We start from the raw sequence: 56,033 nt of genomic DNA, 5'->3' as shown, positions 1-56,033 counted from the left end.
CTGTGTAGATGCCACCGATCACGATGATGAAGATCGCTGCACCGGGCCATACCTCGAGCAGCGAACGCCAGCGCTCTCCGGCCGATGCCTTGGCCTTGCTCGGGGCGCTATCCGGAAAAAAGCGCACGAACAGTGAGATCGCCACCATATAGCTGAGCGCGGCAAGGATGCCGGGGATCAAGGCGGCGGCGAACATTTCGTTGATGTTCTGTTCGGCGAGGATGGCGTAGATGACCAATACCACGGAAGGTGGAATCAGAATGCCCAGCGTGCCGCCCGCGGCCAACGCGCCGGTGGCCAGACTGCCGCGATAGCCTTGACGCTCCATTTCCGGCAGCGCGACTTGCGTCATGGTGGCGGCAGTCGCCAGCGAGGATCCGCAAATGGCGCCGAATGCACCGCAGGCGCCCACTGTCGACATGGCTAGGCCTCCGCGACGGTGGCCCAGCCAGTCGTTGGCGGCCTGAAACATGGCGCGTGATAGTCCGGCTCGTGCTGCGAATTGTCCCATCAACAGAAAGAGGGGAATGATTGACAGTGTGTGGCTGGAAAAGTGTTCGTAGGGCAAAGTCTTCAGGGCATTGAGGATACCCATCGGCCCCATCACGAGCATCGAGCCCAACGCGCCGATAACCAGCATGGCGAGGCCGATGGGTATGCGGGCGCCCATCATGGCCAGCAACAAGACGAAGCCGCCTGCGCCCAGAGTAAGAGGCGTCATGAGGCATCTCCTTGTGCCGAGGGGTCGGTGTCGCCTGAGAACGACGACAAGAGCCGGTATAGACAGACTAGCGAGAGCAGAGTAAAGCCGATGATGCCGGCGACATAGCCCCACCACAGCGGGATACCCAGCAGCATGCTGGTTTCCATGTAGCGGTGCTTGTCAAGCAGGCCGTGATAAAGCCGCCATGTCATCAGGCATGAAACGACGAGGAACAAGGCCTCCGCGAGCACGGCGAGAAAGCGCTGCACACCCAGCGGTGCGCGCATGGCCAGCAGGTCCACTGTGACGTGGCCACCGCGCAGGTGGCAGTAAGGTAGAAATAGGAACACCGCGATGGCCGTGCCCATCTCGACCATTTCATAGTCCCCTGTGACGGGCCTGATCCAGCTCAGGGCCGCTATGTCACTGACCAATGGCAAGCTGGAGATCCAGCGTCCGAGGATGCTGGCCACCGTCATCAGGGAAAGCGCCGCGATGATCAAGCCGCCGATGATCGCGGCGAGCCGACAAGTCGTTACGAGGCCCCGGCGTAGGCAGGTGATACTGGCGCTGGATGTCGTCGCTAGGCTGCTCATGATTATATCTTTATAGGTTTGCGTGGATCGGCCAAGGCGCGAGAGAGTCGTTTTTTAGTTACTTTGTATAATTAATTGTCCCTGAGCGGGTGTGCAAGCCATGCCGCTTCAATTTGCCTGAAATTGCGGCTAAAGGATTAGTCGTCACTTTCCTCTGACGCATATACCTTCCGTAGCAAAGTCAATAATTGGCGTCTTTCTATTTCGCTAAGTGATTGAGTTGCTTCTAAATCACTTTGTTCCGCCAATCCTTTTAAACGCTCGACGAGTGCCTCGCCGGTCTTGGTGAGGAAGATACCGTGCGAGCGACGGTCGCGCTTGCAGCGCACCCGCAACGCCAGGCCGCGCTCCTCGAGACTATTAATCAAGCTAACGACTCGCGGCGGATCAATGCTCAATGTCTGGGCCAGATTGGATTGCGTCACGCCCGGATAGCCCTCGATGACCACCAGCGAAGAGAACTGTGCCGGGCGAATGTCATGCTCGCGCATGGCCTCGTCGAAGTGCTTGAAAACCTTGAGCTGGGCGCGCCGCAGGGCATAGCCGAGGCGCTCCTCGAGCACCAGCCCTTCGACGGTGGTCGGGTAAGCTTCCTCGAGGGGCGTCTGCTCCGGGGAGGACGTTTTCTTGGATGTCGTCATGAGGGCTCCTTTATTCGGAGATATAGTTAATATGAGAATTATATGGTCGGAGCATTGTTTCCGATATCGGCAAGCATAGGCAACACCGGCGTCATTTGCGGCTTATCGTGCATCTAAAGTCTCATGCGATGTGTCTAGTCAAAAAAATAGTTACCTATTATAACTATATCTACAACGTTGTTGGCGCAGAACGTATCGCTGAATAACAAGGTTCATCACAGACTAATGGAGCGCCTTTCATGTCGTCCCCTTCCGGCAACCGGTCTATGCCCCGTTCCGAGAGCGATACGTCCGCACAGGCGTATCGACTGTCCGGTGGCGAGGTACCGGATTATCCCCGTTGCATGACCGAGCGCCTTGCGTACTGGGCACGCGAGACGCCGTCGACAACGTTTCTGGCCGAACGCGAGGGGGCGCAACGTGCCTGGCGGACGCTGACCTTCGGTGAGGCGATGCCGCGCGTGGCCCGCCTCGCACAAGCGCTGTTGGATCATGGCTTGTCGGTAGAGCGGCCGTTGATGGTGCTGTCGGGCAACAGCATCGAGCATGCGTTACTGGCGTGCGCCGCCATGCACGTGGGTATTCCCTACGTGCCGGTATCGCCCTCGTATGCGCTGTTGTCGGAGGACTTCGTCAAGCTTCGCCATGTCGTCGACCTCGTGACCCCGGGGATGATCTTCGCTGACGACGAAGCACGCTTTGGCCCAGCTCTGGCGGCCGTTTGCGCTGAGCAGGTGATCTGTTTGGCGACGCTGCCGAGCCAGCGGGCGCTTGCGCTGGAGACGCTGGCGGCGACGCCGGCACGGGCCGAGGTCGACGCTGCCCATGCCCGTGTGACGCAGGATAGTGTCGCCAAACTGTTGTTCACCTCGGGCTCGACCGGCATGCCCAAAGCGGTGATCAACACGCAGCGCATGCTGTGCAGCAACCAGGCCATGCTCGAGAAACGTCTGGATTTCCTGAGTCGGCACAAGCCGGTGCTGGTGGACTGGTTGCCCTGGCACCACACCTTCGGCGGCAACACGATCCTGGGCATGACGATCCATAACGGGGGCTCGCTGTACATCGATGACGGCAACCCGACGGCGGACGGCGTGCGACGCACGGTGGACAACCTGCGCGAGATATCGCCGACGTTCTATTGCAACGTGCCCAAGGGCTTCGAGGCCCTGGTCGAGCATTTGCGTGACGATGAGGTTTTACGCACGACCTTATTCCGCGATCTCGAGATGATGCACTTCGGTGGCGCCGTGTTGCCGGTGCATGTGCGCGAGGCGCTGGATACCTTTGGCGAGCAGACACGTGGACGCCCCGTGCCCATGCTAACGGGGCTTGGATCCACCGAGGCGTGCTTGGCGTTCTGTACCGAGGAGGCCAGTGGTACGCCGGGCTTGATTGGTAGGCCGGTGCCGGGGATGTCGCTCAAGCTAGTGGCGACGGACGACAAATGGGAAGCACGCCTCAAGGGGCTCAATGTTACGCCGGGTTACTGGCGCGACGCTGAACGCACCGCCGAGGCGTTCGATGACGAGGGCTATTATTGTACGGGGGACGCGATGCGACTAGCTGATCCCGAGCAGCCTGAACGCGGGCTAATCTTTGACGGTCGCTTGAGCGAGAATTTCAAGCTGGTGACCGGTACCTGGGTCAATGTGGGCATCTTGCGATTGCAGCTCATCGAGCATTTCGCTCCGCTGGTGCAAGACGTGGTGATCGCCGGTGAAAGCCGTGACTATCTTACCGGGTTGGTGGTGCTGAACGTCCCGGCGTGCGCGCAGCATATAGGCGTCACGACATCATCAGTGCATGACTTGGCGCACGATGCCACCTTGCACCAATGGTTCGCGCAACGTCTGGCGGCCTGCCGTCGAGGGCAGGCGAGCTCTACGTGTTTGGAACGTCTGCTGATTCTAGATACGCCGCTTTCGGTCGATCGCGGCGAGTTGACCGACAAGGGGTCGGTCAATCAGCGACTGGTGCGCGAACGCTACGCCGATCTCGTCGGAACACTCTATGCCGAGATTCCTCACGATGCGCGCGTGGTGCTGCCGGCTTCCCATGCCTGATAAGTGAGCACTACACAGGCCGCTCAAGACACCAAGCGCCATCCGCACTCCGAGAATAGACCTGATAACACGCAGCCATGACGTGGTATTTACCGATACCTAGCTCGTGGCTGCGACGCTTATAAGAGGTAGACAAAGCATGGCGATCCTGCGGCAATGTGCGTCGACGCGATTGGCGTAATTAAAGCAGCCGAGGAGCCATGATGACTGCACCCGTACGTATCCTGATGGTCGGTGAGGGCGCCATCGCCGGGATTCATATGCAAGCCCTGTCATCCGTTCCCGAGGCTCGTGTCGTGGCCGTGGCCGGCGGTGATGCCCAAACAACACGACGCTTCGCCGAGCACTGGAATATTCCGCATGTGTGCGCCGACTATACCCAAGCGCTGGCGACGCTCAAGATCGATGCCGTGATCCTGGCGACGCCGAGCCCGTTACATGCCGACCAGACCGAGCAAGCGATCGATGCCGGTAAACATGTCCTCTGCGAAATTCCTATGAGCCTGAATCTGGCAGATGCCGAGCGCATGACAGCGCGAGCCCGAGAGGCAAGTATCGTCGCCATGGTGGCTCATACGCGACGCTTCAATGCGCCGCATCGCGAAATGAAGCGCCGTATTCGGGCGGGCGAATTTCACCTGCAGCATCTGGTGAACGAGACGTATTTCCTGCGTCGCGAAAACCTCAATATGCAAGGCGAGCCACGCGGCTGGACGGACCATTTGCTGTGGCATCATGCTTGCCATAGCGTGGACCTTTTTGCGTGGTTGCTGGACGATTTCGACTTGGATGTCTGGGGAAGAAGAGGGCCGGTTCATCCCGAACTAGGGATTGCCATGGATATGAACATCGGCTTGAAATCACGCAATGAGACTCTGGCGACCTTGGCGCTTTCCTTTAACAATCATGGGCCATTCGGTGGGTTTTATCGCTATGTAGGCGAAGAAACAACACTGATGGCCTATCGAGATGAGTTGAAGGATTATCAGGGAGAAGTGCTGCCTCTTGAGGGGACGGGGTTTCAGGAACAGGATGCCGAATTCATCGCCTCCATTCGCGAATGCCGTGTTCCGGAAGCGGCATTTTCGCATTGCCTGCCTACCATGCGTCTTCTCGATAAGCTTGAAAAGATCATGGGCTGACATGTGCTAAAGCGCCACGATCTATTTTTTATGTCATGAAAAAGGCTGGCGAAACGCCAGCCAAAAATCACGATCGATCAGTGTTTACGATGTTAGAACTGGAAGATGGCGCTAGCCTGGAGACGACTTGCGTCGTCGGAGTTTCCGTTAACCTGCTCGACATCGGCGTTCTGATACTCAAGACCCACTGCCAGGCGTTGGGTGACATCCCAGATCACGTTGGCGAAGGCATAGTCGATGGTCTCGAATTGACTGCCGTAACTGTCAGGCATGTCTTGATCGAGGCGCGAAAAGCCAACAGAGCTGAACCAGTCGTCGGTCCAGTTATGGTTGAGCGACACACCGAAGGCCCGCGTCTCGACGGCCTCGAGTTCGTTATTGTCATTGATGTAGACATCGGGCGCGTTGCGGTGCCCGGTATTGCCAGGGTTGCCCATATAGTTGCCGATACCTTCGCCATAGGTCGCACTACCATGCAGGCTCGTCATGGGCGTAAAGGGCAAGTTGAACTGCGCCTGCACCCCGTAACCGGTGGTTTCGTCATCCACGGTATTGGTGATGTTATTGGTTGAGAGTTTGCGCGCGACGCCGGAAAGAGCGAACAGACGCTTGTATTCGTAGCGTACCGTCAAGTCGGGGAGCTGGCTCTCACCATCAGCGACACCCTCACCTGGTCCATTACCAGCGTCATCACGCGCGATGACCGTATCCGGATCCTCCACGGAGAACGACAGGTTACCCGCGCCCACCGGCTGGGTGTAGCGCAACTGCGCCTGACGCTCGAAGGCATAGCCCTTGGGATCACCCAGTGCCAGTGTGCGCGTTCCCCCGACGAAACTCATGAAGTTCGTCCAGGTGCGACCGGCGAGGAAGCCGTTGAGTTCGCCATAGGCATGACGCAGATTGAATTTGCCGTCGGGAATGAAGTGCCCTTCGAAATAGGTCGTCAAACGACCGTAATCGGTCATGGTGTGCGTACGGAAGTTAAGACGTGACTCATAGGCGGTGAAGTCGGTACGGCCATCGGTGCGATTCGATGGATCCATAATCGCGTAAGGATCGGTCGCCTTGCCGAGGTTATAATCGAAATCATAGAGCATGTCGAGCTTGACATAACCGCCGAAGGCGATGTCGGTTTCGGTGCCCGGGATGTTGATAGTCGAGCGATGATTCCATGGCGGTCCCACACGGCTGGGTTCGCCGGTGACGACGGGTTGTCCCGCTTCGACGACGTCGAAAGCGTGGGCGGGAGCCGCTGCCATGCCTGCCACGCCTGAAACGAGTGACACGCATAGCGCGAGTTTTGTCATCTTGAATGTTGTTATATCGGATCGCATTGGTGAGCTGCCCTTTGTAGGAAGTTATGAGCTTGGTGCGCATGAACGAGTATGCGTTTCTGAGTCGACGGGAAAATTAATTTTTCACCGTCTCCCTATGCTTTTTTCTGATGAAGCGAGGTCATACCCCTTTCGTCTATCCCCATGTATTCAGGAGGAAGCCACGCTTGTGAAGCGAATGATTTGCCGCGCATTTTGTTCCCCGGCTAATTTTTATTGCCTTGTTAAGTTCGCAATGCGAACCTTGATTCGTCTTGCGTACATGAAAGCTGAAAAAAAACGCCCTTCCTGTCAATGAGGAAGGGCGCAATAATTTATGAAGTTGATCTAACGCTTTGTATTGAAGTGGTTTTTAACGACTTATACTTTGGTTGTGACGTATCTTTTTTCAGTTAAATCAATGTTTCTTTTATTTCTAATGCTTTGTCTTTAAGGCAAGGGAGAATCCGTTCCTTAAGACTTTCGAGGGGTATGCGAGCGGAATTCGTTGACACGTTCATAGCACCAATCAGGCGTCCTCCCCCGCTGAATATAGGCACGGCAAGTGAGCGAAGCCCCGAGTCGAGCTCCTGGTCGACGATGCAATAGCCTTGCTCTCGGGCTTTGATGATCTCGGCTTCTAGCGTTTGAAGATCAGTAATGCTATGCGCGGTATGCGCGACGAGTTCGCTTTCTTGCAGGATGCGATGGCGCTCTTCATCCGGCAATGTGCCTAGCAAAATGCGTCCCATGGAGGTGTATGCGGTAGGCAGTCGAGTGCCTACTGCAAGCGTGATGGCCATCAGGCGATGCTTGGCCGCCGAGCGCGCCACGTAGATCACATCCTTGCCATCGAGCACGCCTAAAGACGAGGATTCGCCGGTCTCCTGCGTAATATCTTCCAGGTACTTTTGGATGGCGTTGTGATAGTTATTCGCCGACAGGAACGCGTAGCCCAGTTGTAGCGTCTTGGGTGAAAGCTCGAAATAACGCTCCTGCTTACGCACGTATCCCAAGGCATGCAAGGTCAACAGGAAACGCCTGGCCTTGGCTCGGTTCATATGCGTTTTCGTGGCGACCTCGCTGAGTGTCATACGCGGGTTGGCCTGGTCGAATGCCATGATGACTTCCAGGCCGCTTGCCAGCGCGGTAACGAAATCCCTGTCGTCGGACGTGAGCGCTCCGTCTTGTGATGCCATGTGCCGTGATGCCTCGTTGTTAATTGTCAGGTATGTTGGGGCAAACCTATCATAAAGTTCGAAATGCGAACATTTGTTCGGCTTGATTTCGCCTGGAGACCCGCATGTACGACACCTTACTTCGCCACCCCTTCATGAGCTCCACGGGACGTTCGGCGACCCAAGCCCGCGATCTGATAGACGCCATGGTGAGCGTCGAAATCGCCCTCGCCAACGAACAGGAAACGTTGGGTATCCTGCCCGCCGGCACCGCTGATGGGATCGTACATGTTCTGCGCGCGCATGCGTTTGACCTGGAATCGATGGCTCAGGAAACCGTTCTGGGCGGCAATGCGGCCATTCCTTTCGTCAAGCAAGCCAAGGCGGCTCTCCCTGATGAGCTCAAGGGATATTTTCATCGCGGTGCGACCAGTCAGGATATTCTCGATACGGCCTTGATGTTACTCCTCAAGCCGCGCCTCGAGGCATGCTTGACGCACTTGAAATGTAGTCGTGAGGCGGGCTGCGTGCTCATGCGTGCGCATGCACGAACTCCCATGGTGGGTCGCACGCTGATGCAGCAAGCGCTACCTATCACCTTCGGGGTCAAGGTTGCGCAATGGGCGGAGAATCTGGCGCAAGCCGAACGGCGTCTCAAAGGTGTGGCCGAGACGGGGCTCTACTTGCAATTCGGTGGCGCGGTAGGCGTTCACTCGGGATTGGATGCGCAAGGCCTGGAAGTAATGGATCGTGTGGCAGCGCGACTGGGGCTCGTGTCACCGCTGCTTCCTTGGCACACCAACCGGCAACCAATCCTGGCTCTGGCCGGGGCCATTGATGCGGTGGCGGTGGGCGTCGAGAAAGTGGCGTTGGATGTCTCGTTGCTGACTCAGTCCGAGGTCGCGGAAGTCAGCGAGCCTGCCGTCCCGGGTGCCGGTGGCTCGTCGTCGATGCCCCATAAACGCAACCCGGTCATTTGTGCGCGCTTGAGGGCCGCGGCACGCCAGATCCATGGTCAAGTGGCGACGCTCAGTCATGCCGGGGCGCAACCGCTTGAGCGCGGGCTGGGGGAATGGCACGCCGAGTGGGCGCCGATGCTGGATGCTGTGCTGCTGATGGAAGGCGCTCTGGAATCTCTAGTCGCGCTCTGGGAGGGTTTGGAAGTACACCCCGAGACGATGCGGCATAACCTGGCGCTGACCGGCGGCGCGATCATGGCCGAGCCCGCGGCCCGCTTTCTCGCTGACGCTCTAGGGGCAGACGCCGCACAGCGTGTTGCCAAGGAGGCCGCCGAGACCTCGCGTCGCGAGCGTCGTGACTATGCCGATGTGCTCCTGGCTGACGAGGAGATAGCCAGGCAGGTGGATGCGCAGCGCCTGCGGGCATGTGTCGATCCAGGTTTATACATTGGTAGTAGCCCATGGCAGGTTCAGCGCGTGCTGGATATGTTAGAAGCCATGTAACTTACTATATTTAAAGCGTTAATTGTTTTTGTGTCCTTGGGGCAACGCGATTGCGTTGCCCTTTTGTGCGTTTGACCGGCCGTCGCAATCCCGATAATTTTGTTCGTATCACAAACCAGTGTTCACTAAGCGAACAATTGCGAGGCAATCCGCATGGCCGAATTTCTTAGCCTGCATGACGCCGTGGCGCGCTACGTCGAGGATGGCGCGACCGTAGCCATGGAAGGCTTCACCCACCTGATTCCCTTCGCCGCCGGACATGAGGTCATTCGCCAGCGCAAGCGTGACCTGACGCTAATTCGCATGACGCCGGATCTGGTCTACGACCAATTGATCGGTGCCGGTTGCGCCAAGAAGTTGATCTTCTCGTGGGGCGGGAATCCCGGTGTGGGATCGCTACATCGCCTGCGCGATGCAGTGGAGAAAGGCTGGCCGCACAAGGTGGAGATCTTCGAGCACAGTCATGCGGCCATGGCGTGTGCGTTCGAGGCCGGCGCGGCGGGACTGCCACTGGCGGTATTACGCGGTTACGTGGGCAGCGAGTTGCCCAGCGTCAACCATCAGATCAAGTACATCGAGTGCCCGTTCACCGGTGAACGCCTCGCGGCGGTACCGTCAGTGCGGCCGGACGTCTCCCTGGTGCATGCGCAGAAGGCGGATCGCAAGGGCAACGTGCTGGTAGAAGGCATTATCGGCGTGCAGAAGGAAGCGATCCTCGCGGCGGACAAGAGCATCGTCACCGTCGAGGAAGTGGTCGACGACCTTGGAGCCAGCCCCAACGCCTGCGTGATTCCGGGATGGGCGATCGACGCCATCGCCGTAGCCGAGAAGGGCGCTTATCCCTCCTACGCTCACGGCTACTATCCACGTGATAACCGCTTCTACAAGGAGTGGGACGCCATCGCCCGCGATCGCGACACCTTCCAGGTATGGATCGATGACAACGTTTACAACGCAGGAGGTCAGGCCCAATGAGTAACGAATACACCTCCTCGGAAATGATGACCGTGACGGCGGCGAAGGCGCTGGAAAACGGCATGACATGCTTCGTTGGCATCGGTTTGCCGTCCGAGGCCGCCAACCTGGCGCGCCTGACCCATGCGCCGGACGTGGTGCTGATCTACGAGTCCGGCACCTTGCAGACCAAGCCGGACGTGCTGCCGCTTTCCATCGGCGACGGTGAACTTTGCGAATCGGCTTTGACCACCGTTTCAGTTCCGGAAATGTTCCGCTACTGGCTGCAGGGCGGCAAGATCGATGTGGGCTTTCTGGGCACCGCGCAGATTGATCGCTACTGCAACCTCAACACCACGCTGATCGGTGACTATCAATCGCCTAAGGTGCGCTTGCCCGGTGGCGGCGGGGCACCGGAGATCGCGACCTGCGCCGGCGAGGTCTTCATCACGCTCAAGCACTCCAAGCGAACCTTCGTCAACGACGTGGATTTCATCACCACGCTGGGTTTCGGTCGCGATGGCAAGGCGCGTGACGGGGTGCCCAATATCGGCCGTGGGCCGACCCGGGTGATCACCGATCTGTGCGTGATGAAGCCTGATCCCGAGACTAAAGAGTTAGTAGTGGTGTCGCTGCACCCCGGGGTTACGCGTGACGACGTGATCGAGGCCACCGGCTGGGAGATTCGCTTCGCCGATCAGCTCGAGACGACACCGACGCCCGATGCGCGCGAGCTGGAAGTGCTGCGGGATCTCAAGGCGCGTACCGAACGTAAACACGCCGGTGAGGCGTGAGGAGAATTCGATGAGCGATGTTTGGCTGTGTCATCCCACGCGTTCCGCCGTGGGACGTTTCGGTGGCGTGCTGGCCAGTGTCCGTCCCGATGACCTGGCGGCGACGATCTTCCGCGCCGTGCTGGCTCAGTCGCCGGATCTCGACCCGGCGGCCATCGACGAAGTGATCATGGGCTGTGCCAACCAGGCCGGCGAGGACAACCGTAACGTGGCGCGCATGTCGGCGTTGCTGGCCGGGCTGCCCACCTCCGTGCCCGGTACCACGATGAACCGCCTATGCGGGTCGGGCATGGACGCCGTGGGCACGGCGTTTCGCGCCATCAAGGCGGGCGAGTTCGAGTTGGCCCTGGCCGGCGGCGTGGAATCCATGTCACGGGCACCGTTCGTGATGGGCAAGGCCGAGACGGCATTCTCGCGCAGCCAGGCGATCGAGGACACCACCATTGGATGGCGTTTCGTCAATCCGCTGATGAAGAACCACTACGGCGTCGAGTCAATGCCCGAGACCGCCGAGAACGTGGCCGAGCAGTTCCACGTGTCCCGCGAGGATCAGGATGCCTTCGCCGTGCGCTCGCAGCAGAAGACCGAGCGCGCCCAGCAGTCCGGGCGCCTGGCGCGAGAGATCACGCCGGTCGAGGTGCCGCGTCGCAAGCAGGAGCCCCTGATCGTCGAGCAGGACGAGCATCCGCGCGCCGGTACCACGCTTGAAAAGCTGGCCAAGTTGCCGACGCCGTTTCGCGAGGGCGGCAGTGTCACCGCCGGCAATGCGTCGGGTGTCAACGACGGGGCGGCGGCGATGCTGGTCGCCAGCGATGCCGCCGTCGCGCGCCATGGCCTCACTCCGATGGCGCGGATCCTGGGCATGGCCACCGCCGGCGTCGAGCCGCGCATCATGGGCATGGGGCCGGTGCCGGCGACGCGTAAGCTGCTCGAGCGTCTGGGTATCGGCATCGATGAGGTCGACATCATCGAACTCAACGAAGCCTTTGCCGCCCAGGGCTTGGCGTGCCTGCGTGAACTCGGCGTGGCCGACGACGACCCGCGCGTTAATCCTAATGGCGGCGCAATAGCGCTGGGGCACCCGCTGGGCATGTCCGGGGCGCGGTTGCTGCTGACCGCAGCGCATGAATTGCACGCGCAGAATAAGCGTTACGCCCTATGCACCATGTGTGTCGGTGTAGGCCAGGGCGTGGCCACTTTGATCGAACGCGTTTGAGGAGAACGGCATGGCTTTCTTGACGGTGGCGGAGCGCACGATCGCCTATCGCGATAGCGGTGAAGCCGCGCTGCCGGCGGTGCTATTGGCGCATCCGCTGGGCATGAGTCAGGACGTATGGGAAGGCGTGGTCGCTGCCCTGCGCGGTCGCTTTCGCTGCGTGACCTGGGATCTACCCGGTCATGGCGCCAGCAGTGGCCTGACCGAGGCGGTCACTCCCCGCGCGCTGGCCGAAGACGCCCTGGCCCTGGCTGATGCGCTGGGGGTGGTGCGCTTTCATTTCGTGGGCACCTCGATCGGCGGCGTGGTCGGCCAGCAGTTGTTGACTCAGTGCCCCGAGCGACTCGCCGATGTCGTGCTGACCAACACCGGCGCGGTCATCGGCACCCCGGATAACTGGCATACGCGGGCCTCGCGAGTGCGCCAGGAAGGCTTGGCCGCCATGGTCGACGAAATCGTCCCGCGCTGGTTTTCCGAGGCGTTCGCGCAAGGCGATGCGGCGACCTATACGGGCTGGAAAGTCCAGCTCATGCGCACCGATGGCGAGTCCTACGCACGGCTCTGCGAAATGCTGGCCGAGACCGACTTCAGCGGGCAATTGCGTGATGTCACGGGGCCCGTGCGTTTGCTCGGGGGGCGCGAGGACCTGTCCACGCCGCCCGAGACCCTGAAGACGCTGGCCTCCCAGTTCGGCGATGCGCGTCTTGAGGTTCTCGAAAACATCGCTCACGTGCCCAGCGTGGAAGTGCCCGAGGCTGTTGCCAAGCGACTGCGTACCTGGCTGGGCGATGAGCACGTCGATGAGAATGGCGTGAGCTATGCCGCCGGACTGGAAACGCGCAAGCAGGTGCTGGGCGACGAGCACGTGGCGCGTGCCAGTGAGAACGCCACCACGCTCGACGCGCCGTTCCAGAACATGATCACTCGCCTGGCCTGGGGCGAGCTGTGGGGCAACGATGACTTGAGCCGCACCGAACGCAGCATGATCACCCTGGCAGTACTGGCGGCGCTGGGTCGTGACGGGGAGCTGGAGCTCCACCTGAAAACCGCCCAACGCATCGGTCTCAGTGAAGCCCAATTGCGCCAGGCGCTGATGCATGTGGCGATCTATGCCGGTGTGCCGGCTGCCAACCATGCCTTTGCGATGGCCAAGAAGCTGGGCTGGGGTAACACCCTATAACGAAAGCCTCCGCCTGGAACTGGCCTTCTTCGGAAGGCGGTGAAACCAAGAGGCCTTATTGGGCCTCTTTCGAGATAATAAGAGGAATCAACGCCATGAAACGTACGCTCACTTGCATGCTTACCCTCTCCCTAGCGGCTGCTGCTGTCTCCACTGCCCAAGCGGAAACGCTACGCATGTCGCATTTCTGGCCGGGGGCTTCATCCATCAATAAAGATGTGTTCGAAGCCTGGGCCGAAGCAGTGGAAAAAGACTCCAATGGCTCCCTACAGGTCGAGAACTATCCCTCGCAGACCTTGAGCCAAGCCGATGAAACCTATGAAGCGGCCGTCAATGGTATCGCTGATATCGGGATCACGGCACAGGGTTATACCAACGGCCGTTTCCCGTTGAGTCAGATCGTGGAATTGCCGGGTGTGGCGTCGTCGGCGCCGGAAGGAGCCTGCGTGCTGCAAACGCTCTATGACGATGGCAAGATCGATAGCGAATATGATGATACCCATGTGTTGTTCATGTTCACCACCGGGCCTGGGTATATCCACACGCGCGAGACGGACGTGCAGAAACCTTCGGATCTCGAAGGCCTACGCATGCGTAGGCCCACGTCCGTGGCGGGCAACATCCTCGACAACATGGGCGCCGAGCCGGTGGGCATGCCGGCACCGGAAATCTATACCTCTATGCAGCGCGGTGTCCTGGATGGGTTGAGCTTTCCTTGGGAAGGGATGAAGACCTTTCGCCTCAACGAGCTGACCGAGTACCACACGCAGGTACCGTTCTACACGCTGATCTTCGTCGCCACGATGAGTCAGGATAAATATGACAGCCTGTCTCCCGAGCAACAAAAGGCCATCGACGAAAACTCTGGCATGAAGTGGGCGGAAAAAGCCGGGAAGGTCTTTGCCGCCGATGATAAGGCCGGCAAAAAAGAGGCCGAAGAAGCCGGACACACCATTCGTGTCATCGACAATCCGCTCGAGAATTCGGAATGGGCGAAGCCGCTCAAGGCAGGCATCGACCAGTACCTCGGTAATCTCGAGTCGCGTGGTCTCGATCAGGCGCGAGATGTCTATTACGCAGCGCTCGAAGCGCGCAAATCCTGCTCTGCCGAATAAGGCTAGGAGAGAACGGTATGCAGCAAGGGCTCACTCGGCTCAGTCATTGGCTGGGCTCCCTGTGCAGAATCATAGCTGGCATAGCGCTTCTGGCGCTGTTGTCGGTCACTATTCTCGACGTGGGGCTGCGTTACTTGAGTGATCTGACCGGTGGTGCGATATCCCTCAGCGTGTCGGGGAGCGTGGAGTTGGTCAGCTACCTGCTGCTGTTCTCTCTGCTCGCGGCCATGGCTGCGAGCGTCGAGAAAAGCCAGGTAGTCGTCGAGGCGCTGACGCACCGTATGAACGATGCCCTCAAGGCGCGCCTGCACGGTTTTTACCTACTGGGTTTCATGGTGCTTGGGATTATCTTGTGCGTGGGACTGATCAATTCGGCGCTCGGCGCGATATCTCATGGTGAAGTAACACAAGATTTGAGAATTTCCATGGGACCTATTTATTTATTTGCCGCCTTTCTGAGTGCACTACTCAGCCTGCGCAGCTTGATGCATGTCTTGCTGAGCGGCGTCTTCGGCCAACAGGAGGAAAGCGCCAATGGGTAGTGAAATGATCGGTGGCCTAGGCCTGGCGTCATTGCTGGTGTTGATGATGCTGCGCGTGCCGGTAGCGTTGTCGATGTTGATCGTCGGTGTCGTAGGGTTCTCGCAGATCATCAACATGGGTGCCGCCTTGTCGATGGTCAAATCCGTGCCCGTGGAAGTGCTGTCTAATTACAGCTTCAGTGCGGTTCCCATGTTCATTTTCATGGGGGTATTGGCGGCGCACTCCGGCATGGCAGGTAAACTGTTCAATTCCACTCGCGTCATCTGCGGTGGCTGGAAAGGCGGGCTGGCGATCTCGGCGATTGGCTCCTGCGGTATTTTCTCGGCGATTTCCGGATCGTCATTGGCGACGGCGAGCACCATGACTCGCGTCGCACTTCCCGAAATGGAGCGCTACGGTTACAACCGTGGCTTGGCCACCGGCGCGCTGGCTGCGGGTGGCACACTGGGGATCATGATTCCGCCGAGTATTGCTTTGTTGATCTACGCCATTCTTACCGAGCAGTCGGTAGGCGATATGTTCATGGCGGGTCTCATACCCGGACTGATGGGGCTCGTTTTCTATTCGCTGGCGATCACCATCGTGATGCGTCTCAAGCCTTCGCTTGCCGTCGCGGGAGAGTCCACTTCCTGGGGCGATAAGATTAAATCCCTGGCGGGATTGTCACCTTTCTTCGGTGTCTTTCTACTGCTCATATTGGGTATTTATTTTGGCGCTTTCACACCCACAGAAGGGGCAAGCGTGGGGGCATTCGCTACATTGCTGTATGCCTTGGCCAAAGGTATGCGGGCAAAGGGGCTGTGGCAGTCCGTGCAGGAAACGCTGGCACTTTCCTCGGTCGTGTTTTTCATGCTGGTGGGGGCCGAGACGCTAGGCTACTTCATTTCGGTTTCTCGGATTTCCTTCACCATCAGTGAGTTCCTGTTAAGCATGGATCTTACGCCGCTTGTCGTGCTGCTATGCATCTTGTTGCTGTATTTCATCCTCGGGATGTTCATGGATTCGATCGCCATGCTGGTGATCACCGTGCCGGTCGTGTTCCCGATCATTCAGACCGTGGGTATCGATCCGGTATGGTTCGGCATCGTGACAGTGTTGACCGTCGAGTTAGGGCTGATAACGCCCCCTGTGGGGATGAACGTCTTCGTTATCAAAGCCATGGCACCCCACGTGGGGTTGGGCGAAATCTTCAAGGGCGTGGCGCCCTTCATTGCTGCCGATTTCGTGCGCTTGGCGCTATTGATCGCATTCCCTGTGCTCAGTCTATTTCTCATTTAATTCCAGGAGTGGAACGCGCGTACTGCATGGAAGAAGGCAAACGCTAGCTATAAATACATCACGAGGTACCTACAATGAAAACAATCTATTACGCCGCCGGCTTGACCCTTGGATTAGCCGTTCTGCCTAGCCTGGCGCAGGCGGAAACCCTGCGCCTGGCCCACGTATGGCCAGGTGGCTCCAAGATCGACACGGAGATCTTCCAGGCGTGGGCCGATAGCGTGGAGGAGGCATCGGATGGTCGCCTGGAAGTGCAGGTGTTCCCGGGCCAGACGCTCGCCAAGTCTGACGCCACTTATGAGGCGGTGGTCGATGGTATCGCTGATATCGGAGCGACGGCCCAAGGCTATACATCGGGACGCTTTCCTTTGACGCAAGTCATCGAAGTCCCTGGTGTTTCCAACAGCAGTCGTCAAGGCTCCTGCGTGTTGCAGAAACTCTACGATCAAGGCGATCTTGACCAGGAGTACTCGGATTCGCACGTGCTTTTCATGTTCACGACGGGTCCGGGCTACCTGCATGCTAAGGAGAAGTTGCTCGAGAAGCCCAGTGACCTGGAGGGCATGCGCCTACGTCGTCCCACCTCGTTGGTGGGAGACATGATGGAAGACCTTGGGGCGCAACCCGTGGGTATGCCGGCGCCGGATATTTATACGTCGCTCCAGCGTGGCGTAATGGATGGCTTGAGCATCAACTGGGAAGGCGCCAAGACCTTCCGTGTCAACGAGCTCGTTAATTATCACACCGAAGTGCCGCTATACGATCTGGCACTGATCGCGACGATGAACAAGGGTGACTACGAGAACTTACCGGATGATCTCAAGAAAGTCGTCGACGAGCATAGCGGTATGGAGTGGTCGATGAAGGCCGCCAGCGTATACGACGAACTCATCAAGGAAGGGCGTCAGGAAGCGCTCGATGCGGGCGATGAAATCATCACCATCGATAACCCGTTGCAAGACGACGAGTGGGGACCGGTACTCAAGGATACGGTTAATCGTTACGTGAACGACTTGCAGGAAAAAGGCCTGCCAGGGGCCCAGACGTACGACAACGTCATGACCCTCAAGGAATCCTGCGAAGCTTAAGTGTGGCACTGCATGGTCCGTCAGCATGCATCTGGCGGGCCATTCTTTGCATATTCTGGGGCGATGGCCTCGATGAGCGTTTGACGGAACCACTCTTGCGCCGATGAGTCATCGGCATGGCGTGGCCAGTAGAGGGTCACCTCGACATTCGGCACATCGAAAGGCAGCTCACATATCTGTAGAGCAGCTTCTCGCGCAAAGATTTGCGCGATCTGCTGGGGGAGTATCGCCAGTAGCTCTGAATTCTCCAGGATGCGAGGCAACGCCGAGAAGTGGGGCACGACGGCGCTGACTTTGCGGCTGATGTCGTGTGTTTTCAATATATCTTCAGCGAGGCTGTGTCCCGATGAAGGCGAGATGACGACGTGATGCTCCTGAGTAAAGGTCTCCATGTCGAGTGTCTTCTGAATGCGTGGATGCTGTTTGCTTAACAAGCATACATAACGCTCCTCAATGATGGCTTTTCTTCCCATGCTGGGCGCCATTATATCCCGGCTACAAACGACGGCATCGACACTTTTGTTGTCGAACCATGAATTGATCTTTTCTATTTCCAACGGCACGACTTCAAGCTCCACGTGTGGTGCTAATGTCTGCATGCGCTGAAGAATGGCAGGCAGCAGAGTCGTTTCCCCTAGATCGGTCAAGGCCAGTCGAAAACGCCGCTGTGAGTGGCAAGGATCAAAATGCTGATTGTCGCTGATCGTGTGCTCTATTTGTGTCAAGGCATGACGAAAGGACGCGTAGACCTGTGTGGAAAGGAAGGTGGGTTCCATGCCATCGCGCGTTCTGGAGAAAAGCGGATCGTTGAAAATCTCGCGAAGCCTTGAAAGAGAGTAGCTGACGGAGGGCTGAGTGACATTTAGCCGGTGCGCGGCGAGGGTAACGCTACGCGATTCATACAGTGTCACGAATGTCCGTATGAGATTAAGGTCTATAGGGCGCATTCGGATAAGTCCTATTTATTTCGTATAGAAAGAATAATGATTTGAGTCGTCTTGGCAAGAAAACTATCGTTCAAGAACATGATGTTTCGAGGTGGTTATGCCAACCGTCCATTCTGCGACTTATGACCTATTGCGCCGCCAGGGGCTGACGACTGTCTTTGGTAATCCTGGCTCCAATGAGTTGCCTTTCTTAAAGAATTTTCCCGCTGATTTCCGTTATGTTCTGGGGCTCCATGAAGGCGTTGTCGTCGGCATGGCGGATGGTTTTGCCCTGGCCAGTGGGCATCCAGCCCTGGTGAATTTGCATGCGGCGGCCGGGTCCGGCAATGCCATGGGCGCGTTGACCAATGCCTGGTATTCACATTCGCCGCTGGTGTTGACTGCCGGCCAGCAGGCGCGCTCGATGATGGGTGTCGAATCGATGCTGGCCAACGTGGATGCGCCGCAATTGCCGCGACCGCTGGTCAAGTGGAGTTATGAGCCGTCGTGCCCCGAGGATGTGCCGCGCGCCTTGAGTCAGGCGATCCACACGGCCAATTTGCCGGCGCGTGGCCCTGTCTACGTGTCGATTCCCCACGATGACTGGGGGCACGCGGTCGATGACGATGCCGCGCTGCTTAGTGCCCGTCAGGTGACGAGCGCCGCGCAACCCGCCGAGGCCCAGGTCGAGGCGCTCGCCGAGCGCCTGAACGCGGCCCGCAACCCGGTGCTGGTGCTGGGGCCTGATGTCGATGCTTACGGCGCCAATGCCTTGGCGGTGGCCCTGGCCGAGCGCCTAAATGCGCCGGCCTGGGTGGCGCCGTCGGCCTCGCGCTGTCCTTTCCCCACGCGTCATGCGAGCTTCCGTGGCGTCTTGCCGGCGGCGATCCAGGGGATTTCGGATCGTCTCGCGGGGCATGATCTCATCGTCGTCATCGGCGCGCCGGTGTTCCGCTATCATCAGTACGCGCCGGGGCGTTACCTGCCCGATGGCGCCGAACTGGTTCACCTGACCTGCGACATGCAGGAGGCCGCGCGGGCCCCCATGGGCGATGCCCTTGTGGGCGATATTCACGCCACGCTCGAGGCCCTGGTGCCGCGTCTCCCGCAGAGCGACCGGGCGCGTCCCGAGCCGTTACCGAGGCCTGAACCGCAAGTGGACCCTGAAGGTCTGCTGACACCGGAGACGGTGTTCGATGTCATGAACGCGGTGGCCCCGGAAGATGCGATCTACGTGAAGGAATCCACCTCGACGGTCACGGCGTTCTGGGAGCGCGTGGAAATGCGCCACCCGGGCAGTTACTTCTTTCCCGCCGCCGGCGGGCTGGGCTTCGGCTTGCCGGCGGCCGTCGGCGTGCAGCTGGCCTGTCCCGAACGCCGGGTGATCGGGGTGATCGGCGACGGCTCGGCGAATTACGCCATCACCGCGCTGTGGAGCGCCGCGCAATATCGCATCCCGGTGGTCTTCGTGATCCTGAAGAATGGTACCTATGGCGCCTTGCGCTGGTTCTCCCGCCTATTGGATGCCGAAGACTCGCCCGGTCTCGACGTCCCCGGTCTCGATTTCTGTGCCCTGGCCAAGGGCTATGGCGTCGAGGCCGTGGCCGTGTCGGCCCGCCATGACTTCGAGACGGCACTGCAAACTGCCCTTGAAGATGATAAACCCCGCGTCATCGAAGTTTCCACGACCACCATCGAGCCTTGAGGATGCGTCTGACATATTAGACCTATCAGGCATAACAGGCACGGTGCCAGATTCTGAGCGCCACACGACCGAATACATCACACAACGATAACGAGGTCATACAATGAAACACGCCATCTCATGCTGCCTTCTAGGGCTCGGGCTTACCGCTGCAGCGAGCGCCGCCTACGCCGATACCACACTGCGCCTGGGCCACCTGTGGCCTGCGCAATCCGCCGTCAATCAAGATCTCATCGAGGCCTGGGCGAAGCAGGTCAAGGAGGATTCTGATGGAGCGCTCGAAGTAGAGATCTATCCCTCGCAGACGCTGAGCAAGGCAAACAGTGCCTACGAAGGCGTGGTCAACGGCGTCGCCGATATTACCGTCACGCTTCAGGGCTATACGGCGGGGCGCTTCCCGCTCTCCGAAATCGTGCAGCTGCCCGGCGTGTCGGCCAGCGCACCGCAAGGGGCCTGCATCCTGCAGTCGCTCTATGAGGATGACGAGCTGGGTGACGAGTACGCTGATTCGCATCCGCTGTTCTTGTTCACCACCGGACCGGCACCTTTGCATACGCGGGACACTGAGGTGCAAACGCCGGAAGATCTCGAAGGGCTGCGTATACGCACGCCCAGCGAAGTGTCCAGCGACATGCTGGAAAGCATGGGGGCCGATCCGGTGGGCATGCCGGCACCGGACATCTATACCTCGATGCAGCGTGGCGTGATCGATGGATTGAGCCTGCCCTGGGAAGCCATGAAAGTATTCCAAGTCAATGAGTTGGCCAGCTATCACTTGGATATTCCCTATTACACGGGCGCCCTGATGGCCGTCATGAACCGCGACGCTTACGAGGCATTATCGCCCGAAGCGCGTAAGGCGATCGACGCCAACAGTGGCATGCGCTGGGCCGAAAAAGCGGGCGAGGTATTCTACGGGCTCGATACTCAAGGCAAGGAGCAGGCGCGCGAGCAGGGCGATACGATCCATAGCGTCGAGGATCCCCTGAACGATCCGCAGTGGTCGGGCCCCTTGAAGCGTGGTACCGAGCGTTACCTCGAGCGCCTGGAAGAGCGTGGCATCGACGATGCGCAAGCGGTCTATGAAAAGGCTCTGTCCCTACGGGATGGTAAATGTGCATTGTGATGAAACCATGCTCGTGTGACATGGCGCCGCCTTGCGAGGCGGCGCCGTTGTGTTTCCCCCACGGGAGTTCATGACATGGCATGGGATGGCGCTACCTCATCGCCATGGTCGGTACCCAGCGCCTGCTGGTATCCTCCTCTCACTGATGTGACCTTGGCGAGGGCGAACGATCGTGGCTCGTACATGCGTCGCGCCCCTGCCCGTGATTCGTGAGGACACCGCGATGCTGAGCGCTCGCGTCAAGCTGCGCCATCTCATGGCGTTTCAGGAAGTCGCGCGGTTGCAAAGTCTGGCCAAGGCCGCGCAGGCACTTTCCATTACCCAGCCGGCGATGTCCAAGACGATTCGCGAGCTGGAAGAGATCCTCGAGACGACGCTTTTCGAGCGCAGTCCGCAAGGCGCTACCTTGACCACCGCTGGCTTGACGCTACTGCGTCACGCCGGCCCCGCGCTGCGCAGTCTAGGCGAGGGATTCCAGGCGGTGCAGGACGCCGCCCAGCAGGAGGCGGTGGTGCGTCTGGGCGCGCTTTCGACCGTCGAAGAGGGCCTGCTTCCCCGGGCGTTGCATCGCCTGCATGCCCAGGCACCGCAATGGCGCGTTCAGGTGGTGACGGGGCCCAGTGCGTATCTGCTCTCCCGCCTTCGGATGGGGGAGCTGGACGCGGTGGCCGGACGCATGAGCGAGGCTCGCGAAATCCGCGGCCTGCAGTTCGAGCACCTGTATTACGAGCCGTTGGTGTTGGTGGTGCGCGCCGAGCACCCGCTGTTGGGGCAGGATGTACTGGATGCTGAAGCGTTGACCGCCAATGCGTGGATCGTCCCACCGACGTCGACCACCCTGCGCGATCAGGTCGAGCGTTTCTGGGTCGAGCAGGGAGCCGAGCCGCCGCGTATCGCACTGGAAACCCTGTCGCTCTCGTTGAGCCGTCGCTATGCCTTGGCTAGCGACGCGCTGTGGGTCGCGCCTCTCGATGCGGTACGCGAGGATCTCCGCGATGGCCGCCTGGCGCGCTTGCCCGTGCGTCTGGAATCGCGGGGCGGCTCCGTGGGGGTGTGCACCAATATCGCCCTGCCGCGCAATCCCGGCGTCGACGCCTTGAGCGCGTGTCTGCGCGATATCGTCGCCGAGATGGCATCACCTTCGGGGTGACAGATCACAGGCGGATACTTGATCTTTGGTAGCATAGACCTTTGGCCGACATAGCCCTGGGGTTATAGCGGTGGTCGGCCATTTCAATTGGCAACCCGCGCCAGGCACGGACAATGAGGCATGACATCGTGGCGTTCGCTCGCGCCGCGGTCCTTTCGATCAGGAGATTCGCATGCCTCGCAACGATAATAAACGCTTCGTCGAGCGCGACCGTAACTGGCACCCCCCGGCCTATGCGCCGGGCTACAAGACGACGGTGGCGCGCTCCCCTAGCCAAGCCTATGTCAGCATGCAGGCGCCCAGCGTTTCGGAGCTCGGCGGCCCGGATTTTACGCGCCTACGCATGGGGCCCCACGACAACGACCTGCTGCTCAACTTCCGTGCCGACAACGAGGCCCAATCCGGATTGCCCATCGGCGAGCGGGTCATCGTGTTCGGACGTGTCATCGATCAGTTCGGCAAGCCGGTGCCCAACACCCTGGTGGAAATGTGGCAAGCCAACGCCGGTGGGCGTTATCGCCACAAGAAAGACGGTTACCTGGCGCCGCTAGATCCTAACTTCGGTGGTGTGGGGCGCTGCCTGAGCGATGACGAGGGCTGGTACCGTTTCCGCACCGTCAAGCCCGGCCCGTATCCCTGGCCCAACGACATCAATAGCTGGCGCCCGGCGCACATCCACGTCTCGGTGATGGGACCGTCGATCTCCACGCGCTTGATCACCCAGATGTACTTCGAGGGCGACCCGCTGATTCCGCTGTGTCCCATCGTGCATACCCTGCGTGACCCCGAAGCGGTGGAAACCATGACCGGTCGTCTCGACATGGCGCGTAGCCGCTCGATGGATTGTCTGGCATACCGTTTCGATCTGGTGATCCGCGGTGAAGTGCAAACCTATTTCGAGAACCAGGGGTAAATCATGCAACAGCCGAACTCACAGCCCTGCGCTGCAACCATGCTGCGTGAAACCGCGTCACAGACGGCCGGCCCCTACGTGCACATCGGCCTGGCCTTGGATATCGCCGGCTTGCCGCCGCGCGAGGAAGAAATCTGGAATCGGCTCGCTTCGCCGGAGGCCGACGGCGAGGCCATCGAACTCGTGGGCCGCGTCATCGACGGCAACGGCGACCTGGTGCGCGATGCCTTGCTGGAAGCCTGGCAGGCGGACGCTCATGGCAACTACCAGTGCGAGTTCGATCTGCAAGCGCCGTTCAACAGCTTCGGACGCACCGCGACCACGGTGGAAAACGACGGCGAGTGGTGCTTTCACACCATCAAACCGGGCCAGGTCGCGCGCCGCGATGGCCGCCTGATGGCACCGCACGTCACGCTCGCCGTGTTCGCCCGCGGCATCAATATTCAGCTGCATACGCGGTTGTACTTCGAAGACGAGGCCGAGGCCAACGCGGCTTGCCCGGTGCTCAATGCGGTTGAGTCGCCCACGCGGCGTCAGACGCTGATCGCCACGCGTGAAGAGGGTGAAGGCAAGCCCCGCTATCGTTTCGACATTCGGCTGCAGGGCGAGGGCGAGACGGTGTTCTTCGACTTCTAAGCGCGTGACGAGAGAGCACGTGATATCAGCATGTCGCTCCAGCGCGTACTGCCAAGACATCGCTTACAACAAGCCGGCCAGTTCCTCGCGCCCCAGGTTGGCGCCGGTGATGATGACCACGACATCGCCTTGCGGTGGTAGTGTCGCCGCGCTTTCGAGCAGGGCGGCCACCCCCACGGCGGCGCCAGGCTCCGCGACTAGCTTGGTCTGGTAAAGCAAGTGGCGCATGGCACGGTGGATGGCATCTTCATCCACGTCGACGAGCTCGGCGACGTGTCGGCGACTCAGCGGATAGGTGTGCTCGCCGACGATAGCGGCGGCGAGACTCTTGGCGCAGCTTTGCACCTCACTGAGCCTAGCGGGGCCACCCTGGGCCCAGGCATGCGCCATGCTTGCCGCCCCGCTGGGTTCCACGCCGATCAGCGAGAGCGAGGGGCGCAGCGCGGACGTCGCCACGCCGATGCCCCCGATCAGGCCGCCGCCACCGACCGGGCACAGAATCGCCTGGGCGTCCGGTGCCTGCTCGAGCACCTCGAGCCCCAGCGTGCCCTGGCCGGCGATGATGCGTTCGTCGTCATAGGGATGCACCAGCGTCAGGCCGCGTTCCCCGACCATTTCATGCATCAATGTCCAGGCCGCGTTGATATCGCCATGCAGTATGACCTCCGCACCCAGCGCGCGGCTTCCTTCGACCTTGAAGGGACTCGCATTCTCGGGCATCACGATGGTGACGGGCACGCTCCTTTGCCGTGCCGCCCAGGCTAGGCCCAAGGCGTGGTTGCCGGCGGAAACGGCGCCTAGCCCACCGACAAGTTCCGCGTCGCGGGCTGTGCGTAGCCAGTTCAGCGAACCGCGTGCCTTGAAGGAGCCGGTGTGCTGAAATGACTCTGCCTTGAGCCACACGCGCCGTCCCAGACGCTCGGACAGCGTCTGGTCGAGCAACAGCGGTGTCGGCGCGAGGGCCTCGGCGATCCGTTCCCGTGCGCGTTGGACATCGCTTACTTCCATTTGATATTGCAGCCCATGGAAGGCGTCTGCTGCGCTGACGGTGCGCGGTCCGCGAGCACGGCGTTGGCGGCGGCCCGTAAATCCTCCCCGGTGACCGGCGTCTCCTTGCTGGGTCGGCTGGCGTCGAACTGCCCTCGGTAGGCCAAGCGATGCTCATGGTCGAAGAGGAAGAAGTCCGGAGTACAGGCTGCCTCGAAGGCACGTGCCACGTCCTGGCTTTCATCCACCAGGTAATCGAAGGTGTAGCCGCGTGCGTCGATTTCTGCACGCATGTTCTCGGGATTGTCGTCCGGATGGGCGTGAAAGTCGTTGCTGTTGATGGCGATCACCGCCAGGCCCTTGGCCTGATACTCGCGGGCGAAATCGGCGAAGGCATCCGCGATGTGCTTGACGAAGGGGCAGTGGTTGCAGATGAACGCGACTAGGATCGGCCGCCCGGCGAAATCGGCGCTGTCGACTTCCTTGCCGTCGGCATCGGGAAGCTGAAATGCCGGCAGTGGGGAGCCCAGTTCGATCATGGTGGAAGGTGTCAATGACATGGGGACCTCCGATGCGCGCTGAATATCACTCACGCCTTATGACGGGCGAGAAGCCTGCCTTCATTCTAGGCGCGATTGGCCCCTCAAGGGCAAGGGTGCCTCTGAGAGGGGCATTGTCTAGGCGCGTTGGGCAGACATGAGGTTACGCCAAGCGAGCAGTGCGATGAGCAGGAACAACAGCGCGGCGATGCTGAACAACAGGGGGAGACCGCCGAGGCCGAACAACAGGGCGCCGAGAAACGGCCCGCTGGCCATGCCCATGAAGCGAAAGAAGTTGTAGAGACCTACGGCGGTGGCGCGGTGGGTAACGAAGATTCGCGTCAGCAGTGCGGTCTGCGCGGGAAGCGACAGGCCCAGCAGCAAACCGAACAGGAATGTCGTCGCGATGAGTAGTGTCAGCGAGTGCGCTGCCGTGACCAGAAAGACCACGACATCGATGGCGCACAACAAGGCGGTGATCACCAGCAGACTTTCCGTCGAGAGACGTTTCTGCACACGACTACTCAGGAAGCTTCCCAGCACCAAGGCGACGGAAAGCGGCAGGAACATCAGCCCCTTCTGGGCCACGGAGAGCGTGTAGCCCTGGTCGAGAATCACCGGCAGATAGACCAGGAAATTGTAGTAAATGTAGAACTGCACGAAGCCCAGAATGCCGATGGTCAGCCCCTGTCGGTCACGCGTGATGCGGACGTATTCGGCGAGATCGATCTTGCGCGCGGGGCCGGCAGGCTTGGTTTCCCGGAGCAATGCCAGGTTGAGAATGCCGATCAGCGCTCCGGCGATGGCCAGCGCCAAAAAGACGTAATGATAATCGAGTTGGCCGGCGATGAAGCCACCCGCCACTGGCCCGATGACGGGGCCGAGCGCGACCATCATCTGGAAGGTGCCCATTGCCTTGAGGCGTTCCTCGCCTTGGAAAAGATCGCCGATGACGGTGACGGCGACCACCGACCCTGTCGCGATCCCCACGGCTTGAAACACGCGGAAGAAGAGCAGCGAGGTGATGTGATCGGCGTAGAAGCAGCCGATCGACGCCGCGACATAGAGGGCGATGCCGGGGAGTAAAACCTTCTTACGCCCTAGACTGTCAGTCAGCGGACCGTAGAGGATCTGCATGAAGGCGATGATGAAGGTAAACACCGAGATGCTGGTGTTGATGAGTAATTGACTGGTGGCCAGCGTGTCTTGCAGTTCGGGGAGGATGGGAACGTAGACGGTTTGAGTAAAAGGGCCTAGAAAAGCGGCGAATGACACTGAATACGCAATTGCCTTTTTATGAACCATCTAACGTTCCCGCGGGTGGTGAAATAAAGTGCCAGCTTATCAAGTCTTTGCTGAGGATGCGTCGTCGGTATCCCGACGGCAGGCCACGGACTAGGTGACCTGCTGATTGCGGGTCTTCTGGAATTCTTCCAGGCTCTCGCCGATATGCTGCGAGAGTGCCGCATGCCCGCCGAGGATACGTGCCATCTTCGATACCTCGTTCGAGAGCGGAAGTTAGTCGCTGTTGTTGAGCGCGAGCAGCGCCATACCCGTTGTCATCGGGGCATAGTAGAAGCGATGCACTTCCTCGACGCGTTCGGTCATGGCGCCGCGCATCACGAACCACATGATGACTTCACCGCCCTCGGCGCCGGCCTCAGTCATGACCTCCTTGTGCGACAGCGCGGCAAGCTCGCGGGGCTCGTCCTGAATGCGCTGCAGCCACTGCTTGTCCCATTCTTCGTTGATATGGCCGAAACGTTCGCCATTGAGCTGGTGCGATAGGCCACCGGTGCCGACGACGGCGACCCGAGTGTCCTCGGGGTAGGCTTCGACGGCGCGACGAATGGCTTCGCCCAATTTGTAGCAGCGCTGCCCTGTGGGTAGAGGATGCTGGATGACGTTGACCAGCAGCGGCACGACCTTGACCGGCCAGGCGGTTTCATCGTGATCCCAGAGCAGGGGCATGGCAGTGAGGAAACCATGGTCCAATGCCATTTCCTGGCACAGGGTCAGGTCGAACTCGTCGGCGACCAGATGATTGGCGAGATGCTCGGAGAAGGCCGCATCTCCTGGAAAGTCCGGCAGGGGGCGTTTGCCATAGCCTTCATCTGCCACGGCGTAGCTGTCGGCGACACCCAGCGCGAAGGTAGGGTAGCAATCGAGGAAGAACTCGGTGCCATGATCGTTGTAAACGAGGATGACGACATCGGCCTTGACCTCCTCGGCCAGCCAGCGCTTGACGGGTTCGTAGCCGTCGAAAAGGGGCTGCCAGGCGGGATCGGTCTGTTTTTGCTGGTCATAGGCGCGCCCGATCGAGGGCACATGGGATGAGCCGATACCGGCGACGATTTTACCCATCAGGTTGCTCCTGGCACGTTGCGGGTGGACATGAACTGCTCGTAGCTTTCGCCACGCATCTGCGCGCCGATGGTGTAAAGCCCGTAGCCCAGGGTGGCGCCAAGCTTGAGGAAGAAGAACAGATTGCCTCCGAGCTGGGTCAGACGCAGCCAGTCACGCTCGCGAATGGCCTGTTTCTGTTCTTCCGACAAACCGTAGCGTTCCATATAGGCTTCTTCGTCGGCCTTGAAGGCCTCACGGTTCTCGTCGAACTTGAGCGAGTTGCACATCTTGTTGATGGCATACCCTTGCCGCGAGAGCGTGAGATCGAAGACATAGGTGCCGGGAATGCCCCAGCGCTCTTGTGTATCCGACATGGCGTGTACTCCCTTTTTGTGTGGTTGCTAGATGACATGACGCATAGCGTGCCATGGCGTCAGCCATCGCGATGCATGATGAAGCGGGCGTGGCGTTCGGCGAAGTGCCATGCGCCTTGATCGAGCACGCACAAATCGTCGAATTCACCGATCATGGTGCGGCCTGCCAGCGGCCAGCCGAAGTGGCCGTCTGGCGCGTGTTGTGTGTCGGCGGCGAAAACTTGCACATAGGTATTGACCCGCGCCCGTTCGGCGCTTTCCACCTGGACACGGATGTTGCTGCAGAAATGCCGTGTGATGCGCTGCGGTGGCCTTGCTTGGTAGCTTGCCAGGATCGCCTCGCGCCCGGCGAGCGGTTCCTCGGGAGCGGTGGGCCGAAACAGCTGGCCATCCGGCGTGAAAAGCGCCACGAGGTCAGCATAGTCCTGGCGGTCGGTGGCGGCGGCGGCATCGAGGACCAGGCGGGTGCAGGCCTGTTCGATGGCCGCTTGGGATTCGTGCGACAAGGACGTCATGCGTGCTTTCTCCAGTGGTCGAGCGCTCGGGCGACGGCGGCGGGACGCTCCATGGGGCTCATGTGGCCGGCTTCCTCGATGACCTCGAGACGGCTGTCGGGAATGAGTCCTGTCATTTCCTCGTGGCGTTCCAGCGGACTCCAGGCATCCTGGCGTCCGCACAGCAGCAGGGTCGGGCAGGCGATGCCGGCCAGTTGCTCGGTGGCGTCCGGACGGGTCAGTAGAGCGTCGATCTGGGCGGCGAAGGTGTCGGGATCCTTGCGCTCGATCATCGCCAGAATCGCTTCGATGAGCGCCTCGTCGTCGAGCCGTTCGGGGTGCACCATGCCTTGCAGCCAGGTGCCGCCCATCGCGCGCATCCCGTCCTGGCGGGCCTTGGCCAGTAGTGCGAGACGGTTTTCGCGTTCGCGCTCGCCCGCTTCTCCCACCACTCGACCGCGAAAGCCGGTATCCAGCAGCGCCAGGCCCGCGAGTCGCTGCGGCGCGCGACGCTGGATCTCGAGGGCGACGCGGCCACCCATGGAATGGCCCACCGCGATGAAGCGCTCGGGCGCGCCTTGCAGGGCGACATCCGCCATGGCACCGATGGAATCGGCCATGCCGTAGTCGGGTGTTGGCAGCGTGGGGGCGACGAGATGTTCGCGCACCTCGGTCCAGATGGCGTCGTCGCACAGCAGGCCCGGCAGCGGCAATAGCGGTACGGGTGTCATGAAGCGGCTCCGTTGGAGTGGGCAGCGGTGTCGCCATTCCAGACGGCACGCGGCACATGCAAGTGGCCTTCGAAGAGCAGCCGGGCGGTGCGCAACAGCCCCGCGCGGACGATCTCGCCGTCCGCGTCACGGGTCAGCTCGACGGTGAACTCGCCGGTCGGGTGTTCGATCGACAGGCGCTGTGTCGTCCCCTCGGTCAGCACCGCCAACCCGTCGGCCACGGTGCCCGGTACCAGGCAGCCACTTGCCACGCTGACCGCGCCGAGCACGCCGATGGCCTCGTGGCAGCGATGAGGAATGAACGAGCGTGTGGCGAGGCTGCCTCCATGCCGAGGCGCGGCGACCAGAGTCATCTTGGGCACGGTGCGTTCGCTGACGTCGCCCAGGTTCATGCGCGGTCCCACCGCCAGGCGGATGCGTTCGAGGCGTTCACGCAGTACGGTGTCGGCCTCCAGGTCGGCGCAGCTTTCGTGGCCGCTGACGCCGAGATCTTCGGCACGCAACAGGACCACCGGCATGCCGTTGTCGAGACAGGTCACGTCGATGCCCTCGACGGTGTCACGAGGGTGGCCGGTGGGCAGCAGGGCGCCACAGCTCGAGCCGGCGGTATCCTGGAATTCGACGATCAAGGGGGCGGCGCTGCCCGGCACGCCGGAAATTTCGGCGTTGCCGGCGTATTCGACGCTACCGCCGGGCGTCGGAACATGGATGATCGCCACCTGGCCGGTGTTGACCATGTGTACGCGTACCGGCGTCGTGCCGTCGCATGCCGTCACCCAGCCGCGCTCGATGGCAAAGGGGCCGACACCAGCAAGGATGTTGCCACAGTTCTGGCCATAGTCGACGCGCGGGGCATCGACGACGACCTGGGCGAAAAGATAATCCACATCCACGTCGTCGCGAGTCGGGCGGTCGACGATCGCGACCTTGCTGGTCAGCGACGTCGCCCCGCCCAGGCCATCGATCTGACGCGCATCGGGCGAGCCCATCACGGCGAGCAATACCGCATCGCGCCGGGCGGCATCGCGGGGAAGGTCCTCGGCGAGGAAGTACAGCCCCTTCGAGGTGCCGCCGCGCATCTGCAGACACGGGATGCGCGTCTGGCTCATGACGAGGACTCCATGGCACGTGCCAGCGCCTGCGGGTCATCGTAATAGGTCAGACCCTTGTCGGCCAGCCGTTGGCGCATGTCGTAGATGTCGAGGCCCAGTTCGCCATTGGCCAGGCGCACGCGCTTGTCTTCCTCGGCGGCGGCGCGTTTGCGACTGGCAGCGACCACGTTATCGGCCTCGTCACGACGCACCACGACCACGCCGTCGTCATCGGCGACGATGATATCGCCGGGATTGATCCACTGGCCGGCGCAGACGACGGGAATGTTCACTGAGCCCAGGGTCTCCTTGACGGTGCCCTGGGCATGCACGGCGCGCGACCAGACGGCAAAGCCCATTTCGCGCAGGATGCGCGTGTCGCGCACGCCCCCGTCGAGCACTAGGCCGCGTACACCGCGGGCTTGCAGCGACGTGGCCAGCAAGTCGCCGAAATAGCCGTCGATGCATGGCGAGCGCGTGGCCACTACGAGGATATCGCCGGGCTGGCACTGTTCCACGGCGACATGGAACATCCAGTTGTCGCCGGGCGAGACCAGGACCGTCACCGCCGAGCCGCTGATGCCATGATCCCGCTGGATGGGGCGAATCGCGGGGTCGAGTAGCCCCTTGCGTCCTTGGGCTTCGTGTACGGTGGCGACGCCCTCTTCGCCGAGTGCGTCGATGTGTTCGCGTGTAGCCCGGGGAACGTCGCGTACGACGATTCCGGGGGTTTCCAGGGAGGTCGTCATGCTAGATTCTCCGTGACGCGGGGGAAGATGCTTTGATAACCCTCGGCATACTTGATGTTCTTCTTCGCGGTGATGCCGATGTTGCGCTTGGCCTGCACGCCACGCTGCAGGGCGACGCGGGTATAGTATTCCCACAGATGTTCCTGCCCGGCCATGCATTGGATCGCGCGATACTTGTCGTCCCATGCCTCGGTGATATCGAGCAGCACATCTGGGCGCCACTGGCATTGCTCCGGCTGGTGTGGCTCGAAGCAGTATACGGGCGGGGCGCCGACGATGGTCTCGCCGGGGTTGTGGCCTTCCGCCTGAGCGATGATGCGCGCTTCCTGGGCGAGATCGGTGGCGAGCGGGTGATCGTAGTTGTAGGGATCCTTGAGCGAGTGCGTGAGCACGAACTCGGGTTGAACGCGGCGGTAGACATCGACGAGTCGGAATAGCGTTTCTTTGTCGGCGCGCATGGGATAATCGCCGATGTCGAAGAATTCGACCGTGGCGCCCAGGGCTGCGGCGGCCGCTTCGGCTTCCTCGCGGCGGGCCGCCTTGACCTTTTCCTCGCTCATATTGCCCTGACGCCAGAGCTTGGCGGACTCGCCGCGCTCGCCGAACGACAGGCAGACGATATGCATGGCATAACCTTGCCGAGCATGCAGGGCGATGGCGCCGCCCGCCCGCCATACGAAATCCGCCGAATGGGCGCTGACCACCAAGCCAGCGGAAGAAGAAGACGCGACAGTCATGGGCCAAAACCTACCGTTGAAGATGATGGTTTTATCCTGTCAGCTTGCCTGAAACTCGAATAATGTTTTTCGCTGACGTCAATATGCGTTTTGCTTATGCACCGAACACCAGCGTGGCGCGGATGACCATGCTTCCTTTATGGCATATCGCGCGGCGACGTCGTGCGGCATGCTAGAGGGAGATTCAAGTCGAGGGGTCTGACATGACCGAGCTGCATCGCGAGGCATTCGATTACGCACCCAACATGCGGCGCTTGCGCGCGGTCATCGCCGTAGCCGAGGCAGGCAGCGTGATGGGGGCGGCCGAGGCGTTGCACCTGTCGCAACCCGCCGTGACGCGGGCGGTGCGTGACCTGGAAAAGGAACTCGGCCTGGCACTGTTCGAGCGCCATCGCAGCGGCATGTTATGTACCACGGCGGGAAAGGTCGTCCTGCATCGTTTTCGGCGGGCCCTGCAGCAGCTCAGCGCTGCCGAAACCGAGCTGGCAGGCCTGCATCCGGAGGGAAATTTCGACCGCCTCACGCAACGTTTGTCGCACCGCCAGTTGACGGTCTTGGTGGCCGTTGCCGATCTACATAACGAGCCCCAGGCGGCCAATCGCCTGGGGCTGACCCAGCCGGCGGTCAGTGGCAACTTGCGTGACTTGGAACGCCTACTGGGGATAGCGCTCTTTCTACGCACGCAACGCGGCATGTTGGCTACCGATGGCGGGGCGGTTCTGATTCGCCATGCCAAGGTTGCACTGCGTGAGCTGTCTCTGGTTAGCGACGACCTTTCCGCCTGGCAAGGCGAGGTGCGCGGGCGCGTGGTCATCGGGACCTTGCCGTTGTCGAGCTCGCTGCTCGTCCCTCAGGCGGTGGACGCGCTGCTGCGCGAGCTGCCGGAGTTGCATGTCACGATCCTCGAAGGCACCTATGATGCGCTATTTGAATCGTTGCGCCATGGCGAGATCGATATTCTTATCGGCGCACTGCGCCAGGCTGGCACAAGCGAGGACACCACCCAGCAGCGACTTTTTCATGATCGCCTCGCCGTCGCGGCGCGCCGCGATCATCCTCTGATGCAACATGCCTCGCTGGCGTTGAGTGACTTGCTCGATGCGCGGTGGATCGCGCCACGCCAGGGGACGCCCGCGCGCGTGAGCTTCGAGCAGGAATTCCGCAGTGCCGGTTTGGCGCCTCCCGATGTGGTGGTCGAATCCGGCAACCTCAGCACCATCCGTACGCTGTTGTTGGATAGCGATCGTGTGACACTGGTTTCCCCTCATCAGGTTTTCTTCGAGGTCCAAAGCGGCCAACTGGCGCTTCTTCCCATCAAGCTGACGGGCACCTTACGCCCGATCGGTATCACGACGCGTACCGATGATTCCCCAACGCATGCCTTGAAAGTGCTTCGGCGTATTTTGCTGGAACTCGGCGAACGCATGGCTAGCCCAGGCTTGCCGTCTCATTCGTGACCGGGATAGCAAAAACGTATACCCAAGCACGTGATTTGAATTTGTTGCTGTGACTGAGGGCCGGGTACGGTGCTTTAAGGCTCCGTTTCCTTATGTGTTTTTGTGCGAAAACGGAGGGAGAACAAGACTAAAGTTTAATAAAAGTCGGGAGACGCCAGAATGAAAACGTTAAGAAACCGTACCCTGCTAACGCTGACGGCTGGCGTGGCAATGGCTGTCAGCGCAGGTGCCAATGCCTCAGAAACCTTGAAACTTGCTCACTTCGTTTCACCTGCTCATGTCGTCAACAGTTCCATCGTTTATCCCTTCAAAGAAGGCGTCGAGGAGCAGACTGACGGCGAGCTGGAAGTCAAAGTATATCCTGGCGGGGAGCTGGGCTCGGGGCCCAAGGAACAATATCCGCGTGTCTTGCAGGGTGTCGCCGATATTGCTTGGGGGATCCCCGGATACACCTCATCACAGTTCAAGAAGTCCATGGTTGTCGAAATGCCGGGTGCGATTCCCGATGGGATGCATGGCTATGACATGCTGTGGAATGCCTATGATGACCAACTTAAAAGTGAGTTTCCAGGAACTAAACCGCTCGCGCTTTGGACGAGCGAGCCAAGTATTTTCATCATGAAAGATGAAGAAATTCATACACCGGAAGACCTCGAGGGCTTGAAGATTCGTGTCTCTGGAGAAATGACGGCGGCACTGATCGATGCTTATGGCGGCACTCCCGTGCAAATGCCTGCTGGGGAGGTTTACAACTCGCTCCAGACGGGCTTGATAGATGGGTTGGTGACCGGTGCCAGCGCCGTCAATGACTTCAAACTCGATGAAGTCGCCAATGTCTACTCGGTGGGCGCGCCATTGGGTCATATCATGTTCTATTTGGCCATGAATCAAAATAAATACGATAGTCTCTCCGATGAGTTCAAAAAGGCAATCGATGACAATAGCGGCAAAGAGTTGTCACGTAGCGGTGAGCAAGGCTGGAATGCCCGCGCCAATGAAACGTTGAAGAAGATACGCGAAGATTCTGATAATGAAGTGATCGAACTCAGCGATGAGGAAATAGCGAAGTTTGAAAAGATCGCCGATGAGTTTCGCAAGCAGCGTTTGGCGGAAAAAGGTACAGAAAGTGTGCTAGACGCCATGCGTGGGGAGTGAGCCTGATATGAGTCACATACTCACGCATGTGACCCGCATGCTGGATAGGCTCGTAAGCCTATCCAGCATCATCGGCACACTGGCGTTGATCTTTATCGTTCTCGTGACACTGGTAGACGTGACGGGACGGCTTTTCGGCTTTCCCTTGACGGGAGCACAGGATTTGTCGGAAATGACGATGGTGATTGTCGTGTTCGGCGGTATGGCTCTCTGTGATAAGCAAGGCGGCAATATTGCCGTCGATATTTTCGAAGACAAGTTTCCAAGAAAGATGAATTTCTTTCTGGATATCGCTGGATGGGTCATTGGGTGCGCCATCTTTACCGCCATCGGTTACACCATGATTGGCGCGGCTGAAATCTCAGAGCTTTTGAATTTGAGTAGTAATATTATCGGTATCCCTAAGGGGCCTTTTCAATACGCTGTCGCCTTCTTCGCCTTTTTGACGGCTCTTGCCATGTTCGCGCGAATTGTGACTACTTTGTTGAGTCCCTGGAATCGCTATCCAGCTCCTCACGGGGAAGAAGATTTATGAATACCGAGTTGATCGGCTTCCTAGGTATCGTGGCGTTATTGTTGCTGCTGGTGTTGAGGATCCCCGTTGCATTTGCCATCTTCGCTGTGGGCTTCGGCGGTGTCACGCTCCTGGACAGTTTCAATTCCGCCCTGAGCTTGTTGGTCAGCGAAACCTTCACCATTGCTTCTAACGCTGAATTGATCGTCGTTCCACTATTCATCCTAATGGGGAATGTCGCCACTGAGGCGGGCATGAGCCGTAAGCTGTATGACGCCGCTTATGCGCTCATCGGTTCCGTACGCGGCGGGCTGGCGTCGGCCACGGTAGTGGGCTGCGCGGGTTTTGCCGCATTATGCGGTTCATCGGTGGCCTCGGCCTTGACCATGGGCCGTGTCTCGCTCAGCGAGATGGAGCGATACAACTATAGTGCCAAGCTCTCGACGGGCTCGGTGGCTGCAGGCGGGACGCTTGGCATTCTCATCCCACCCTCAACCGGTTTCGTGATCTACGCCATCCTGACGCAGCAGTCCATTGGGCGGCTGTTTCTGGCGGGTGTACTGCCCGGCATCATGCTATGCCTGCTGTTCGTCATCTTGATCATGATATTGGCCACCATCAAGCCGGTTCTTGCCCCCTCAGGGCCCAAGACCTCATGGCGGGAAAAACAGCAGGGGCTGCTTGGGGCGACGCCGATTTTGATCATCATTCTGTTGACGATCGGTGGCATCTATAGCGGGATCTTTTCTCCTGTCGAGGCGGCGGCCGTAGGCGCTGGTTTGACGGTGGCCTTCGGTGCGGGCATGCGCAAGTTGACGCTGGCCGCCTTTTGGCGCGCGGCGCAAAGCTCGATCACCACCACGGCCACCGTGATGCTGATTCTGATCGCTGCGCACATGCTCAATCCCTTTCTGGCCTTGAGTCATATTCCGCAAGCGCTGGGCGATTTCCTGATGCACTTGGATATTGGGCCTTATGGGATCCTGCTCATAATCTTGGCCTGCTACCTGGTGTTGGGGTGCTTCCTGGAAGGCTTCGCGATGCTGGTGTTGACCATGCCGATCTTCTTCCCGGTGATTACTCAACTCGGGTTCGACCCGATTTGGTTCGGTGTCGTTGTCGTGTTGACGCTGGAGATGGGCCTCATCAGTCCGCCCGTGGGCGTGAACGTTTTCATCGTTAAATCCGTGGCGCCCAATGTGCCATTACGTGACATCTTCAAGGGTGTCATGCCGTTTTGGTTGATGATGATCGCGGCCATCGGGCTGTTGATCGTCTTCCCCGAAATCGTGCTTTTCCTGCCCGATACGATGATGGACTAGATGCCTCGCGGTAAATGGGCGCTGGTCCCGGCATGCCGATACCGGGTGCGGTATCGGCTCATTCGCAGCGAGAGAGGTCGAAAATGGCTAATAATCGTGGTGTCGTCTATACCGGACCCGGCGAGGTCGAAGTTCAGGACATTGCCTATCCCAAGATGGAAGCGCCTAGTGGCAAGGCCATTGAGCATGGCGTGATCCTCAAGGTGGTCTCCACCAACATCTGCGGGTCCGACCAGCATATGGTGCGCGGACGCACGACCGCGCCAGCGGGAATGGTATTGGGCCACGAAATCACCGGCGAGGTCATCGAGAAGGGCAAGGACGTTGAATTCCTCGACATCGGGGACCTGGTCTCGGTGCCGTTCAATGTCGCATGTGGGCGTTGCCGCACCTGCAAGGAAGGACATACCGGGCTGTGTCTGCACGTCAATGACGAGCGTGCCGGCGGGGCGTATGGCTACGTCGACATGGGCGGTTGGGTCGGCGGTCAAGCGCACTATGTCATGGTGCCGTACGCGGACTTCAATTTGCTCAAGTTTCCGGATCGCGACCAGGCGATGGACAGGATCCGCGACCTGACGATGTTGAGCGATATCCTGCCGACCGGCTTCCATGGTGCCTTGAATGCCAAGGTAGGCGCGGGCTCGACGGTCTATGTCGCAGGGGCCGGCCCGGTTGGGCTTGCCGCGGCGGCATCGGCGCACCTGCTGGGGGCCGCGGTGGTCATGATCGGGGACTTCAACCAGCAGCGCCTGGAACACGCCCGCAAGATGGGCTTCGAACCCATCGACTTGAGCCGTCACGATCGCCTGGGCGAGATGATCGCCGCCGTGGTGGGCGAGCCGAAGGTCGACAGTGCCATCGACGCCGTCGGCTTCGAGGCCGTGGGCCATGGCGGCAAGGAGCAACCGGCGGTGGTGCTCAATCAGATGATGGAAGTGACACGCGAAGCCGGCTCGATCGGCATCCCTGGCCTCTATGTCACCGAGGACCCCGGCGCCACCGAGAAGGCGGCCCAGAGCGGCAATCTCAGCCTGCGCTTCGGCCTGGGTTGGGCCAAGGGACATTCCTTCCACACCGGGCAGACGCCGGTGGTGCAGTACAACCGCCAGTTGATGCAGGCGATCCTGCACGGGCGACTCAACATCGCCGAGATCGTCAATGCCCAGGTCATCTCGCTTGAAGACGCACCGCAGGGCTATCAGCAGTTCGATGCCGGCGTGGCCAGCAAGTTCGTGCTGGACCCACATGGGCTACTTGGCGCGGCGTGAAGATACTGATGTGAAAATTGCCAGAGTGAATATGAACAGGACTGGGTAGCGGCTACCCAGTCCTTTCGGCAATGCTCGGCAATAAGTGTGGTTTTTGCCGAAGGGATGATGTATCAACCGTGCTCCGCCATTGCCAGACGATGCATGATCCGTCTCGCCATCAAACCAGGCTTGTCGGGCGCGAAGCTCAACTCGAATTGCTGGGCTTCGTTGTCGGTCAGCACGACGTCCATGATCCATTCCAGCGCTTCCACGTCCTCGTAATAGGCTTGCATGCTGGCCTCGTACATGAAGGCATCGATGTCGGTGTCGTCGATGCCATAGTCGCGAGAATTGAACCACCAGTAGTGGATGGAATGGTTGGACTCGGGCGTGAAGCAATGCGTGATGTAGTAGCCATAAACCGAGGGCTTTCCGGGCTCCGGTTGTGGATCGAAGATCCTGGCGTGGGCCATGTGAACGGCGGGAGAGACGAAGCGTGCCTCGGAGGTGCGGTCGACGTTCTTGTGCATGATATCGGCCGGTTTTCCGTAAATTCCCGGAGGCGGCGCGTTGTCCAGTCGACGATGAATCAGCACCTGATCGCCCTCGGTGGTGGCGTTCATGCTGGCCCGCGCGTACTCGGGGGTGCCCACCGTGCCTGGATGCAGGAAGGGAAAGTGGGTCTGGTCGATGAGGTTTTCATGCATCGAGACATAGTCGGCCTTGATATGAAAATCGCCGGTCACGCTGCCCCACTCGGAGGAGGCCAGCCAGGGCAGTTCGGGAATCAGTGCCTCGTCGGCGAGGTTGGCATCGCCCATCCAGATCCAGGTCAACGGGCCGCGGTCGGCGATGGGGTAGGTCTGCACGCAGGCATTGGCGGGCACATGGGAGATCGCGGGCAGGTGCGCGCAAAGCCCGTCGGGCTCGAATTGCATGCCGTGATACCCGCACACCAGCCGGTCGCCCTCCACGTGGCCCTTCGCCAGCGGAAAGGCACGGTGAGGGCAGCGGTTGTGCATGGCCACCGGGCGGCCGTCCCGGGTGCGATACATGACGACGTCCGTATCGAGCAGGCGGCGTGAGATGGGCGTGCGACCCACTTCGTCGCGCCGTGCGCACACATACCAGCAGTTGCGAATCAAGGGCGTGGCATGGTTGGCGAACTGGCCCTCTTCCTCCATGGGCATGGCGTCGAAAATGGCTTCTTCATCGAGCGGTATCGCTTGATTGGCATGGGGCATGACGATGGTCTCCTTTATTGCTTTTTGTCATCTAGAGATCGAGCTCGATCGACGTCGAGCGAGGACGGGAGCAGCACAGGGCGATTTGCCGATTGCCGCGTTTCTGGTCGGCAGTGAGAAAGCGGTCGCGATGGTCGATATCGCCTTCGACGTTGCTGATCGGCGTGATGCACAGACCGCATTCTCCGCGCCGACAGTCCGAGAAGGTCTCGACACCGGCCGTTTCGAGTGCCTCCAGCAGGGTGTGGCCGGGCGAGACGTGAACGCTCGTCCCCCGGGTATGCACCGTGACGGCTTGATCTTCTTCCTTGTGGGCGGGGTTGAAGACTTCATGACGCACGCGCGCCGCCGGCCACCCCAGCCGTCGTGCCGCCTGGCGGGTGCCCTCGATCAACGCCGGGGGGCCGCATACGTACGCCGTGGTATCGGCGGGCTGACGGGCGAGCAATGCCGCCAGGTCCGGTCGGCCACGGGATGATGTCGCGTCGTGCACGGTGACGGCGTCGCCGCCCAACGCCTCGACGTCCTCGACATAGGCCATGGCGGCACGGCTGCGGCCGATGTAGAGCATGCGAACCTCGCGACGGCGCATCACGCAGGCACGCAGTATGGGCAGAATCGCGGTGATGCCGATACCGCCCGCGATGAGTAGAACGGGGCCGTCATCGGCGGTCAGCCGAAAGGGGCTGAGGGCGGGGGATATCAGCACAGAGGTGCCCGGGGTGACATGCCGATGGATGTAATCGGACCCTCGGCGGCGGTTCTCGCGCTGTACGGCAATGCGCCAGAAAGGCTCGTGGGAACTGGTGAGGTCGAGTGGACCGACAAGCGAATAATGCCGCAAGAATCGGCCATCCTTGCCGCCAAAGCGAAGCTCGACATGCGCACCGGCACGGGGTGCGGGCAACGCGGTTCCATCGGCCTTGCCCAGCGTGATTTCGCAGATGCGCTCGGTCAGCGGTCGACGCTCGAGAACCACTGCGGCTTGATGTTGGCCATGCATGTTGTTGCCTCTTTTGGCTGCTGATCCACGTCGTCTTTCTTGACGTTAGGGGAAAAAAGAGAGGGCGTCTCATGCGGAAATGAAATAGCGCTTTGCATCTTTGATATAGTCAACATCGGCTGCCAAGAGTCTCGATAATGTCGCATGACACGGTGTCGCCAGGTCTTTCCCTTCGTGAAATTCGTGCCATCCTGGCGGTGGCCGAGCAGCGAGGTTTTTCATCGGCTGCGCGAAGACTGAACATCAGTCAAAGCAGTCTGTCGCGTACCATTCATCGGGCCGAATCGGTACTGGCGATCCGCCTGTTTCAGCGCGGCTGGGGCGGGGCGGAACCGACGCCGGAAGGGGAAATCGTCCGCCAGCATTGCACGCAGGTGATGGCTGAGTTGCTGCACGAGCGTGATGCGTTGATGGCGGCGGGGTTGACCCGATTGCCGCTGCCGCTGGATTTGCGCTGGCGCGATCTGGCATGCGTGGCGGCGGTAGTGCACACGGGGAAGACGACAACGGCGGCCAAGTGGTTGCGGACGTCCCAGTCGAGCGTCAGCCGTACTCTGGGCGCCATCTCGGTCAGGCTGGGGAGCCCGTTGTTCCAGCGCTCGGGAGAGGGACTGCGTGCCGAGCTTCTGGCGGAGAGGCTCGTGGCGTTGCGCGATCGCATGTGCGCCCGGATGCAACCGCTGCAGGAGCGCCTGGGACATCTGGCCGGCGAGGTGACGGGGCGCCTGGCGGTGGGAATGACACCGTTCTGCGAGCAGGAACGCGTTGCCCAGGCCTTCGGCGACTTGCTGGTGGCGTATCCTCAACTGCGCCTGTCGGCCGTGACCGGCAGCTACGTCATGCTGACGGATGCCCTGCGCCGCGGGGAAATCGACCTGGTTGTCGGCTTGTTGCGCGAACTCGGGGAGGACGATGAGCTGGCCGAGCTGCCGCTGGCGGAAGAGGCCATTACGGTGCTGGCACGCTCGGATCACCCTTGCGCCGTGCGATCCGTGTCGATGGAAGAGCTGGCACGTCAAACCTGGATCGTGGCGCCGGCGGGGACACCGATACGGGCCTATTTCGAGCGGCTTTTCCTGGGCATGGGGAAGACGCCGCCGGTGCAGACCTGCGAGATCGTGACCTTCCATCTCGCTGAAAGCATGGTACGCGAGAGTCAGAGCCTGGCGTTATTGCTGTATTCGCCGCGCAAGGTACGCGAACTGCCGCCGGGGCTCGTGCGCGTGCCGGTGACGTTGCCGGACAACCGGCGACACATCGGCGTGACCTATCGGCGCGACGCGGGGCTGAGCTTCACGCAGCGGCAATTCATCGATGGCCTGGCCAAACGATTCGCGGATGGCGACGCCGAGGGGAATGCACCCTAGGAACGCATGACAGGAAACCGCAGGGGGATTCCTGTCATCCGCGACGCGTTCTTCACGACCTTCACGACGTTTACGTCAGGACGCCTCGCTCACGGTCGAGCGTTCACGATCCTCAGGCGCCGACGGCCAGTTTCAGGATGCCGGCCGTGTCGAGATCATCGGGCAGTCTATCGCCGGCCCAGGCCACGAACTGGTCGGGACGCACGAGAATGAGCGATGCGCCGTAGTCGGCCGTTTCATCCTCCTTTCCCGGGGCGGCGCTTTCGATGACCGTCAAGGGAATATGTAACCGGGCCGCGTCCTCGGCAAAACGTACCGCGGCGCTGGCTTGTCCGAGTGCGATCAGCGAGAACCCCGAGCCGAGCCGGTCGTGGGTCGTGCCGCCCTCGGGAAGCACCCGTGGCGCAAGGTGATACCCCGGCTGGGCGGTGAAACTATGCGCACCCTTCGCGCTGGCGGTGCCGTCCCGAGAGCCGGCCACGACGCGAGAGCCACGGTAGTTGGGCTGGAAGTCGCCGACTTCGTTGACTGCGCCACGCGCACGGGCGGACCAGACAGCCTCGAAGGCGGCCGGGTCCGTGGCCGGATCGTGGTTGGCCAGAAACTCGCGGTCGGTCTCGATCGATTTCTCGATGAAGTCCTTCGCGGTGGACCAGAAGACCGGCCGGCGCTCGGCATCGTAGGAAGTCAGCAGTTCGGGGCCGCCCCAGCCTTGGAGGCGCGCGGTGAGTTTCCAGCCGAGGTTGCGGGCATCCTCGAAGCCGGTGTTGATGCCGTAACCGCCATAGGGAGGATGGTTATGCGCGGCGTCCCCGGCGATGAAGGTGCGCTTGCTGCCGTAACTGTCGGCGATGGCAACGCGACAATCCCAGAGTCCACGATGGCAGATATGCATATCGATGGATTGGCCGACAGCGCGTTCGACGTACCCGTGGAAGTCGAAGGTCTCCGGGTCTTCGCCATCGGGGATGGGGGCATGGAAGAAGAACTCGCCTTCCAGATCGACGCGGCCGAAGAACAGCCAGTAGCCTTGGAGATCCGGGTGCAGGACATTGAAAAAGCTCTTGCCGGGGTGCTTGTCCAACAGGGCGCGGTGCAGCGTATCGGACTGGAAGACCAGCAGGACCATCAAGCGGTCGTGGTCGAATACGGTTTGCGTCAGGCCGGCGGATTCGCGCACCACCGACCGGCTACCGTCCGCCCCGACGGCATACGCGGCGCGGAACGTCGCATCCGGACCGTCGGTGCGGTCGTGAACCGTGACGCTCACGCCTTCCGCATCCTCGTGAACTTCACGCACTTCCCGCCGGGTCAGCAGCGTCACGCTGTCCAGAGAGGCCGCCCGGGCGCGCAGGACTTCCTCGGTGGCGTATTGCGGCAACCGCTCGTTGTCGGCGCCGTAATAGGAGTGGACGAGTTCGCGCTTCATCCAGTCGTAGTGATAGTCGCCCAGCAGCGTGCCATAGCTGGTCAATCCGCCAATCCCGAAGCCGGCTGGAACGGTGCGGGCCGCGCGCAGCTCGGACTCGGCGCCCCAAGCGCGGAAATGTTCCATCGTTCGTTGCGTCAGGTTCTGTCCTTTGGGGACACGCTGCGGCGAAGGATGTTTTTCGATCACCAGAACGTCGATGCCGCGCTGGCCAAGTTCTATGGCCAGCCCCATGCCGACGGGGCCGCCCCCTGAAATGATGACATCTGCATCTTGTTTGTTGTTCATGGATTCTGAACTTCCTCTTGAGTTGGGAGGTTTGAGGGGGCCTCGCCAGTGCGGCGAACCTGTCGCAGCGTTACGGTGATGCTGTTGGCGGCGGCGGGCACTGCCTGCGTGATCAGGGCGTGTAATTCGCGGGGACAGTCTTCCTGGCGCATGGTCATGCACAGCGCCCCGGCGGGTTCTGCGGCTTCGTCGAAGATCGGCGAAGCGACGCCGACGACGCCGGGCGTGACCTCGCCGAACGCGATGGCGTAGCCGTTCCGGCGAACCGTACGCAGCGCCGAGATCTGCTCGTTGATATAGGCTTTGCGGGCGTCTTCGGGACCTTCGGGGGCGAAGGACTCAATGATCTTGCGCGCCTTACGGGATTGCAGGTGGGCGAGGATCGTGCGTGCAATGGCTCCCCGGTTCATGGGCATGACGCGACCACGCGGGTAGCTGCTGAGCGGGGCTTCAAGCGATGTTTCCGAGTGCATGCAGAGGAGCCGGTTGCGATACCAACGCACGAGAAAGGCGGTACAGGCGTACTGCTCGGTCAGTTGTGCGACGACGGGGCGTCCGATGGCGACAAGACGGTCGGATAATCGCAGGAGGTGATCCATCTCGACGACCTTGGGGCCGAGCGTGTAGATGCCATGCCCGTTGGAGGCGAGCATGCCGGCATCGGTAAGGACCTTGAGATAGCGGTACAGCGTCGGACGTGGATAACCGAGCTCGGTCATCATGTCGTCCGACGACCACTCCGGCCGTGTTTCGGTGAAAATGTCGAGGATCGACATCAGCCGCGTAAGGCTTGATGAGGAGCTTCCTTCGGCCACCAATCAACTCCTTCCAGATAGACTCGGGATCAGCCGAGTGCGAAATATGAGAATCACGCCTGCGCAGATGGCCAGCAGATTGACCAGATGGCCACCCCAGCCCAGCGAGAACGGTAATATTCCCGCCAGCGCAATCATACCCAGAAGCACGCGCTCCACGATGCCCAGGGGCCGGGTCAGATAGCCGTAGATGGCGCCGGTCGCGAACCAGACGCCCACCAGCGCCCCGAGGAGTTGCCATGCGATATCGATGGGCGCGGCCTGCATGACCAGCCCCGGCTCGAACACCATGACGAAGGGGATCAGGTAAGCCACCCAGCCCATGCGGAATGCCTGCCAGCCGGTCTTCATCGCTTCGGCGCCGGCCATGGTCGCGGCGGTGAAGCTGGCCAGGGCGACGGGGGGCGTGATCATCGAGAGCATCCCGAAATAGAGCAGGAACATGTGTGCGGCAATGGGGTCGATGCCGGCCTGCACTAGGGCGGGGCCGATGAGACTGGCCAACAGCACGTAGACCCCCACGGTGGGCATCCCCATGCCCAGCACGACACTGACGAGCGCCGCGATGATCAGCAGGGGAAGCAGGCTGCCTGCCGCCATCGCGACCAGGTTCAGCGTCAGGGAAAACGCCAGACCCGATATGTTCAGAACGCCAATGACCATCCCGGCGGCGGCCGCGATGACGACGATCTCGATCATGCCCTTGCCCGCGTCGGGAAAGGCGCGCAGCAGGTCGCCCAGATGGCTGCGCTTGCCACGGTAGGGCAACACCAGCGCCAGCACGACCAGGGCCAGGGCGGCTGCGAGCGCGGCGAGCTCCGGACGCCAATTGAGGCCGAAGAGGCCGAAGATGAGGATCACGAACGGGGCGACGAACTGCCAGCCATCCGCCAGCACGCGTCGCAGCGGACGAATTTCCACGTCTTCGGGTAGGGACATGCCGTTCGCGGCGGCGTGGGCGTCGATGTAGAAAAAGATCGCCAGGTAGTAGAGCAAGGAAGGGATCACCGCCGCCAGGATCACCGCGGCGAAAGAAATCTGCAGGAACTCCGCCATCAGGAAAGCGGCTGCCCCCATGATCGGAGGGGCCAGTTGCCCGCCGGTGGACGCCAGGGCTTCGATGGCGGCGGCCATGTGGGGTTTGTATCCCGCCCGGCGCATCAATGGCAGCGTGACACCGCCCGAGGCCGCGACATTGGCGACGGCACTGCCCGAGACGCTGCCGAAGAGAAAGGACGAGACCACCGCTATCTTCGCGGCCCCGCCTCTCGAACGTCCCACCAGGGCCAGGGCCAAGTCGTTGAAGAACGCGCTGCCACCGGAACTGACGAGAAGTTGGCCCAGGAATATGAACGAAAAGACCATGCTGGCCGTGACCATCAACGGCAAGCCGATCAGGCCGTTGGTATCCATGACCACATAGATCGCGAGCCGGTCCCAAAGGATCTGTCGCGTCATACCGAAGGGCAGCAGATAACCGACGAGACCGTAGGCGAGGAACAGGGCCACGATGATGGTCAGCCCTGGCCCGGTCAGCCGGCGCACGGCTTCGATCGTCAGCAAGCCGATGATGAGGCTGACGATCAGGCCGTCCACGGGCCGGTAGACCAGTTCGTTGACGATCGTGGGGTAGCTCAGGGCGATATAGCCCGCGGCACAAAAGCCTGCCAGCGCCAGGATCGGGTCGAGGAAACGCAACCGCCCGGTGAAACGGGGAGCCACAAGAAAGGTCATGCCGAGCGCGAAGGCCAGGATCGCGGCCAGGTACTGTTCGGTATATAGACTGAGTCCAAGCCGCTGGGGGATATCCAGTGCTTGAAGAATGGCGCAGAGGGTCATGATCGTGGCCAGCGTCACCGTCAGCAGGCCATAGGGAGCAGGTTGTCGGGGAGTGCCTGGAGACGAGAGGGGCATGGCTGTCATCCATCAATCTGAATAGTGGCGAAATCCGGGCGGCGTGCGGCGGGCGCGGAGATGGACGCGCCTTCCGCGGGCCCGCCGTCGCGCCCGCGGGGCGCGTGTCTTAGTCGTTGTCGTTCAGTACGCTGAGCGCGCCTGGGTGGTAGGGCACGCCGATATCGACATGCATCGCCGCGGGATCCATGCTCCGAAACGCGCTGAAGGAGTCGACAAGCGCCTGCTTGTTGTCACGCAGGGTCGTGACGATGCGCGCCACCGTCTCGTCGGGCACATGAGCGCCCACGACCAGCATGTAGTCATAGGCCATGACCGGCATGGGCGCGTCGATGCCCGTCAGCCCTTCCCGTGGCTCGAGGGTCTCCACATAGGCTTGCGGGACGACCTCCTGCAGGCGGGCTTCCGCCTCGTCGTCTCCCGGCAGGGGCAGAAAGCGGACGCCGCCCGTAGAAGCGTCGACCTCGGTCACCTTGCCGGAGCCGGCGGCAAAGAAGGCGCCGTCGGCCCGACCGGCCACGAAAGCCTCCGCGCCACGTATGATGTTGGGCACCATGACTTGTTCGATGTCGGAGGGGCCGATGCCGCCTGCGGCGAGTATCGCGTCCAGCACGCGATTCATCGTGGCCTGACTGGTGAAGCCATAGGTCACGGCGTGCCCGGCCAGGTCGGCGACCGTCTGCATGTCGCTGTCGTCGCGCACGAAGACCCCCACCCTGAACGGATAGAGACGTGCGGCCGGCGCGATGTTTTCCAGGGCGTGGTCTTCGAAGTAGCCATGACCCGAGACCGCGTCGCTGACCTCGATGGCATTGGCAATGCCGAGGTCGAGCTCTCCCATGTCGATCAGAGGCAGGTAGGCGCTGGTGCCTGCACTGGGCTGCACCAGAGCGTCCATGCCGTTGTCCGAGAGCACGCGTGCAATGGCGGCGCCCATGGAATACCCACTGGTGCCCTGACCCATCGTGCCGATGCCGAGTTGCTGTGCCTGTGTCGCCGAGGCGAACAGGAGAAGCGCCGCAAAAGCGACAGTTTTTGTTGTGAGATGGCTCATGTTGCCTCCTAAGACCTTCGCGAACGGCTTGTTGTCATGCTAGGGAACTGGATTGTGTAATAATCTCGTATTTTGAGACATTATCCCTTTGTTTATGCGACCAAGCGGTAACGTTTCAGGCGGGAGGGCATCGGACGCGGCCATCCGGCCGCTGTCGGCGCATGGTCGCGACACCCACCGGTACGTGCCGGCGGTGCTGCCGTTCGAGGGCCGGGGAGAATGTCGTCGCGTGTAACCGGCATGGTGTCGCGTGCACGGCGGCTCGCTCCGCGGTCGTAGCGCTCGCAGGGCGTCGTGTGGGAAACGCGTGAGAGTGGCGGTGTCCCGCGGGCATCGGGACACCGCCAGAAGGGAGGGACGGGGCTTACAAATCCAGCACCAGCGTTTTGCTCTTGGCACGGGAGCAACATGGCGTGAACTGGTCGTTGGCGGCGTGCTCGTCGTCGTCGAGATAGAGGTCGCGATGATCTGGCTCTCCCTCCAGAACGCGCGTCAGACAAGTGCCGCAGACACCCTGTTCGCAGGAGACCATGATTTCGACACCATTTTCGCTCAGCACCTCGTAGACGCTCTTGTCCTTGGGGACCGGGAACGTCGCGCCGCTGCTGGCGATTTTCACGTCGAAGCTTTCGTCGTCCTCGGAGGTCGTCTCCACGCCACTGAAATACTCGGTATGCAATTGTGACGACGGCCAGCCCTGCGCCTTGCAGGTCGACATGACGTGATCGATGAAGCCGCTTGGACCGCAAACATAGATATGTGTCTCGTCGTCCGGCTCACCGGCAACGGTGGCGACATCCAGCTTGCCGGCCTCGGGCGTATCGTCGTAATAAAAATGCACACGATCGGCGTAAGCGGATTGCTCGAGGCGGTCGACGAAGGCCATACGCTCGCGCGAGCGTGAACAATAGTGCATGTCGAACTGTGCCTGGGTGTGCGACAGGCGCTCGGCCATGCACAGGATCGGCGTGACGCCGATACCGCCAGCGAACAGCACCGAGCGTTTGGCGGGCTCGAGGGGAAAGTGGTTCTTGGGCGCGCTGATCTGCAGCAGATCGCCTTCCTCGATCTCATCGTGCATGGCGACGGAGCCGCCGCGAGAGCTGGGTTCGCGTAATACGCCGATGAAATAGCGATCGCGCTCCTCGGGATGCCCGCATAGCGAATATTGGCGAATCACGCCTTCTTTGACACGCACGTCGACATGCGCGCCGGCGCTGAAAGCAGGCAATGGGCGCCCGTGAGGATCGGCCAACTCATAGCTGACGATGTCCTCGGCTTCCTGGTGCTTTTGAGAGACTCTGACGAACAGAGACAGCGTACTATCGTTCATGGGATGACCTACTGCCGGGTAAACGGCGAACCGGGAAAGGATCGGCGTGCACCGACCCTTTCGTTATGCAAGATCCATCAACTGGCGGTAGCGGCCTGCGGCTGCGCGTTCTCTGCTTCTGCCTTGAGGATGCGATCGATGACGCGACGTGCCTGGACGCCGCCACCGTCGATGTTGAGCATCAGCAAGCGACGTTCCGGATAACGGAGCAGGTTGCGTTGCTGGGATTCGAGCATCTCCAGGTCTTCGGAGAATATCTGTCCCTGGCCTTCGCGGATCTGCTCGGTCAGGGCCTCGTCCTGCGGATTGAAGTTGCGCGCCATGCCCCAGAAGTACCAGATCGAGGTCTCGGTTTCCGGCGTGATGAAATCCACCACGATGCTTGATGCCTTGGTATCGGCCGGCGCGTCGTAGCCGCCCTTGCCGGCGTGCGCGACCCCGACCTCGATCAGGATGTGGCTGGGCGGCGTAAACCGGCAAATTTGCCAGCGGTCCACGGGCACGTCGCCGGCGAGGTTGTTGCCGCGCAGCGCGGATTGCCAGAACGGCGGTGCAGTGATGTTTTCCATGTGCCGAATGGTCAGCACTTCGTCGCCGTTGACCTTGGTTTCCGGCGCGGATTCTTCGATTTCGGGTTGACCGATGCTGGAAGCATGCACATAGGTCTCATGGGTCAGGTCCATGAGGTTGTCGATCATCAGGCGATAATCGCAGTTGATATGATAAAGCCCGCCGCCATAGGCCCATTCGGGGTCGTTGGCCCAGTGCAGTTCCGGGATCTGGTCAGGATCGGCCTGTTCGGCATCGCCGGGCCAGACCCAGATGAAGCCATGCCGTTCGACGACGGGGTAGGCATGAATGCTGGGGAAGCCTCGTACGCGTTGTCCTGGCATGCTGGTGCATTTGCCTTCGCAGCCCATTTCGAGGCCGTGGTAACCGCATACTAGCTGGCCGTCACGCACGAAGCCCAGCGACAACGGGGCGCCACGATGGGGACAGAAGTCCTCCACGGCAGCGATTTGACCACCTTCAGCGCGAAAGAAGACGATTTGTTCGTTGCAGATAGTGCGGCCCAGCGGTTTGTCTTCGACTTCATCCGGCATGCAGGCCACGTACCAAGTATTCTTGGGGAACATGGTAATCTCTCTCCTCATTATCGGTAGGGAATTATTGTTCTTTGGATCCAAAGTAAAGGTTTTTGACCTGTCTACCGTCAAGTTATCCTTTAGTTGGATCCAAAAAGCGGGTTATCGACAGGAGCGCGTAAATGCCGGAAAAATCGGAAAAAAATGGTCGCCTCAATGTCATCGCCAGTTTGCGCAAGCTCATCAGTGAAGGGGTTTATGCTCCCGGCGAACGGCTCAAGGAGTTGCATGTCGCCGAGCGGCTTCAGGTCTCTCGCATGCCGGTGCGGCTGGCCTTTCGTACGCTCGAGCAAGAGGGGCTGCTGCAAAAGACCGGCACGCGCGGCTATGTGGTGCGCCAATTCTCGGAAGAAGACGTGCTCTGTGCAGTGGAAGTACGTGGTGCGCTCGAGGGCCTGGCGGCGCGACGCTTGGCGGAGAAAGGCGTGACCGAGGAGGTCGACGCGCAGCTACGGGATTGCTTGTCGCGGGGCGAGGCGTTGCTGGATAAGGGGCACCTCATCAAGGCGGATATCGAGATCTGGGCCACGCTCAACCAGGAATTTCACCGTGCCATCGTGGGTGCCACCGGTAGCCGCGTCATTCACGACGCGATCGCGCGCAACGACCACCTGCCCTTCGCCTCGGCCGACTCGATCGTCATCGACGACGCGGCGCTGGACCGCGAGTACGGCAAGCTGCGCATGGCGCACGCCCAGCACCAACTCGTGTTCCAGGCACTGTCGCGCGGCGAGGGCGCCCGGGCGGAGATGCTGATGCGCGAGCATGCCTATATCGGCCTGCGCTACGGCACGCTCTTCGGATTGGGCGAAGTGGGACATGCGACGGACGCGAAATGACGTTTTTGGATCCAATACGCATGGACAGGCCTATGGCTGACGCTGGCGAAATTCCTTGGGCGAGCAAGCGACGTGGCGTTTGAAGAAACGCGTGAAATAGGCCGGCTCCTTGAAGCCCAGCCGTTCGGCGACCTGGCCGATGGTCATGTTGGTATAGGTCAGATGGCGCTTGGCCTCGAGAAGCACACGCTCGTGCAGTAATTGCTGCGCGCTGCGCCCTGCGAGCCGTTGGCAGATCGCGCTAAGATGCGCGCTGCTGATGCCCAGACGCTCGGCGAGCTCGGGCATGCTGGGTTGCTGATGATAGTGGGCTTCAATGAGTTGCTGAAAGCGGGCCAGGTGCGCTTCGCCACGTTCATGATGGCGCGAAGGGCGGGACTGCCGTCGGGTCGCACGGCGTGAGGCCAGGACCAGCAAGCTGTTGAGCAAAGCTTCGAGCAAGGCATCGCGCCCTTCGGCAGGGTGGCGGTACTCGGCATCGAGCTGGGCGACGAGGGTGGCGATGGGGGCGCGCTCGGGTTGGCCGGCAAGTGGATAAAACGCCGCGCGTGCCAGGATCTGCCCTTGGGGATGCAGGGTGTCGGCGATATGCCGTGCCAGCGGCATGGCCAGCGTCACGATATGCCCGTCGACATCGCGCGAGAAGCGAAAGGCGTGCACCGTCATGGCCGGTACCACGATGAGAAGCGGCCCCGTAAGGCGCTGCGCGCCCTCCTCGAAGGTCAAGTTCACTTCACCGTGCGCGATATGCAGCACATGCACCAGATCGGCATGGCGGTGCGGCCGTATGTGCCAATCGTGCAGTCGGCTGCGCTCGGCGATGGACTCGCAATGCAGCAGGTCGGGGGTCGGCCATTGGTGCGTTTCGCCATACAACTGAAAGACGGGAATGGCGCGCTTTGTCGATGCCGACATGGCGGGCTCCTGTGCGACGAAAGTCGATGCTTCGACCAAAGTTACGGTCGAATCTTGGGAAAGTATAAATTCATGCGGGGATTTTGTCTTATTCGCAGGTTTTCATCGGTGAAAAATGCAACTCGATGACTGGCCGTGATGCCAGACCCGAATAAGAGGAGATTGCCATGAAAACCCAAGTCGCGATCATCGGTGCCGGCCCCTCCGGGCTGCTGCTGGGGCAATTGCTGCAACGCGCGGGGATCGATAACGTCATCCTCGAACGTCGCAGTGGGGAATATGTCTTGAGCCGTATTCGTGCCGGTGTGCTCGAGCAGGGCATGGTCGATCTGCTACGCGAAGCCGGTGTCGAACAACGCATGGATGCTGAGGGCCTGCCGCACGACGGCGTCGAGCTGGCCTTCGACAACCGTCGGGTGCGCATCGACCTCGCTGGGTTGACCGGTGGTAAGCAGGTCATGGTCTACGGGCAGACCGAGGTGACTCGTGATCTGATGGAAGCGCGCGCCGCCGAGGGCGGCCAGACGCTCTATGAAGCGGATAATGTGCAGCCCCACGATCTGGAAACCGACGCTCCGTACGTCACCTTCGAGCACAACGGCGAAACGCAGCGGCTCGACTGCGACTATGTCGCCGGCTGCGACGGCTATCATGGCGTCTCGCGCCAGACGATCCCCGCCGATCGGCTGAAGACGTTCGAGCGGGTCTATCCCTTCGGCTGGCTGGGGCTGCTCTCCGACACGCCGCCGGTCTCCGACGAGTTGATCTATGCGCGCCACGAGCGGGGCTTCGCCTTGTGCAGCATGCGCTCCCAGACCCGCAGCCGATATTACGTGCAGGTGCCGCTGGAAGAGAAGGTCGAGGACTGGTCCGACGAGCGCTTCTGGGAAGAACTCAAGCGCCGCCTGCCAGAGGACGTCGCGGCCAATCTGGTGACGGGCCCCTCGCTCGAGAAGAGCATCGCGCCGTTGCGCAGCTTCGTGGCCGAGCCGATGCAGCACGGGCGGCTGTTCCTGGTCGGCGATGCCGCGCACATCGTGCCGCCGACCGGCGCCAAGGGGCTCAATCTGGCGGCCAGCGACGTCAACACTCTGTATCGCCTGATGGTCAAGGTCTATCACGAGGGCCGCACCGACTTGGTGCCGCGTTATTCGCAGACCTGCCTCAAGCGCGTCTGGAAGGCCGAGCGGTTCTCATGGTGGATGACCTCGATTCTCCATAAGTTCTCCGAGGAAGAGGATTTCGGCGCCCGCATGCAGCAAGCCGAGCTGGACTATGTCACCGGCTCAGAGGCAGGTTTGACGACCATCGCCGAGAACTACGTAGGCTTGCCCTACGAGCCGTTGGAATCCTAAGACATGAGTCTTAGGCCATGTATCAAGCTGATTGATCATTACTATTAGTCTGCGTATTAACTGTCCGGCTAAGCTCGCATGACCACGACGCGGCCCTGCTGGGCGCGTCTTCGTACGTCGATTGAGGTGAGATACATGACACAAGCACCGTTGTTTGCCGGCCAGGATGCTCAGCCGATCGCGGGAGAATGGCGTCAGGGCCGCGCCGAGCGCCGCCTGACCGTGACCAACCCGTATTCCGGGGAGACGTTGCTCGACTTGGCCATGGCCGATCGGCATGACCTGGACGATGCCTACCGCAACGCGCAGGCGGCCCAGGCCGAATGGGCAGCGCTGGGGCCGAACGCGCGCGGCGATGTCATGCGGCGCGCGGTGGCGATCTTCGATGAGCGCCGTGACGAGATCATCGACTGGATCATTCGCGAGTCGGGCAGTACACGGATCAAGGCACAGATCGAGTGGAGCGCGGCACGGGCGATTACTCAGGAAGCGGCCAGCATGCCGACCCGGGCCCACGGGCGCATCCTGCCGTCGGACATTCCTGGCAAGGAAAGCCGTGTCTATCGGGCGCCGCTGGGCGTGGTGGGCGTGATCAGCCCGTGGAACTTCCCGCTCAACCTGAGTGCTCGTTCGGTGTCGCCGGCGTTGGCGCTGGGCAATGCGGTGGTCATCAAGCCCGCCAGCGACACACCGGTGACCGGCGGGCTGCTGCTGGCACGCATCTTCGAGGAGGCAGGTTTGCCGCCGGGCGTGTTGAGCGTCGTCGTCGGCGCCGGTTCCGAAATCGGCGATGCCTTCGTCGAGCATCCCGTGCCCTCGTTGATTACCTTCACTGGTTCGACGCCCGTGGGGCTCAATATCGGTCGCCTGGCGAGCGGTGGCAAGCACCTCAAGCATGTCGCCCTGGAACTCGGTGGCAACAGTCCCTTCGTGGTGCTGGCGGATGCCGATGTCGAGCAGGCGGTCAATGCGGCGGTGGCCGGCAAGTTCCTCCATCAGGGCCAGATCTGCATGGCGATCAACCGCATCATCGTCGAAGAGCCGCTGCGTGAAGCGTTCACTGCCCGCTTTGTCGAGCGCGTCAAGGCGTTGAGCTTGGGAGACCCCGCTGACCCCGAGACCGCCGTGGGGCCGATCATCAACGCCAAGCAGCTCGAGGGACTCCAGGCCAAGATCGCCAAGGCGCATGACGAAGGCGCCACGCTGCTGACCGGGGGCGACCCCGAGGGCAATGTCCTGCCGCCGCACGTGTTCGGCGATGTCACAGCGGACATGGAGCTGGCCGACGAGGAGATTTTCGGGCCGCTGGTGGGCATTCAATCTGCGCGTGACGAAGCGCATGCGCTGGAGCTGGCCAACCGCACCGAGTTCGGTCTGTCGAGCGCAGTCTTCACGAGCAACCTGGAACGTGGCGTGCGTTTCGCGCAGGGCATCAAGGCAGGCATGACCCATGTCAACGACATCCCCGTCAACGACGAGCCGCATGCACCGTTCGGCGGTGAAAAGAACTCCGGCCTGGGACGCTTCAACGGCGATTGGGCGATCGATGAGTTCACCACGGAGCACTGGATCACGCTGCAGCATGAGCCGCGCCAGTATCCGTTCTAACCCGTAGACGGGAACGATACCCCGGGCTGCGCTGCGGCGTGGTCCGGGGACATTCGCCTCCATCCTGGGATCGTGTGGGGGCATTCACCGAAACGTCGTGAGGACCTTTCCATGCAAATCAAAGCCGCCGTGACGCGAGACAAGAGCGGGCCCTTCTCAGTGGAGACCCTGACATTGACCGAGCCGGGGGCCAATGAGTTGCGTCTGCGGATCGTGGCCACCGGGGTGTGCCACACGGATGCCGTCGCGCGGGAAATGGAACTGACGCCGTTCCCCGTCGTCCTGGGCCATGAGGGCGCAGGCGTGGTGGAAGCCGTGGGGAGCGAGGTCACGGCGTTCGCGCCGGGAGATCATGTCGTTCTGTCTTTCGCTCATTGCGGTGGATGCGAGCACTGCCTGACCGGCCATCCTACCGTCTGCATGCGCATGAACGAGTTGAATTTCGGCGGGCGTGCCGAGAACGGGGCCTGTTACCTGCATCAGGGCGACGAAGCGGTGTCCACCTTCTTTGGGCAGTCGTCGTTTGGCTCCCATGCGGTGGTGCATGAGCGCAACGCGGTCAAGGTGGAGTCGGATCTCGACTTAGGCATGCTGGCCCCCTTGGGCTGCGGCGTTCAGACCGGGAGCGGCACGGTCCTCAATCGCCTCAAGCCGGCGTTCGGCAGTAGCCTGGTGGTCTACGGCTGCGGCGCGGTCGGGCTGAGCGCCGTCATGGCGGCCCGCATTGCGGGCTGCTCACGGATCATCGCCGTCGACGTGCACGACAATCGCCTGTCTCTCGCCAAGGAATTGGGGGCCACGCACGTCTTCAACGGCAGCCAGGTAGACGTGGTGGAAGAGGTTCGCGCCGTGACTGGGGCGGGTGCGCACTATGGTATCGAGACAACCGGTGTGCCGCAGGTCGTGCGGCAAGGGATGCATGCGTTGCGTCCGCTGGGCCAGCTGGCCATCGTGGGCGTGACACCGGAGGTCACGCTGGACGTGCACAATGATCTGATGGCGGAAGGCAAGACCATGCTGGGCGTGATCGAGGGCGACTCGGTGCCCAAGGTGTTCATCCCCCAGCTCATCGACTACTACCGCCAGGGGCAATTCCCGTTCGACAAGCTGGTGACGTTTTACGAGTTCGACGCCCTGGAAGAGGCGTTTTCGGATTCCAAGTCCGGCAAGACCATCAAGCCGGTGGTGTGTATGAATTCATAGTTGGCAAATGCCAAGACAGCGGATGAGTGGCGACCGGCCCGGCAGAATCACTATCTACGCCGTCGTGTGGGCGAAAGCATTCGCACGCGGGCTTTAGAGTGTGACGTCTTTTCTATCTCGTTCGACGATGGTGTTGTGTTGTGCATAGTACTTTGATATTTAGCACTTTGAGATTTAGTGCTGCCAGATGAGGGCTCGACTGGCGAGGTGATCCAGGCGAATACCGGCAAGGAGAGGCGCCAGTAGATGGCGCTGAGACGCAGCGCCAGGATCACCAGGATAGGCAGCGCGATAGTGGCGTAGGGGTGGATAGGGTGCGTGTACAGGGTGACGTATGCCGTGGCGCCTGCGATGGAGGCAGTCGCATAGATCTCCTGGCGCAGCACCATGGGGACTCGCCGCGCGAGTACATCGCGCAGCATGCCGCCCGCGACACCGGTGAGGAGTCCCATCAAGACAGCGACGGTACCTCCATGGCCCAGCGCCAATGCCTTGTGAGCGCCGATAATGGTGAAGATGGCGAGCCCGAAGGCATCGAGTACGGGCAGGACGATGCGCGATAACCGGTGAATGTAATGAAAGCCGACAATCGATGACACGACGGTGATGATGATCACCCATAGATAGGTGGGGTCGGTGACCCAGAACACCGGGCGAATGCCCAGTAACAGATCGCGCAGGGTACCGCCGCCGATGCCTGTCATCGCGGCCAGTACCAGCATGCCGAACGGATCCATCCTCGAGCGGCAGGCAATGATCACGCCCGACAGCGCAAAGACGATCACGCCCGCCAGGTCCAGCCAGTAAATCCATCCTGCCACTGCGACGCTCCTTGGCTACTTTGCCAGCTACCGCTTGAGCGGAAATACAAAACGAACGCCATTGTAGGCTCAAGTGCCCGGATACGTCGCGCGCTCAGGCTCGTCTTTCCCCGGTCGCCAAGCGGCTGGCGCACCAGGGATACCTACGATATCGTATGTAAAGGACCGGGTGGGTGTGTCTGCAAAGTGGCAGGCGCCCAGCCGGTGGTCATGCAATGAATC

52 protein-coding genes (1 of these 52 cut by a window edge) are annotated in these 56,033 nt (G+C 60.9%); 26 read left to right on the top strand and 26 right to left on the bottom strand.

What is annotated here, in order from left to right; genetic code table 11:
- From LUN51_RS11510 to LUN51_RS11500, 3 genes are all read right to left on the bottom strand, one after another.
- Positions 1 to 721: the 5' portion of a TRAP transporter large permease gene (locus tag LUN51_RS11510; protein ID WP_277811367.1), read on the bottom strand. It extends 599 nt beyond the left edge of the window; only the first 721 of its 1,320 coding nucleotides appear in the window; the start codon lies at positions 719 to 721; the stop codon falls past the left edge of the window.
- A complete protein-coding gene (locus tag LUN51_RS11505; protein ID WP_277811366.1) occupies positions 718 to 1,299 on the bottom strand; it encodes a TRAP transporter small permease in 582 nt (193 codons plus the stop codon). Before LUN51_RS11505 ends, LUN51_RS11510 begins: the two co-directional genes overlap by 4 nt.
- Before the next feature lie 137 nt (positions 1,300 to 1,436).
- Positions 1,437 to 1,940 (bottom strand): MarR family winged helix-turn-helix transcriptional regulator, encoded by a 504-nt coding sequence (locus LUN51_RS11500; RefSeq protein ID WP_277811365.1) that lies wholly within the window; start codon positions 1,938 to 1,940, stop codon positions 1,437 to 1,439.
- Positions 1,941 to 2,206: 266 nt separating this feature from the next.
- Between LUN51_RS11500 and LUN51_RS11495 the strand changes: the two genes are divergently transcribed.
- Both LUN51_RS11495 and LUN51_RS11490 read left to right on the top strand, forming a co-directional pair.
- Positions 2,207 to 4,006: a feruloyl-CoA synthase gene (locus LUN51_RS11495; RefSeq protein ID WP_277811364.1), complete on the top strand. Its 1,800-nt coding sequence runs from the start codon at positions 2,207 to 2,209 to the stop codon at positions 4,004 to 4,006.
- Between the two features lie 203 nt (positions 4,007 to 4,209).
- Positions 4,210 to 5,148, top strand: coding sequence for a Gfo/Idh/MocA family oxidoreductase (locus LUN51_RS11490; protein ID WP_277811363.1), 939 nt, complete (start codon positions 4,210 to 4,212; stop codon positions 5,146 to 5,148).
- Positions 5,149 to 5,240: 92 nt separating this feature from the next.
- Here LUN51_RS11490 and LUN51_RS11485 read toward each other — a convergent pair whose 3' ends face one another.
- Both LUN51_RS11485 and LUN51_RS11480 read right to left on the bottom strand, forming a co-directional pair.
- Positions 5,241 to 6,410: a DcaP family trimeric outer membrane transporter gene (locus LUN51_RS11485; protein ID WP_277811362.1), complete on the bottom strand. Its 1,170-nt coding sequence runs from the start codon at positions 6,408 to 6,410 to the stop codon at positions 5,241 to 5,243.
- A 467-nt stretch (positions 6,411 to 6,877) separates the two neighbouring features.
- Entirely contained in the window at positions 6,878 to 7,663 is a 786-nt protein-coding gene (locus LUN51_RS11480; RefSeq protein WP_277811361.1) for an IclR family transcriptional regulator domain-containing protein, read from the bottom strand.
- 104 nt (positions 7,664 to 7,767) lie between these two features.
- Between LUN51_RS11480 and LUN51_RS11475 the strand changes: the two genes are divergently transcribed.
- The 9 genes from LUN51_RS11475 (at position 7,768) to LUN51_RS11435 (ending at position 17,273) form a co-directional block, all read left to right on the top strand.
- Complete coding sequence (locus tag LUN51_RS11475) at positions 7,768 to 9,105, top strand: class-II fumarase/aspartase family protein (protein WP_277811360.1); 1,338 nt, start codon at positions 7,768 to 7,770, stop codon at positions 9,103 to 9,105.
- Between the two features lie 153 nt (positions 9,106 to 9,258).
- Complete coding sequence (locus tag LUN51_RS11470; protein ID WP_277811359.1) at positions 9,259 to 10,080, top strand: CoA transferase subunit A; 822 nt, start codon at positions 9,259 to 9,261, stop codon at positions 10,078 to 10,080.
- Positions 10,077 to 10,853, top strand: a complete 777-nt coding sequence (locus LUN51_RS11465) for a CoA-transferase subunit beta (RefSeq protein WP_277811358.1) — start codon at positions 10,077 to 10,079, stop codon at positions 10,851 to 10,853. Before LUN51_RS11470 ends, LUN51_RS11465 begins: the two co-directional genes overlap by 4 nt.
- A gap of 10 nt (positions 10,854 to 10,863) precedes the next feature.
- Positions 10,864 to 12,069: a 3-oxoadipyl-CoA thiolase gene (gene pcaF / locus LUN51_RS11460; protein ID WP_277811357.1), complete on the top strand. Its 1,206-nt coding sequence runs from the start codon at positions 10,864 to 10,866 to the stop codon at positions 12,067 to 12,069.
- Between the two features lie 10 nt (positions 12,070 to 12,079).
- A complete protein-coding gene (locus tag LUN51_RS11455; protein ID WP_277811356.1) occupies positions 12,080 to 13,249 on the top strand; it encodes an alpha/beta fold hydrolase in 1,170 nt (389 codons plus the stop codon).
- Between the two features lie 95 nt (positions 13,250 to 13,344).
- Positions 13,345 to 14,364, top strand: coding sequence for a TRAP transporter substrate-binding protein (locus LUN51_RS11450; RefSeq protein WP_277811355.1), 1,020 nt, complete (start codon positions 13,345 to 13,347; stop codon positions 14,362 to 14,364).
- A 17-nt stretch (positions 14,365 to 14,381) separates the two neighbouring features.
- A complete protein-coding gene (locus tag LUN51_RS11445; RefSeq protein ID WP_247620763.1) occupies positions 14,382 to 14,906 on the top strand; it encodes a TRAP transporter small permease in 525 nt (174 codons plus the stop codon).
- On the top strand, positions 14,899 to 16,185 hold the full coding sequence (locus LUN51_RS11440; RefSeq protein ID WP_277811354.1) for a TRAP transporter large permease: 1,287 nt from the start codon (positions 14,899 to 14,901) through the stop codon (positions 16,183 to 16,185). Before LUN51_RS11445 ends, LUN51_RS11440 begins: the two co-directional genes overlap by 8 nt.
- A 74-nt stretch (positions 16,186 to 16,259) precedes the next feature.
- Complete coding sequence (locus tag LUN51_RS11435) at positions 16,260 to 17,273, top strand: TRAP transporter substrate-binding protein (protein WP_277811353.1); 1,014 nt, start codon at positions 16,260 to 16,262, stop codon at positions 17,271 to 17,273.
- Between the two features lie 20 nt (positions 17,274 to 17,293).
- Here LUN51_RS11435 and LUN51_RS11430 read toward each other — a convergent pair whose 3' ends face one another.
- Positions 17,294 to 18,220 (bottom strand): LysR family transcriptional regulator, encoded by a 927-nt coding sequence (locus tag LUN51_RS11430; protein ID WP_277811352.1) that lies wholly within the window; start codon positions 18,218 to 18,220, stop codon positions 17,294 to 17,296.
- 97 nt (positions 18,221 to 18,317) lie between these two features.
- On the opposite strand from LUN51_RS11430, the gene mdlC reads away from it, so the two are divergent.
- The 5 genes from mdlC (at position 18,318) to pcaG (ending at position 23,729) form a co-directional block, all read left to right on the top strand.
- The gene (gene mdlC, locus LUN51_RS11425) at positions 18,318 to 19,904 is read left to right on the top strand and encodes a benzoylformate decarboxylase (protein ID WP_277811351.1); all 1,587 of its coding nucleotides are present in this window, start codon (positions 18,318 to 18,320) and stop codon (positions 19,902 to 19,904) included.
- Positions 19,905 to 20,007: 103 nt separating this feature from the next.
- Positions 20,008 to 21,030 (top strand): TRAP transporter substrate-binding protein, encoded by a 1,023-nt coding sequence (locus LUN51_RS11420; RefSeq protein WP_277811350.1) that lies wholly within the window; start codon positions 20,008 to 20,010, stop codon positions 21,028 to 21,030.
- Positions 21,031 to 21,253: 223 nt separating this feature from the next.
- Complete coding sequence (pcaQ, locus tag LUN51_RS11415) at positions 21,254 to 22,180, top strand: pca operon transcription factor PcaQ (RefSeq protein WP_247640745.1); 927 nt, start codon at positions 21,254 to 21,256, stop codon at positions 22,178 to 22,180.
- A 172-nt stretch (positions 22,181 to 22,352) separates the two neighbouring features.
- Complete coding sequence (gene pcaH, locus LUN51_RS11410) at positions 22,353 to 23,093, top strand: protocatechuate 3,4-dioxygenase subunit beta (RefSeq protein ID WP_247620756.1); 741 nt, start codon at positions 22,353 to 22,355, stop codon at positions 23,091 to 23,093.
- Between the two features lie 3 nt (positions 23,094 to 23,096).
- On the top strand, positions 23,097 to 23,729 hold the full coding sequence (gene pcaG / locus LUN51_RS11405; protein WP_084076006.1) for a protocatechuate 3,4-dioxygenase subunit alpha: 633 nt from the start codon (positions 23,097 to 23,099) through the stop codon (positions 23,727 to 23,729).
- Positions 23,730 to 23,792: 63 nt separating this feature from the next.
- On the opposite strand, the gene LUN51_RS11400 is transcribed toward pcaG, so the two are convergent.
- From LUN51_RS11400 to galB, 10 genes are all read right to left on the bottom strand, one after another.
- Positions 23,793 to 24,737, bottom strand: coding sequence for a threonine ammonia-lyase (locus LUN51_RS11400; RefSeq protein ID WP_277811349.1), 945 nt, complete (start codon positions 24,735 to 24,737; stop codon positions 23,793 to 23,795).
- On the bottom strand, positions 24,728 to 25,276 hold the full coding sequence (locus LUN51_RS11395; protein WP_247620754.1) for a thioredoxin family protein: 549 nt from the start codon (positions 25,274 to 25,276) through the stop codon (positions 24,728 to 24,730). Before LUN51_RS11395 ends, LUN51_RS11400 begins: the two co-directional genes overlap by 10 nt.
- Positions 25,277 to 25,393: 117 nt before the next feature.
- A complete protein-coding gene (locus LUN51_RS11390) occupies positions 25,394 to 26,560 on the bottom strand; it encodes an MFS transporter (RefSeq protein WP_277811348.1) in 1,167 nt (388 codons plus the stop codon).
- A gap of 213 nt (positions 26,561 to 26,773) precedes the next feature.
- Positions 26,774 to 27,619 (bottom strand): class III extradiol dioxygenase family protein, encoded by an 846-nt coding sequence (locus LUN51_RS11385; protein ID WP_277811347.1) that lies wholly within the window; start codon positions 27,617 to 27,619, stop codon positions 26,774 to 26,776.
- A complete protein-coding gene (locus LUN51_RS11380; RefSeq protein WP_133697325.1) occupies positions 27,619 to 27,975 on the bottom strand; it encodes a protocatechuate 3,4-dioxygenase in 357 nt (118 codons plus the stop codon). Before LUN51_RS11380 ends, LUN51_RS11385 begins: the two co-directional genes overlap by 1 nt.
- A gap of 59 nt (positions 27,976 to 28,034) precedes the next feature.
- Positions 28,035 to 28,490 carry a nuclear transport factor 2 family protein gene (locus LUN51_RS11375; RefSeq protein WP_277811346.1) on the bottom strand — a complete coding sequence of 152 codons (456 nt, stop codon included), beginning with the start codon at positions 28,488 to 28,490 and terminating at the stop codon, positions 28,035 to 28,037.
- Complete coding sequence (locus LUN51_RS11370) at positions 28,487 to 29,200, bottom strand: alpha/beta fold hydrolase (RefSeq protein ID WP_277811345.1); 714 nt, start codon at positions 29,198 to 29,200, stop codon at positions 28,487 to 28,489. The genes LUN51_RS11375 and LUN51_RS11370 overlap by 4 nt, the downstream gene beginning before the upstream one ends.
- The gene (locus LUN51_RS11365) at positions 29,197 to 30,309 is read right to left on the bottom strand and encodes a 4-oxalomesaconate tautomerase (protein WP_277811344.1); all 1,113 of its coding nucleotides are present in this window, start codon (positions 30,307 to 30,309) and stop codon (positions 29,197 to 29,199) included. Before LUN51_RS11365 ends, LUN51_RS11370 begins: the two co-directional genes overlap by 4 nt.
- The gene (locus LUN51_RS11360; RefSeq protein ID WP_277811343.1) at positions 30,306 to 31,040 is read right to left on the bottom strand and encodes a 4-carboxy-4-hydroxy-2-oxoadipate aldolase/oxaloacetate decarboxylase; all 735 of its coding nucleotides are present in this window, start codon (positions 31,038 to 31,040) and stop codon (positions 30,306 to 30,308) included. The genes LUN51_RS11365 and LUN51_RS11360 overlap by 4 nt, the downstream gene beginning before the upstream one ends.
- Positions 31,037 to 31,777, bottom strand: a complete 741-nt coding sequence (gene galB, locus LUN51_RS11355; protein ID WP_277811342.1) for a 4-oxalmesaconate hydratase — start codon at positions 31,775 to 31,777, stop codon at positions 31,037 to 31,039. Before galB ends, LUN51_RS11360 begins: the two co-directional genes overlap by 4 nt.
- A gap of 203 nt (positions 31,778 to 31,980) precedes the next feature.
- Here galB and LUN51_RS11350 point away from each other — a divergent pair, with 203 nt between their 5' ends.
- From LUN51_RS11350 to fdhA, 5 genes are all read left to right on the top strand, one after another.
- Positions 31,981 to 33,234, top strand: a complete 1,254-nt coding sequence (locus LUN51_RS11350) for a LysR family transcriptional regulator (RefSeq protein ID WP_277811341.1) — start codon at positions 31,981 to 31,983, stop codon at positions 33,232 to 33,234.
- A 159-nt stretch (positions 33,235 to 33,393) separates the two neighbouring features.
- On the top strand, positions 33,394 to 34,389 hold the full coding sequence (locus tag LUN51_RS11345) for a TRAP transporter substrate-binding protein (RefSeq protein ID WP_277811340.1): 996 nt from the start codon (positions 33,394 to 33,396) through the stop codon (positions 34,387 to 34,389).
- A gap of 7 nt (positions 34,390 to 34,396) precedes the next feature.
- Entirely contained in the window at positions 34,397 to 34,924 is a 528-nt protein-coding gene (locus LUN51_RS11340) for a TRAP transporter small permease (protein WP_277811339.1), read from the top strand.
- Positions 34,921 to 36,225, top strand: a complete 1,305-nt coding sequence (locus tag LUN51_RS11335; RefSeq protein WP_247620741.1) for a TRAP transporter large permease — start codon at positions 34,921 to 34,923, stop codon at positions 36,223 to 36,225. The genes LUN51_RS11340 and LUN51_RS11335 overlap by 4 nt, the downstream gene beginning before the upstream one ends.
- A gap of 83 nt (positions 36,226 to 36,308) precedes the next feature.
- Complete coding sequence (gene fdhA / locus LUN51_RS11330) at positions 36,309 to 37,496, top strand: formaldehyde dehydrogenase, glutathione-independent (RefSeq protein ID WP_277811338.1); 1,188 nt, start codon at positions 36,309 to 36,311, stop codon at positions 37,494 to 37,496.
- 113 nt (positions 37,497 to 37,609) lie between these two features.
- Here the strand turns inward: fdhA and LUN51_RS11325 are convergent, their stop codons facing one another.
- Positions 37,610 to 38,722 (bottom strand): Rieske 2Fe-2S domain-containing protein, encoded by a 1,113-nt coding sequence (locus tag LUN51_RS11325; RefSeq protein WP_277811337.1) that lies wholly within the window; start codon positions 38,720 to 38,722, stop codon positions 37,610 to 37,612.
- Between the two features lie 31 nt (positions 38,723 to 38,753).
- Entirely contained in the window at positions 38,754 to 39,725 is a 972-nt protein-coding gene (locus LUN51_RS11320; RefSeq protein WP_277811336.1) for a PDR/VanB family oxidoreductase, read from the bottom strand.
- A 137-nt stretch (positions 39,726 to 39,862) separates the two neighbouring features.
- Here LUN51_RS11320 and LUN51_RS11315 point away from each other — a divergent pair, with 137 nt between their 5' ends.
- Positions 39,863 to 41,092 carry a LysR family transcriptional regulator gene (locus LUN51_RS11315; protein WP_277811335.1) on the top strand — a complete coding sequence of 410 codons (1,230 nt, stop codon included), beginning with the start codon at positions 39,863 to 39,865 and terminating at the stop codon, positions 41,090 to 41,092.
- A 112-nt stretch (positions 41,093 to 41,204) separates the two neighbouring features.
- Here LUN51_RS11315 and LUN51_RS11310 read toward each other — a convergent pair whose 3' ends face one another.
- From LUN51_RS11310 to LUN51_RS11285, 6 genes are all read right to left on the bottom strand, one after another.
- On the bottom strand, positions 41,205 to 42,809 hold the full coding sequence (locus tag LUN51_RS11310; RefSeq protein WP_277811334.1) for an FAD-dependent oxidoreductase: 1,605 nt from the start codon (positions 42,807 to 42,809) through the stop codon (positions 41,205 to 41,207).
- Positions 42,806 to 43,624: an IclR family transcriptional regulator gene (locus tag LUN51_RS11305; protein ID WP_277811333.1), complete on the bottom strand. Its 819-nt coding sequence runs from the start codon at positions 43,622 to 43,624 to the stop codon at positions 42,806 to 42,808. The genes LUN51_RS11310 and LUN51_RS11305 overlap by 4 nt, the downstream gene beginning before the upstream one ends.
- Positions 43,625 to 43,627: 3 nt before the next feature.
- Positions 43,628 to 45,538 (bottom strand): TRAP transporter permease, encoded by a 1,911-nt coding sequence (locus LUN51_RS11300; RefSeq protein WP_277811332.1) that lies wholly within the window; start codon positions 45,536 to 45,538, stop codon positions 43,628 to 43,630.
- Positions 45,539 to 45,647: 109 nt separating this feature from the next.
- Positions 45,648 to 46,592 carry a TAXI family TRAP transporter solute-binding subunit gene (locus LUN51_RS11295; protein WP_277811331.1) on the bottom strand — a complete coding sequence of 315 codons (945 nt, stop codon included), beginning with the start codon at positions 46,590 to 46,592 and terminating at the stop codon, positions 45,648 to 45,650.
- Between the two features lie 364 nt (positions 46,593 to 46,956).
- Entirely contained in the window at positions 46,957 to 47,925 is a 969-nt protein-coding gene (locus LUN51_RS11290) for a PDR/VanB family oxidoreductase (protein ID WP_277811330.1), read from the bottom strand.
- Positions 47,926 to 48,002: 77 nt separating this feature from the next.
- Positions 48,003 to 49,061, bottom strand: a complete 1,059-nt coding sequence (locus LUN51_RS11285; protein ID WP_247620731.1) for an aromatic ring-hydroxylating oxygenase subunit alpha — start codon at positions 49,059 to 49,061, stop codon at positions 48,003 to 48,005.
- A gap of 131 nt (positions 49,062 to 49,192) precedes the next feature.
- On the opposite strand from LUN51_RS11285, the gene LUN51_RS11280 reads away from it, so the two are divergent.
- On the top strand, positions 49,193 to 49,909 hold the full coding sequence (locus tag LUN51_RS11280; protein WP_277811329.1) for a GntR family transcriptional regulator: 717 nt from the start codon (positions 49,193 to 49,195) through the stop codon (positions 49,907 to 49,909).
- Positions 49,910 to 49,939: 30 nt separating this feature from the next.
- Here LUN51_RS11280 and LUN51_RS11275 read toward each other — a convergent pair whose 3' ends face one another.
- Positions 49,940 to 50,824, bottom strand: coding sequence for a helix-turn-helix domain-containing protein (locus tag LUN51_RS11275; protein ID WP_277811328.1), 885 nt, complete (start codon positions 50,822 to 50,824; stop codon positions 49,940 to 49,942).
- A gap of 167 nt (positions 50,825 to 50,991) precedes the next feature.
- Between LUN51_RS11275 and pobA the strand changes: the two genes are divergently transcribed.
- The 3 genes from pobA to LUN51_RS11260 all read left to right on the top strand — a co-directional run bounded on the left by pobA (position 50,992) and on the right by LUN51_RS11260 (position 54,990).
- A complete protein-coding gene (pobA, locus tag LUN51_RS11270) occupies positions 50,992 to 52,179 on the top strand; it encodes a 4-hydroxybenzoate 3-monooxygenase (protein ID WP_277811327.1) in 1,188 nt (395 codons plus the stop codon).
- 135 nt (positions 52,180 to 52,314) lie between these two features.
- Positions 52,315 to 53,787, top strand: coding sequence for an aldehyde dehydrogenase family protein (locus tag LUN51_RS11265; RefSeq protein WP_261508102.1), 1,473 nt, complete (start codon positions 52,315 to 52,317; stop codon positions 53,785 to 53,787).
- A 111-nt stretch (positions 53,788 to 53,898) separates the two neighbouring features.
- Positions 53,899 to 54,990, top strand: a complete 1,092-nt coding sequence (locus LUN51_RS11260) for an NAD(P)-dependent alcohol dehydrogenase (protein WP_277811326.1) — start codon at positions 53,899 to 53,901, stop codon at positions 54,988 to 54,990.
- A gap of 50 nt (positions 54,991 to 55,040) precedes the next feature.
- Here LUN51_RS11260 and LUN51_RS11255 read toward each other — a convergent pair whose 3' ends face one another.
- The gene (locus LUN51_RS11255; protein WP_277811325.1) at positions 55,041 to 55,811 is read right to left on the bottom strand and encodes a trimeric intracellular cation channel family protein; all 771 of its coding nucleotides are present in this window, start codon (positions 55,809 to 55,811) and stop codon (positions 55,041 to 55,043) included.
- Between the last annotated feature and the right edge of the window lie 222 nt (positions 55,812 to 56,033).

The organism is Chromohalobacter canadensis (assembly GCF_029544075.1).
GTDB classification, from domain to species: domain Bacteria; phylum Pseudomonadota; class Gammaproteobacteria; order Pseudomonadales; family Halomonadaceae; genus Chromohalobacter; species Chromohalobacter canadensis_A.
Note: the sequence above shows the minus strand (reverse complement) of the source record. Positions and strands in the feature narration are given on the sequence as shown.

Bases quoted from the DNA above. Each gene is read 5' to 3' on its own strand.
- LUN51_RS11505 (WP_277811366.1), bottom strand. From the start codon at position 1,299: ATGAGCAGCCTAGCGACGACATCCAGCGCCAGTATCACCTGCCTACGC.
- LUN51_RS11500 (WP_277811365.1), bottom strand. From the start codon at position 1,940: ATGACGACATCCAAGAAAACGTCCTCCCCGGAGCAGACGCCCCTCGAG.
- LUN51_RS11495 (WP_277811364.1), top strand. From the start codon at position 2,207: ATGCCCCGTTCCGAGAGCGATACGTCCGCACAGGCGTATCGACTGTCC.
- LUN51_RS11490 (WP_277811363.1), top strand. From the start codon at position 4,210: ATGACTGCACCCGTACGTATCCTGATGGTCGGTGAGGGCGCCATCGCC.
- LUN51_RS11485 (WP_277811362.1), bottom strand. From the start codon at position 6,410: ATGGCAGCGGCTCCCGCCCACGCTTTCGACGTCGTCGAAGCGGGACAA.
- LUN51_RS11480 (WP_277811361.1), bottom strand. From the start codon at position 7,663: ATGGCATCACAAGACGGAGCGCTCACGTCCGACGACAGGGATTTCGTT.
- LUN51_RS11475 (WP_277811360.1), top strand. From the start codon at position 7,768: ATGTACGACACCTTACTTCGCCACCCCTTCATGAGCTCCACGGGACGT.
- LUN51_RS11470 (WP_277811359.1), top strand. From the start codon at position 9,259: ATGGCCGAATTTCTTAGCCTGCATGACGCCGTGGCGCGCTACGTCGAG.
- LUN51_RS11465 (WP_277811358.1), top strand. From the start codon at position 10,077: ATGAGTAACGAATACACCTCCTCGGAAATGATGACCGTGACGGCGGCG.
- pcaF (WP_277811357.1), top strand. From the start codon at position 10,864: ATGAGCGATGTTTGGCTGTGTCATCCCACGCGTTCCGCCGTGGGACGT.
- LUN51_RS11455 (WP_277811356.1), top strand. From the start codon at position 12,080: ATGGCTTTCTTGACGGTGGCGGAGCGCACGATCGCCTATCGCGATAGC.
- LUN51_RS11450 (WP_277811355.1), top strand. From the start codon at position 13,345: ATGAAACGTACGCTCACTTGCATGCTTACCCTCTCCCTAGCGGCTGCT.
- LUN51_RS11445 (WP_247620763.1), top strand. From the start codon at position 14,382: ATGCAGCAAGGGCTCACTCGGCTCAGTCATTGGCTGGGCTCCCTGTGC.
- LUN51_RS11440 (WP_277811354.1), top strand. From the start codon at position 14,899: ATGGGTAGTGAAATGATCGGTGGCCTAGGCCTGGCGTCATTGCTGGTG.
- LUN51_RS11435 (WP_277811353.1), top strand. From the start codon at position 16,260: ATGAAAACAATCTATTACGCCGCCGGCTTGACCCTTGGATTAGCCGTT.
- LUN51_RS11430 (WP_277811352.1), bottom strand. From the start codon at position 18,220: ATGCGCCCTATAGACCTTAATCTCATACGGACATTCGTGACACTGTAT.
- mdlC (WP_277811351.1), top strand. From the start codon at position 18,318: ATGCCAACCGTCCATTCTGCGACTTATGACCTATTGCGCCGCCAGGGG.
- LUN51_RS11420 (WP_277811350.1), top strand. From the start codon at position 20,008: ATGAAACACGCCATCTCATGCTGCCTTCTAGGGCTCGGGCTTACCGCT.
- pcaQ (WP_247640745.1), top strand. From the start codon at position 21,254: ATGCTGAGCGCTCGCGTCAAGCTGCGCCATCTCATGGCGTTTCAGGAA.
- pcaH (WP_247620756.1), top strand. From the start codon at position 22,353: ATGCCTCGCAACGATAATAAACGCTTCGTCGAGCGCGACCGTAACTGG.
- pcaG (WP_084076006.1), top strand. From the start codon at position 23,097: ATGCAACAGCCGAACTCACAGCCCTGCGCTGCAACCATGCTGCGTGAA.
- LUN51_RS11400 (WP_277811349.1), bottom strand. From the start codon at position 24,737: ATGGAAGTAAGCGATGTCCAACGCGCACGGGAACGGATCGCCGAGGCC.
- LUN51_RS11395 (WP_247620754.1), bottom strand. From the start codon at position 25,276: ATGTCATTGACACCTTCCACCATGATCGAACTGGGCTCCCCACTGCCG.
- LUN51_RS11390 (WP_277811348.1), bottom strand. From the start codon at position 26,560: ATGGTTCATAAAAAGGCAATTGCGTATTCAGTGTCATTCGCCGCTTTT.
- LUN51_RS11385 (WP_277811347.1), bottom strand. From the start codon at position 27,619: ATGGGTAAAATCGTCGCCGGTATCGGCTCATCCCATGTGCCCTCGATC.
- LUN51_RS11380 (WP_133697325.1), bottom strand. From the start codon at position 27,975: ATGTCGGATACACAAGAGCGCTGGGGCATTCCCGGCACCTATGTCTTC.
- LUN51_RS11375 (WP_277811346.1), bottom strand. From the start codon at position 28,490: ATGACGTCCTTGTCGCACGAATCCCAAGCGGCCATCGAACAGGCCTGC.
- LUN51_RS11370 (WP_277811345.1), bottom strand. From the start codon at position 29,200: ATGACACCCGTACCGCTATTGCCGCTGCCGGGCCTGCTGTGCGACGAC.
- LUN51_RS11365 (WP_277811344.1), bottom strand. From the start codon at position 30,309: ATGAGCCAGACGCGCATCCCGTGTCTGCAGATGCGCGGCGGCACCTCG.
- LUN51_RS11360 (WP_277811343.1), bottom strand. From the start codon at position 31,040: ATGACGACCTCCCTGGAAACCCCCGGAATCGTCGTACGCGACGTTCCC.
- galB (WP_277811342.1), bottom strand. From the start codon at position 31,777: ATGACTGTCGCGTCTTCTTCTTCCGCTGGCTTGGTGGTCAGCGCCCAT.
- LUN51_RS11350 (WP_277811341.1), top strand. From the start codon at position 31,981: ATGACCGAGCTGCATCGCGAGGCATTCGATTACGCACCCAACATGCGG.
- LUN51_RS11345 (WP_277811340.1), top strand. From the start codon at position 33,394: ATGAAAACGTTAAGAAACCGTACCCTGCTAACGCTGACGGCTGGCGTG.
- LUN51_RS11340 (WP_277811339.1), top strand. From the start codon at position 34,397: ATGAGTCACATACTCACGCATGTGACCCGCATGCTGGATAGGCTCGTA.
- LUN51_RS11335 (WP_247620741.1), top strand. From the start codon at position 34,921: ATGAATACCGAGTTGATCGGCTTCCTAGGTATCGTGGCGTTATTGTTG.
- fdhA (WP_277811338.1), top strand. From the start codon at position 36,309: ATGGCTAATAATCGTGGTGTCGTCTATACCGGACCCGGCGAGGTCGAA.
- LUN51_RS11325 (WP_277811337.1), bottom strand. From the start codon at position 38,722: ATGCCCCATGCCAATCAAGCGATACCGCTCGATGAAGAAGCCATTTTC.
- LUN51_RS11320 (WP_277811336.1), bottom strand. From the start codon at position 39,725: ATGCATGGCCAACATCAAGCCGCAGTGGTTCTCGAGCGTCGACCGCTG.
- LUN51_RS11315 (WP_277811335.1), top strand. From the start codon at position 39,863: ATGTCGCATGACACGGTGTCGCCAGGTCTTTCCCTTCGTGAAATTCGT.
- LUN51_RS11310 (WP_277811334.1), bottom strand. From the start codon at position 42,809: ATGAACAACAAACAAGATGCAGATGTCATCATTTCAGGGGGCGGCCCC.
- LUN51_RS11300 (WP_277811332.1), bottom strand. From the start codon at position 45,538: ATGCCCCTCTCGTCTCCAGGCACTCCCCGACAACCTGCTCCCTATGGC.
- LUN51_RS11295 (WP_277811331.1), bottom strand. From the start codon at position 46,592: ATGAGCCATCTCACAACAAAAACTGTCGCTTTTGCGGCGCTTCTCCTG.
- LUN51_RS11290 (WP_277811330.1), bottom strand. From the start codon at position 47,925: ATGAACGATAGTACGCTGTCTCTGTTCGTCAGAGTCTCTCAAAAGCAC.
- LUN51_RS11285 (WP_247620731.1), bottom strand. From the start codon at position 49,061: ATGTTCCCCAAGAATACTTGGTACGTGGCCTGCATGCCGGATGAAGTC.
- LUN51_RS11280 (WP_277811329.1), top strand. From the start codon at position 49,193: ATGCCGGAAAAATCGGAAAAAAATGGTCGCCTCAATGTCATCGCCAGT.
- LUN51_RS11275 (WP_277811328.1), bottom strand. From the start codon at position 50,824: ATGTCGGCATCGACAAAGCGCGCCATTCCCGTCTTTCAGTTGTATGGC.
- pobA (WP_277811327.1), top strand. From the start codon at position 50,992: ATGAAAACCCAAGTCGCGATCATCGGTGCCGGCCCCTCCGGGCTGCTG.
- LUN51_RS11265 (WP_261508102.1), top strand. From the start codon at position 52,315: ATGACACAAGCACCGTTGTTTGCCGGCCAGGATGCTCAGCCGATCGCG.
- LUN51_RS11260 (WP_277811326.1), top strand. From the start codon at position 53,899: ATGCAAATCAAAGCCGCCGTGACGCGAGACAAGAGCGGGCCCTTCTCA.